Origin of the sequence: Paenimyroides baculatum (assembly GCF_008629655.1) — a bacterium.
In the GTDB taxonomy this organism is placed as follows: domain Bacteria; phylum Bacteroidota; class Bacteroidia; order Flavobacteriales; family Flavobacteriaceae; genus Flavobacterium; species Flavobacterium baculatum.
This window is the reverse complement of record NZ_VWSG01000001.1, coordinates 451,031-508,701: the sequence shown is the minus strand read 5'-3', so window position 1 is coordinate 508,701 and position 57,671 is coordinate 451,031. Positions and strand designations below refer to the sequence as shown.

Here is a 57,671-nt window from a genome sequence, read left to right as displayed (position 1 = left end):
CGGGATTGTAAAATTGCGAAAAAGCATCAGCCGAAGTTGCAACTCCCATATCACCTAATGCACCTGAACGTGCATCTGGAGTTATCGTTAAAAAAGAAACACCTGTTGTTATTGCGGGATTATATTCTAGCGGATGTCCTGCCGGAACAGGTAATTGTTGTTGTGCAAATGATGAATTTACTACAAACAAACTAACAACTGCTATTGAAATTTTTCTCATGTATATTTTATTATATTGAACAAATATAAAAATTAGTTTTTAAATAGATTTATTAAACTATAAGATAACTAACTTTTCAATTTTCTCTGCCTGCTGACCCGAAACTGTTGATTTTACCTTTAAACGATAGATATACACGCCCTTACCAATTCTGTCGCCAAAATCATCGCGCCCATCCCATTTAATATCTTTTGATAAAATTCCGTCTGAAACAATGGCTTGATTGATTGTTTTTACAATTTTACCCGAAACAGTTAATATTTGAACTTGTGCCTGTAATGTTTCGTTAGGGCGGTTGTGTTGAAACCAAAACTCGGTATAATCTACAAACGGGTTAGGATAGTTTAAAACTCTGTCTAAAACCAAACCTGAATCAGCAGCCACTACAAAGTCTAACGTGGCTGTTGCCAAATTATTGTACACATCCCAACCTTTAAATGTAATAGTATGCAAACCTTCTTTTAAATTACTGAACGGATAGTTAATAAAACCTTTCATAAAATTATTAGGTTCGGTTTCGTAAAACTCGTTCATTACAATAGGATTGTTTTCATCGCCATCTAAAATCGCCACCATATCATGACCAATTCCGCTGGCTGTGTTCATTCCGTTTTCATCTTCTAAATGTGCTAAGAACAATGGTGCATTATTGGTGATTCCACCCGAAATAAAAGTTTCATCGTTCATAAACAGTTTAATCTGCGGCGGTTTATTGTCTTCGGCAGCATTTTCGTTTACACCACCAATCTTAATGGTAGTATTTGCACCTGTATAATCATCTAAAACATTTGCTTCTTTCACGGCGTAAAAACTTGCTTTCCCCTCACCTACTGCAATTTTAATATCTTTTGGAACTACAAATTCAATTTCGAAAACTCCGTTTGATACTGATGCATTTCCACGAAACACAGTTTCTCCTAAGGTAGTAAAAGTCATTGGATCACCTACACCATCGTTAATTAATGTAGTTTTTTCTTGATTTTTATCGAACATTTGAACAGCCAGATTTCCGTTAAAATTCGAAATCACCTGACCACCTTCTGTTGTAACTTGTCCTTTTAACTTCACTCGATCCAAAGCACGTAAACTGCTTGTAAAATTCTCAATTGGCTCTTCGTTAACATGTGTAATAACAATATTTGGTTTTGGCATTGCCAACTTTAAAGCTGGATCACCAATAAAAGCGATCATACCTTGCTCTCTAACATTGTCATTTTTCATGTTCATTAAAGCCTCTGCCATTGACAAATCAGGCAACGTATTGTCATAATCGAACAACCATTTCGCGCCTACTTTTGTAGCCGTTTCTGCATTGCTAATACCTATTTTACGGGTTGTTGCAAAAATACCAATTGCACCCGATTTTTCACGTAAATACAGAAATTCACCACCTGACTTCTGCGAAGGATCATCGAAACGTGTAAAATCACAAGTCATAATTACAAACAATGGGTATTTATCTGTATTCGTTAATTTTTCAATATCAGGAATTTCAAAATAACGTTCTCCACCCAAGCCAGTTGCAGAGCCATGCCCTAAATAACTAGCGACTAAACTTCCGTTATTTATTCCGTTTAAAAAATCTTCTTTAGCTTTAGGATATCTTGGACCACCTGCTACAACTTGTTGCTGATACGAATCGGCAATAACTTTTTTAACATTAAAATAAGGTTTACTTGCTACCAATTCGTCTGCCATTTCATTTAATGCAACTTGTAAACCTACATCGCTTCCGCTATCAACATCATCAGCAAGAGCTGTGTAAACATTTTTCCATCTGCCGAAATTATCTTTACTTAAGTATTGCTCTATTTTATTAATCATAGCATTAGCTTCCTGTACATTAGTAACAGGCATTCTACCTATACTTAAATCAATTCCTATATAATCCTGACTTGGAAAATTTCCTTCGGTTTCATCTAACAATGCATAGAAATCATCTGTTGCAAAAGTGCTCCAATCATTAAAATTTTGCGATGACGATGCAGACAAATCTGTATACAAATAATGAAAAATCGGCACCAGATTAGATGATGTTTCAAAATAATTTGTTGAAGCATCGCCCATTAAATTCACATATTTCAGGGTTTGGTTTCCTGCAAAATACACATAACGTATAAAGTTACGAATAGCAGCAATATCTTGCTGACCCGACGAAAACTCGTTATAAATAGCGTCTAACGGAACAACTTTAACATTTAAATTACTTTGTGTTTTATGAAGATTTGCCAATCGATTTGCCGCTGAAACCAACTCATTTGTTGTGATAATAATGTAATCTACATTTCCACCTGATAAAATGGTTCCTTTTAAATTTTGATTTACAACTTTAGAATTTGGAACATCGGCAGGAGTATAAAAATCATTTTGATCTACCGCAACATACTCTCTTAATTCACCCAAAGGCATTTTAAAGCTTATAGCACCCGCTGTATTTGGTTTAAAAGTTGCATTGTAACGATCGGTAACATCCCAAACCTGCGTAATGCTTTGCGCGCTGTTTATTTGGAAAGATCCTACACCGACTTGAGAAACAGCATCCGTAAAATTAAATTTAAACTGTTTGTTGTATCCTGCCAAATGTTTGTAGTAATCAATAGCAATAAAATCTATAAATCCGCGTGCAGATGGAACTCCGTTATTATTAAAGCTAATTGTAAAGTTATTGGTTTCGCTGTTCAAATTCATTTCGTGCGAAAAATAACCTTCACCACCTAAAACACTACTTGATTTACCATTCACGCTTCGTGTACCAATTTGCTGGTTGTTTAAAGCAATATTAAAAGATGATTGATTTTGCGAAATTGCAGCTACATTCACACCTATTTTTGCCGGTTTTGATGAATTTAACATTGGGGTTTGTAAAACAACTTGCTTGTTAAAACTTTGTCCGAAATTTTCACCAAACGTTTTTCTACTTAACTGCACAACGTTTTCAATGTTTTTTTCATCGTAAGATCGCGCAATATAATCTGTATAGTTAACCGTTGCCGCACCAGCAGGCTCGATATACGTTTGCATACGCTTACCAACTGTTCCGCCATACGTAACATAATAATAAGCATCGTTACTATACAAATTTAAATGGGTAGCATTTTCTTCGCTCCAACCTTTTGTTCCAACAGCATAAAAAAGTGCATAATCTGCGTCATTCAAAGTACCGTCTTGTTCACCTTGAAACTGAATGGCAACTTCAGGAAGATCAAAATACAGGTTTTCACTGTTTGCAAGCGGCAACATATCTCCACCATATCCGTAAACCTTAATCGTTCGTGGATCAACATCGTTTGGAATACCTAATTTAGCAAAGAAGTTTCGATCTAACCTATAAACTCCTGTTTCGTTCACCTTGAACTTATACCAGTTTCCTTGAGCAAGAACAGAATTTTGAACACTAAAATCGGTACCTTTTGCTTGATTGCTTTTTCCTCCTAAAATTTCGAACACAATATTGGTTACTTTACTGTATCCGCTTCCTGTTTTAACAATTGGGTTGAAATCTACAATTGCAGATCGCACACCTTTTGTTGTGTAAATACGTACGGTTGGGTTTATAGTAGCCGGAATGTTTTTAGGATTGATATCTTTGTACTTTGAAATATCAATAGCCTGCAGGTTTTGTGAAACAATTCGCACCTGATCTCCTTGCACATTATTTATATAGGCACTTGCACGAACGATTTTTTCGCTTGAATTATATCTAAAATACTCTTGTTGAAAACTCGGTACAAAAAAGCTTTCTTCACTACTTATAGTAATAGTTTGCTCGGTCCATTGTAATTGAACATCTTTAGTTTGGGCATTTACGGTATAAAAACCCAAGAAAGCAAAAACAGGTAACAGTCTTTTCATTTATATAGAAAATAAACATCTATTAATAATTTGATAAAAATAATTAAAATATTACATTTATAAGTACAACGTATAGGAAGACTTTAATATTTTTCATTTTTTAAGTTTTTTTTAAATATTTTTGATTTTAATATTGTTAATCAAAAGCTAATTATTATATTGCAACGAAATTTATTACCTACTTTAACAATGAAGATTAATAAAATTATGACACTACAATTGATAGCTGTAATGGCAGCGTCAATTGGACTTACAAGTTGTGGAAACAGTAACGCTACTTCGTCTTCGGCAACCGGCTGGAAAATAAACGACAAAAAAGGTGGTTTCCAATATAACACGTCATACGATGGCACCGAAGTTCCTTATGGAATGGTTGCTATTGAAGGGGGTACATTTACAATGGGACGCGTACAAGATGACGTTATGGGCGAGTGGAACAACGGCGCTACACAACAATATGTACAATCGTTTTTTATGGACGAAACAGAGGTAACAAACCTTATGTACACAGAATATCTTTCATGGACCAAAGCGGTTTACCCACCAACTGAAGCAAGATACCGTCAGATATATTCTTCTGCGTTACCAGATACTTTAGTATGGCGCAATCAGTTAGGGTTCACAGAAACTTTAACAAACACGTATTTACGCCACCCTGCCTACCAAAGCTATCCTGTAGTTGGTGTTTCATGGGTTCAGGCTAACGACTTCTCTAAATGGAGAACGGACCGTGTGAACGAATTAAATTTAGAGCGTGCGGGTTACATTGCCAAAAACGCTAAAACAGATAAAGCATACGGAGAACAAACATTTTCTACCGATACTTATTTAAAGGCACCTAGTAAAGCTTATGCAGGTAATGACAGTATTGTTTTTAAAGGTGTTAAGAATCGTGCCAAAGACGGTCAAAACGGTGTTTATGCAAAAATGGAATATGGTATTATTTCTGCTGAATTCCGTTTACCAACAGAAGCTGAATGGGAATATGCAGCTAGCGTAAGAAAATCAGACCGTGTTTACAACAATCAACAAGGTAGAAACAAATATCCTTGGGGATCTGACGATGTTCGTACAAACTCACGTAAATCAAAAGGAGATTATTTAGCTAACTTTAAGCAAGGTCGTGGAGATTACGGCGGTATCGCAGGATGGTCTACAGATGCTGGTGAAATTACTACTGCTGTAAAATCATTCCCTTCAAATGATTGGGGATTATATGATATGGCAGGAAACGTTGCTGAATGGGTTGCAGACGTTTACCGTCCGGCAATTTCTTCTGAAGTTAACGATATGAACTATTTCCGTGGAAACGTTTACAACAAAAGTGTTATTGGTCCAGACGGAACGGTACAGGTTGTAAGTGCAAATATTGAATACGACACATTACCAAACGGAAAACTACGCCCACGTGCATTACCTGGTGAAGTTCAAAAAGAAGGAGTTGGAACTGAAGACACCTTCCAAAGAAGAAATTTCCAAGGTGATAACAGTATAGCTTATAAAGATGGTGATACATTTGAAAAAGTTGGTCAAAAAGGTACAATGTACAATTCACCTCAAGACCAAGCTGTTTATGACGCTCAAGGTAATTTAACATACACATTAGATGATGCTGCAAGAACAAGTTTAATTAACAACAATTCACGTGTTATTAAGGGGGGGTCTTGGAAAGACAGAGCTTATTGGTTAGATCCTGCAACACGTAGATTTATTGATCAATATTCTGCATCTGACTTCGTTGGATTTAGAAATGCAATGACAAAAGTAGGTAACACTAAATCTAACAGCAAGAAAAAAGCAAGAGGTTAATTAGATCTTCATTATAAAAGTAACCTTAATAAATAAAAAAGTCCTAATCTTTTACTGATTAGGACTTTTTTATTGGGCAAAAACAAAATCTAATTTCATGCTATTTTTGGATTCTTTTCTGCTTTAATTGTTGTTAAATCGTAATTTGCAAATGCTTTTAAATAGGTTTTAATATCAGTTCCATAGCCATCTACAAACGAAACATTACCATTAGACCTTAAAAAATCTTGAACCGAACCTGCACCGCCCAAATGTGCTGCTGCTAGAATTCCGGATTCTGTAATTAAAATTCCGCGTATTGTTTTACCTGCGTACTTTTGAATTTCTCTTCGTAAAATCCATTTATTTTTTTGTACATAAGCCACAAACGCTTTTTCTTGTAACGCCGGATTGTTCAAAAAATCTTGTGTATTCTTTAAACCGATATACTTTAAGGTACCTTTACCAAATTGGTATTTTCCCATATATCCGTACGAATTCACCGTTTTATAATCACCATCCGATTCTTTAACCGCTAATGCTTCTTTAAAATCTATAAAAGTGTTTTTAGTTTCAATTGAAAAATCTGCATTATTCAATTTTTCATTAATATCACTCAAAGTACTTTCATGTGTTGAAACGTTATACGCTAAAGGTTCACTAATCTTATAATAATGGTTAGTTATTAAAGTTTTTTCAACGCCTTTAAAAGCCATAGTTATTAAAGCAATTGCACTGGCAGTTACAATAAAATAAGAACATTTTTTTATCATTCAATATCATTTCTCAAACACTGTCACTATTTGAATTTCCTTTGCAAAGATACAAATAAAATTATAAACCACTGATTTACAATGATTTTATAGGATTTTGTTAACAATTAGCTCCAAAAGCAAAGGCTCGCACAATATGCGAGCCTTTCAAAAATATGTTGATTTATCTTATAGTAAAGAGTAAACAAAAGTTGGGTGACCTCTTTCTAAATTAGGCAAAGCACCACCTGTCATTTTAATTTTGTAGATGTTTCCTGCTGGATCTTTCAATACATAAAAAACATCGGTTTTAAGAACGAATTGTGACATTGGATTTCCATCAGGTCCCGGAGCACTTGTTCCTCTCCAAGATGAACCAATACCTCTTTGATCGTTAATAAATTTAGATTGATCAACATTAGCCATTGTAAAACTATCGAAAGAAAAATCAGCTGTAGAAACACTGTAAGCTAATGCTCCACCTCTACTGTTATTTACTACAAAATCAGGGAAGAAATATGGAGTATTACCTCCGAAAATATTTGTAAAAGTAGTAAAATTAAGATCCCATTTTTCTTTCTGTGGTTCCACATTTACTGCTGCGTTAGCAGTGAAGCTGAAGAAATTAAAGTTAAAAGCAGCATTTTTATCAATTATAACTTCATTAAATGTTGTAGCATTTAAATCCGCGTATTGAAATTTGTAACCGTTAGCACTTCTTAAAATTCTAACTTTTTTCCAACCTCTGTGAGATCCGCTATCAGCTGCCGGAGAACCTAATGGTGGAACTGTTGAGCTTGGGTTGCTTCCTAAATTAATTAAGTAAACAGAGTTTTCAGCATCATTTGCCGATACTTCTGCAATTGCCGTTCCTGTAATAACACCTGTTGGATTATCAATTTGATCAACACTACCTGAACCTTGAGAGATTAACATTGTATTATCTTCTGTTACAACTGTTGCAAGGTTTGTACTATTTAAAGATTTTGCAGACATTTTTACAGAATTGTTTAAGATAACTCTAAATTCGTTACCAGAGTAAAATCCTAAATCCCAAGAAATACGAGGCACAGTTGTCATTGCACCACTGCTTAAATCGATATAAACCTGATTAGCTTGTGATGGTCCGCCAACTTGCGGTGCTAATGATTTACCTGTAAGAGCTGTTTCGTTAAAGTTTAAAACGGTTGTAGTATTTCCTTTAATCTCATAATTAGTAGAGATTGCATTAATGGTATACTTTACATTTTTAACCTCTCCTTCAACAGCAGGAACTAATTTATTGAATTTGAAAACAACTTTTGATACACCAGCTTCAAACGGAACTGTTAATTGCGATGCAGATCCTGCTGGACTAGTTGTGTAATCAACACCATACTCAGCTTCTGTTTCTGCTACGCCAAGTGTAATAGTACCTGCAGCTGATGTAGTTTGTGAGAAAGAAATAACAACATCTGTTACTTCTTCGGTTAGATTTGCAGACGGAACAGCAAAACTTACTGCAGCTGGTCCTGAATCTACTCCGTTATCATCTTTACAAGAGTAAAGTGCTAAAAGCAAAAACGAAAAAAATAATAAATACTTCTTCATGATATAATTATATATTTAAAAATTAAGATTGTACGTAAGTTTTACGAAATATGATCTACCTACACCTAACAAAGTAGTGCCTGATGCTGAATGCGCTCCACCTCCTATGCTTGATGTAGTTGAACGTTGAAGAGTTACTACATTTAAAAGATTACGTGCGCCGATCATTGTTTCGAATTTCCCATTAAAAAAAGTTTTTCTCACAGAAGCATCAATCCAGTTATACGATTCCAATTCTGATAGAACAAAGTTTGATTCTCCAGGAGAAGAAATATCAGCAAATTCCTGCGTTTTTCCGTTATGCTTAAAATATACTGTAAACTGTGTTTGGTATTCTGGCAACTGATAACTTAAAGCTGTATTAATGTTAAATGTGTATAGAAATCGATCATCTGACGTAGATCCAGAAACATTATTACTAAGTTGCTGTGACACACCTATTAAAGATAAACCCGCAGAAAAATTCCAGTTTTTATAACCAAAACGGTTTTCTGATGCTATATTCCACATCTTATAAGTATCAATATTTATATACTTGTAAGAAAGTGTAGGTTCTTGACTTATTAACACTGTGCTAATTCTATCATCAACAAACATTAACCCAGAACTTACAGAATTATACATTGTTAATCCCGATTTAAAAGACGTGTTCTTTTTAACATTTGCTTCTATATAGTTACTTTTTTCGGTAACTAAATCTTGATTTCCCTGAATATTATGATTTGAATCTACCATATAGGTGTACAACTCATCAAAATTCGGTGTACGGTAAGCGTATCCGGCAGATAAACGTGCTTCTACTCCTTTATCAAATAAATATCTAGAGCCTATAGAGTAAGAATACTGATCATCGAATTTAGATTGAAACGAATATCTGAAACCCGGACGCAAAGAAAAACGATCTGTAAAGTTTAGCTCTGCAATAGCATATACATCATAATTTTCTAATCGTTTACGTATGCCGTTTGCTTGACTTACGTTATCTAAGAATACGCCGGTGCTTGCATTTGCAAAACTGTTTTCATTTACAAATTCATATCCTAACTGTAAATCAACTTTTTTGCTTTTGGTAATATTTGTAACAGTACCTGTTGAGTAAAAAACTTCTTTAGAATGATAAACATTTCTGTCATTTGCTCTCTCTTCTTTTTCGGCAAAATGATATTGGAAAAATTCTTCATCGCGTTGTTGCTTTTGATGAGACAAAGACACATTAAAGATTAAATCGTTAAAAAGCTTACCGTAATAATTCAAATGATGAAAATATCTGTTCGTTAAGAATCTTTTATCGTGAGAAAAATAGGTTTCGGGGAACGGATAATTAACAATAGGAACTACAACTGGATTATAAAAAGTAACTGTTTCGTTTAAATAATCAAACTTATAAAAAATTCTTGTTTCGTCTTTTTGATATCCTATAGTAGTATTCGTGGTTAATTGTTCTTTAGGCAACTGTCTAAATCCTCTACCATCATTGTTTACTGGGTGATCAATACCTTTTCTATCATCAAAAAAACCTCTTTTATCATTACGATTTACACCAACAGAAGCATACCAGTTTTCAGATAAATTGTGAGATGCTTTAAAGCTTTGAATATGACGGCCTTTATCAAAAAAAGAAAATTCTTTACCTAATGTTTCTTCTTGTACGCTTGCAGATAATTCCCAATCGTACTTAGAGCTTTTTTTTGTAATGATGTTTAAAATACCACTTACAGCATTCGCTCCGTGAGTTACTCCCATTGAGCCTTCTATAATTTCAATACGCTCAACATTATCTAAATTTATCTGTGTTAAATCTACATTTGTTCCCAAACCGGTATCACTTACAACGGGAATATTATCAATAAGAACTTTAAAATATTGTGAATCTAAACCAAAAAGAGAAGCCGAAGATTTGCCCGACTGTTCGTTTGAACTTACACTTATATTTAAATACTGATTAAGTACATCGGTTAAATTATTTGCTGCTAAATTCTTAATATCCGCATCAGAAATAACTCTTACATTATGTACCGATTTCTTTATAGATTGTGGTTCAAATTGCCCTGTAATGACTAATTCTTCAAGTCTTGTATCGTCAATACTTTGTTCTAATGAATCAACCTGTGCATTCATTACAAATCCGTTCGCACAACACAAGGAAAAAATTAAAGATTTAATTCTCATTATTTTTATTTATTCTGTTTAAATCACGATGCAAATATATTAAGTTATTTTTATTTGTTCTAAATAAAATATTCTTTTTTAAAAAAAAACCGCTATTTTTGCACCGTAAATAATAAGTTAAACCTTTTATTAAACCCTATTTATGAAGAAATTTTTCACGGTACTTGCTTTAGCAATCGTTGTTGCAAGCTGCAATAAAAAAGAAGAAAACAAAACAACAACTACAGAAACTGATACTGTTGCAACGGAAATTAAAACAGATCGTATTGTTTCGTTAAACGGAGCAGTAACTGAAACTTTAGCTTCTTTAGATGTTGCGGGAAATATTGTTGGTAGAGATGTTACTTCTACATATCCTGCCGATTTAAAAGCTACCGATTTAGGTCACGTACGTTCTATTACTGCAGAAAGTATTTTGGCATTACAGCCAAGTGTGGTTTTTGGAACAACTAAAGATGTGAACCCAAATTTAAACGAACAATTGAAAAAAGCAAATATTCCTTTAGTATTGATCGATCAGGAATACAGCATAGACGGAAGTAAAAAATTAATTACAGAAGTTGCTACAAAACTTAAAAAAGATAATTATCAGCCACTTTTAGATAATATTTCTAACAAAATGGCTACCGTTAAAGCATTTGACAAAAAACCTAAAGTGTTGTTTATTTATGCTCGTGGTGCAGGTAACTTAATGGTTGCTGGTTCTGGAACTCCTTTACACAGCATGATTGAATTAGCCGGTGCAGAAAATGCAGCTGCTGCTTTAACAGATTTTAAACCATTAACTCCAGAAGCTTTATTAACTACAAACCCAGACGTTATTTTAATGTTCGATAAAGGTTTACAAAGTTTAGGTGGTGTTGACGGTTTATTAAAAATTGAAGGTATTGCTACAACAAATGCAGGTAAAAACAAAAAAGTTGTTACAATGGACGGTCAGTACCTTTCTGGTTTTGGTCCGCGTGTAGGCGACGCTGTTGTAGAATTACATAATAAATTGCAATAATGAAGAAAAAAGTTGCTGTTTACAAAGTCTCGTTCTTTATTGTATTACTTGTTGCTTTAGTAACGGCATTATATCTAGGTGCTTATGATTTCAACCATTCGGTGTTTGAAATTGTAAGCACCTATTTTAATACAAACACACATACAGCCGATTCTTTTGTATTGATAGAATTGCGTATTCCGCGAATATTAATGGCAATATTAACAGGTGCAGCTTTAGCAATTAGCGGAACAAGTTTACAAGGATTGTTTAAAAACCCATTGGCATCGCCCGATTTAATAGGAATCACTTCGGGTGCAGTATTGTTTGCAGCTTTAACAATCGTGTTCGGATCTGCTGTAATGCACTTGCTTCCGGCATTTTTCCGTTACGTTTTATTAAGCATTATGGCATTTATCGGTGCATTGCTAACCATGTGGTTTGTTTATAAAATGGCAACATCAAACGGTAAAACACACATTCTAATTTTGTTGTTGTCGGGCGTTGCTATTACAGCATTGACAGGTGCTGTAACAGGTTTCTTAACTTACATTTCTACCGAAGAAGAATTAAGAAACATCACTTTTTGGTCGTTAGGAAGTTTAGCCGGATCAAACTGGTGGAAAGTATGTCTGGTTTTCATTGTAGTATTAATAGGTAGCATTCGTTTATTATCAAAAGGTAAAATTTTAAATGCATTAATGTTAGGCGAAAAAGAAGCTGCTCATTTAGGATTCGATATCGAAAAAACCAAACGCGAAATCATTATTATTGTATCATTAATGGTAGGTTGCGTGGTGGCTTTCAACGGAACAATTGGGTTTGTTGGATTGGTAGTTCCTTATATTTTAAGATTTGTTTTTAACTCTAATTACAATATTTTACTACCTTTATCAATGCTTTTAGGTGCGGTTGTTATGTTAATTGCCGATACCATTAGTAGAACTATTGTGGTTCCTGCCGAACTGCCAATTGGTATTTTAACTGCAATTATGGGTGCGCCTGTATTTATTTCGATCTTAATTAATTATAAAAGAAAATTAAAATGATAAAAATTCACGATTTAAGCTTTCAAGTTAAAGATCGATTTCTTTTAAAATACATTAATTTAGAGATAAACAAAGGAGAATTAATTGCTATTGTAGGTCCAAACGGCGCCGGAAAATCGACATTCTTAAGCTGTGTTGCCAACGAAATTCAATATAAAACCAAACATTTTTTATTTAAAGATAAAGATGTTAAAAGTTATAAACGAAGCGAAATTCCGTTACACAGAGCCAAATTCTCTCAACATCAGTCAAACGAAATCAACTTAAAAAACGAGGAAATCGTTTTAATGGGGCGTTATCCTTATTTTAAAACTGAAGCCGATTTAAGTGATTTGGAGATTGTAGAAAAGTGGATGGCAAAGACCGAAACCAGTCATTTAACAGATCGCGAATACGAACAACTTTCGGGCGGTGAAAAACAGCGTTTGCATTTAGCTCGTGTTTTTGCCCAGCTTGAAAATAACATCGAAAATAAACTGCTTTTGTTAGATGAACCTTTGAATAATCTTGATGTAGCGCATCAGTTTAAAACGCTTCATTTAATTAAAGAATTTACAAATCAGAACAATTCGGCATTGGTTGTTTTGCACGATTTAAACATTGCCTCGCAATTTGCAGACCGATTAATTTTAATGAACAAAAGTTCTATTGAAATGTTCGATGAGCCTAAAAAAGTACTTACGCAAGAACGCATTTCGCGCGTGTATCAGTATCCCTGCATCATTACACCTCATCCCGAAAACCAACAACCAATTATATTATTCGGATAAATCTAATCAACAATGAATACAACTGAAAGTTTAAAAACCCAATGGGACGCGCTTAAACAAGAGCAACCTCATTTAAGAATACGCAACGCCGCACAAAAATTAGGTGTTAGCGAAATGGAATTATTGGCAACAAACATTGGCAGCAACGTTACCCGTTTACGTCCGGAATTTAAAGAAATGCTTGCCGAAATAGAATCGTTAGGCAAAGTTATGGCTTTAACGCGTAACGAAGAATGTGTGCACGAGCGTAAAGGAATTTATGCAAATGCAGATTTTTCTAATCCACATGCAGGTTTGTTCGTAAATGAAGATATCGATTTAAGAATCTTTTTATCACACTGGAAAAAAGTTTTTTCTGTTATTGAAGAAAACGCTCGCGGAACATCAAGAAGCATTCAGTTTTTTGGAAAAGATGGCGAAGCAATCCACAAAATATTTTTAACTGCCGATAGTAATGTGGAAGCTTTTGAAGCTTTGGTTGAAAAATACAAAAGCGAAGATCAGCAACCGTTTGAAACATCGGAAGCTTACGAATTAAATTTAGACGAAAAACCAGATAACGAAATCGATGTGGAAGGATTTAAACAAGCTTGGTTAGAACTAAAAGATACGCACGACTTTTTTATGATGTTGCGTAAATTTGGTGTTAGCCGTACGCAGGCTTTACGTTTGGCTCCGTCTGATTTTCATGCAAAACAAATTTCTAAAGATGGCATTGTTACCATGTTAGAAGAAGTTGCTAAAGAAAAAACACCAATTATGGTTTTTGTTGGCAATAAAGGAAATATTCAGATACATACAGGTCGCGTACGCAAAACTATGTGGCACCAAGAATGGTACAACATCATGGATCCTGATTTTAACCTGCATTTAGATATGAGTAAAATTGCACAAACCTGGGTTGTTCGCAAACCAACAGAAGATGGTGTAGTTACTGCAATTGAAGTTTTTAATGAAATGGGCGACATTATTGTTCAGTTCTTTGGAAAACGTAAACCGGGAATTCCTGAATTAGATATCTGGAGAGAAACAGTTGAAAAATTGAATTAATAAAAGAGAGGCTTTGAAAGCCTCTCTTTTTATTTTATATTATTCTTTGTTAACCAAGCAGTATATTTATCTCGGTTTGTAGCGTGTTCTTCAATAGTGCTTGCAAATTCGTGATACCCCATACGTTCTACACTTGCGCAAAAATAAATATAGTTGTGCTTTTCTGCATTTAGTACGGCATCAATCGAGCTTTCATCGGGCATTGCAATTAATCCTTTTGGAACACCTTTGTATTTATAGGTATTGAACGGATGATCTAAAACCAAATCTTTCAAATAAACGCGTTTTATAACTTGTTCAAAATCGTTGCTTAAGGCTTTCTTTGCAAACACAACCGTTGGATCTGCCTGTAAAAGCATATCTCTGTTCAATCTGTTTAAATAAGCTCCGGCAACTCGCGGACGCTCGTCTACTTTTGCTGTTTCCTTTTGAACAATTGCTGCCAATGACGAAACTTCAACCGGAGATAAATTCAATGTTTTTGCTTTTGCTTTGCGTTCATCGTTCCAAAACCTCTGATAAGATTTTTGCAGTAAATTTCTAATTTTTAAAGGCGAGCTGTTCCAATAAACCTCATACGTATTTGGCATACACATAGCCAAAATATTGTCTTTTGTCATACCCATTTCCTGTAAAAAAGCAGGTTCGGTAAATGACTGATACAAATCGGCAATATCTGGTTCTACTTGTGAAGAAATACGTTCTAACAATTTTTGCAGTGTTTCCTGATTATTAAACGTAAGCTTAACCGGCACATTATGACGTAACGATTTTATGATGCGGTAATTACTATAACCGTTTTCAATAAGATATCTTCCTGGTTCAACCGTAGCCGATTCGCCCAATTTAGAAAACAGATTTTCTAACGACTCATAATTTTTCACATATTTTTTCAACGAATCCTGTACCTGCGCATGCGTTGCATTGGTTGGAACAAGAATGTATACACTTTTTTCAGAAAAATTGGTATTCGCCGTAAAAGCCTTGCGGTAAAGGGTATAACCAAATATTAATGCTATGAATATTAAAGCAACAGAAACATAGCTTACTAATTTATTAATTTTCATTTAAAGGATTTATTAATTGATACAGGATTTCATCAACATATACAGAACCTATTTTGTTCCATTGCTTTTTGACTCCGATTTTTTGAAATCCAAAATTAGAAAAAAGCTTGATACTAGCACTATTTGTTTCGGCAACATTAACAAATATTTGATGCACGTTTAAAACCTGAAACGCATAACCCAAAAGCAGTTTTACCGATTCGCTGCCAAAACCTTTATTTCTTTCGGAAGGATTTTTAACAACGATGCCCAAACCTACCCTACTGTTTTTAGGATCGAAATCATAAAGATCAATTAATCCGATTAAATTTTCCGATGATTTTTCTACAATTGCCAATCGAAGTTGTTTGGCTTCGTAAATATCCTGATGACTGTTTTCTAGATAATTTTTCAACAACCATTTTGAATAAGGTGTTTGCGTATTACTGACTTCCCACAAGGTTTCATCGTTTTCAATTTCGTACAGAAACGATAAATCTTCGGGTTCCAAAGCGCGCAAATAAACTTGATTTCCTTTTAAAAACATATTTACTCAATAGAAATTTCTCCTTTAAAAACCTGTTTGGCAGCACCGGTTAACATTACGTTGTAATATTTTTCTTCGTTTTGATCGAAAGACACCTGCACATCACCACCTTCAACCTGAATACTTATTTTGTTTGCAACAGTTTTACCTAAATTATTCATGGTAATTGCTACGGCTGTTGCTCCGGTTCCGCAAGACAAAGTTTCATTTTCCACTCCGCGTTCGTAAGTCCTAATTTTAAAAGAATCGTTTGATAATTGTTCAACAAAATTCACATTTGTTCCACTCGGTTTATACTCATCGCTGTAACGAATGTTCTTTCCTTTTTCAAAAACATTATAATTCGTAATATCGCTTACCATTGCAACGTGATGCGGCGATCCTGTAAACAAAAACGTGAAATCCGTATCCTTTTTTATGGTATCTTTTGCCACATCGATCATCTGTAATGCTACAATTCCTTCTTCATTAATTGTGGCATGATGCAGACCGTCAATCGCATTAAAAGTGGTATCCTTTGAAAAAATTTCTAAAAAATGAGCAAACGAAACAATACAGCGTCCGCCATTGCCACACATGGTACTTTCGTTACCATCGGCATTATAATACACCATTTTAAAATCGGCAGTTGGATCATTTTCCAATAAAATCAATCCGTCGCCACCAATTCCAAATCTTCGGTTGCATAATTTTTCAATCAATTCTACATTTCTCTTCGGGAAAAACTCCGTGCGATTATCAATCATTACAAAATCGTTTCCTGTTCCCTGATATTTAAAAAAAGTTACGTTTTTCATACTACAAATATACAATTATTAAAGCTTCGTTAAGTTGTGTTAACATGCGTTAAACTACTTTTTTGTTATTTAAACATCTTTTAATTTTAATGTTAAATAAACAAACATTCTATTTAAACATGAAAAATATAGGAACTATTTTAGCAACATCGTTGTTAAGTGGTGTTGTAACTTTGGGATCGTACAAATTGTTTTTTGAGCATGATTCTTTCTTAAACAATTCTAACACAATAACAACAACTGCACCATTTAGAAATGTTGCAAATACTGCTTTTGAAGCACCAAATTTTAAACTCGCAGCCGAAAAAACCATACATGCCGTTGTGCACGTTAAAAATGTATCTTTTAGAAATGCGCCGCGAAACCCTATAATGGAATATTTTTACGGATATCAAGGCGGCAATAAAACCTACGCACAAGTTGGTACAGGTTCGGGTGTGATTATTTCTGAAGACGGATACATTGTAACCAACAATCACGTGATTCAGAATGCCAACGAACTGGAAATTACATTGAACGACAACCGTACGTTTAAAGCCAAGTTGATCGGAACTGATTCTAAAATGGATATTGCGTTGTTAAAAATTGACACCCATGAAAAACTGCCTTTTGCTTCTTTTGCCGATTCGGATGCTATTAGTGTGGGCGATTGGGTTTTGGCAGTTGGAAATCCGTACAATTTAACATCAACGGTTACAGCCGGAATTGTATCTGCCAAAGCTCGGAATTTATCAGAAAACGGAATTCAATCCTTTATTCAGACCGATGCTGCTGTAAACCCGGGAAATTCAGGCGGTGCATTGGTTAACGGAAATGGAGATTTAATCGGTATCAATACCATGATATCATCTGCAACGGGATCTTATGTGGGATATTCGTTTGCTATTCCTTCAAACATGACTCGAAAAATTGTGAACGATTTAATGGAATACGGAAAAGTTCAGCAGGGAATTTTGGGTGTTCAGGGTTACGAAATAAACAGTCAGGTTGCTGCCGAAAACAAACTGAATTTTAAACAAGGATTTTATGTAGAAAGCGTTACAAAAAATTCAGGTGCCGAACATGCTGGACTTAAAAAGGGAGATATTATTTATAAGATCGACAATAAAGGAATTAATTCGTTTTTAGATTTAAACAGTATCATTGCAACCAAACGTCCAAACGATGAAGTGAAGGTTTCATTAAAACGAAATAATCAGGACAAAGAATTTCTGGTTACTTTAAGTAAAAAGGAAATTGCCGAAATTCAGTTTAACGGTTTTGAAATTGAAAATTTATCATCAACAGAACAAAAAGCGTTAGGTATAAATTATGGTGTTAAGATTAACGGAATTTCTAACGAACGTTATAAACCTTACGAAGGCGAATTGAAGAACGCCATAATATTGGCAGTGAACGGATCTAAAATTCAAAATACCGAACATGCGAACGAAATTTTATCAAAACTAAACCAGCAACAGCTTCGTATTGATTTAATTACGCCAAAAGGTGAACGATTGCGACTAATTTTATAAACCAACGAAAAAGTAGATTTTAATTAAAATCTACTTTTTTAATTATATGTGCTTGTATATCATAAATTTTAATATTTTTGTACAACTTTTTAAATTACAACACAATTTATACCCCAAATGGAAAATAGTTTATACGAAAAAGAATTGGCTTTCCAAGCAGACAGAAGAAAAGCTTGCGTAGAGTTTATTAAAATCGTTAATGATTTATGGTACGATAAATCGATTGAATTGGTTTTATTTAGAAACCAGTTGATTGACCGTAGCGTGAGCGACATTATTAATTTACACGAATACGCTGCAAAATTTGTTGAAAAACCAATCAATATTTTTGACACGGTTGAAATTGCTCGTGCTATTTTAACTGCAGATTTACCACCGGCACGTATCGATATTGGTAAATTAACGTATGAATTCCATTTAGAAGACAACAAATACAACGATTCTTTATCTTTTGTTGTTGATAAATTAAAAGACGCTAAAGATAATAAAGGCGTACAACCAAAAGATGTTATTTTATACGGATTTGGTCGTATTGGTCGTTTATTAGCGCGCGAATTAATGGCTAAAATTGGTAAAGGACAACAATTACGTTTAAAAGCAATTGTTACACGTGATAAAAACGATGAATTATCGTTAGAAAAACGTGCTTCTTTATTACGTTTAGATTCAATTCACGGTGATTTTGAAGGATCGGTTGGAATTGATGTAGAAAACGAATCTTTAATCATTAACGGTTCTGCTGTTCGTATGATTTCTGCAGCTCAACCAGAAGATATAGACTATACACAATACGGAATTAATGATGCTTTGGTTATTGATAACACAGGTGTTTTTAAAGACGAAGCAGCTTTATCTCGTCACTTAAAATCAAAAGGTGCAACTAAAGTTTTATTAACTGCGCCAGGCAAAGGTGTACCAAATGTTGTTTACGGTGTAAACCATGACAATTACAATATTGATGAAACTCCGATCTGGTCAGCAGCATCATGTACAACAAACGCTATTACGCCTGTTTTAGCTGTTATTGAAGAAGAATTAGGTGTTGTAAAAGGACATTTAGAAACAATTCACGCATATACAAACGACCAGAATTTGGTTGATAACATGCACAAAAAATACCGCCGTGGTAGAGCAGCAGCTTTAAACATGGTAATTACCGAAACTGGTGCTGGTTCTGCAGTTGCAAAAGCGTTACCAAGTTTAGCAGGTAAATTAACATCTAATGCTATTCGTGTTCCTGTTCCAAACGGCTCATTAGTTGTATTAAATTTAGAAGTTGGAAAACAAACTTCGGTTGAAGATTTAAACAGAATAATGAAACAATACGCTTTAGAAGGCGAATTGGTAGAGCAAATTAAATATTCGTTAAACAACGAATTGGTTTCTTCGGATATCGTTGGAACATCTGCTCCGGCAATCTACGATTCAAACGCAACAATTGTTTCTGCAGATGGTAAAAACATTGTATTATACATTTGGTATGATAACGAATACGGTTACAGCCACCAAGTAATTCGTTTAGCAAAACACATTGCTAAAGTACGCAGATACATTTACTATTAGTAGATACACAACATATTTTGAAAGCCAACTTTTTAGTTGGCTTTTTTTATTTTATATTAGCATAAAACTCAACAAAATGGCTCGTACACCATCAAATATGTTAGCACTTGACACAACAGCACCCGATTTTTTTCTGCCCGATACCAACAGTAACGAATGGAAATCGTTTAATGATGTTAAAGGAAATCACGGAACTGTTGTCATGTTTATTTGTAACCACTGCCCTTTTGTACTGCACGTTATTGAAGAAATTATCCGTGTCGCAAATGATTACCGCGTTCAAGGAATTGGTTTTGTATCGATATCAAGCAACGATGCGATAAATTATCCGGAAGACGCACCTGATAAAATGACCGAATTTGCGTTCGATAATAAATTCAGTTTTCCGTATCTGTACGATGAATCACAAGAAACTGCCAAAAATTACGATGCTGCCTGTACGCCTGATTTTTATTTGTTCAATGCCCAAAACAAACTGGTTTATCGCGGTCAATTAGATGATTCGCGTCCTAAAAATGGTATTCCAACCAACGGAAATGATTTACGCGGCGCAATCGATTCTTTATTATACAATCGTAGTGTTAATCCTTTGCAAAAACCGAGTATCGGGTGCAATATTAAGTGGAAAAATTAGTTTTAAAATCAAAATGTTTATTACCTTTGCGAACACTATTTTTCTTAATCTGATAAAAAAGAAAGATATTTATTAAATAAAAACCAAATTACCTGATTCAATGCGGTTTAAAATTATCTTTTAATAAAATATCTGACTAGAAACAATAGTTAAAGAAACAATTTAATAAACAACAACAATTTTTGCATTTAAAAACCTATGTTACACCAAAAATTTTTAAATCGTTTTGTAATTAGACAAGTTATCTGGGCTTTTATAATCACCTATTTAATTGTAGCATTCTATTTAGTTTTTTTAAGAGATTGGAGCTTCTTAACTCTTATACTTCCTGTAATATTATTTTATCTGGCATTTAAAGATGCTTTTCAAACAAAACATACCATTCGTAAAAACTACCCTATTATTGGGCGTTTACGATACATTTTAGAAGAAATTCGTCCGGAATTGCGTCAGTATTTCTGGGAAGGCGAATTAGATGGTAAACCCTTTAACCGTCGTGAGCGTTCTATTGTTTACCAACGTGCTAAAAACGAGAAACAAACTGTTTCTTTTGGTATGCAAGATGATCCAAACCGTATTGGTTACGAATGGGCTTCACACTCGGTTTATCCAAAAATAATTTCCGATTTTAACTTCCGTACATTAATTGGTAACGAACAATGCTCACAACCATACAGCGCAAGTATTTACAACATTAGTGCTATGAGTTATGGTGCTTTAAGTAAAAAAGCCATCATTTCTTTGAACAAAGGTGCAAAGTTAGGTGGATTTGCTCATAATACTGGTGAAGGTGGAATTTCGCCTTACCACAGATCTGGCGGAGATTTAATCTGGCAGATTGGTACCGGATATTTTGGATGTAGAGATGACCAAGGATTTTTTAGCGATGTTTTGTTTGAAGAAAGATCACAATATCCTGATGTAAAAATGATCGAATTAAAACTATCTCAAGGTGCAAAACCTGGTCACGGTGGATTATTGCCGGCAGAAAAAAACACGTTGGAAGTTTCAAAAATACGTAATATAAAACCGTTTACAACCGTTCACTCGCCATCATCGCATTCTGCATTTAGCAACGCAAACGAATTGGCACAGTTTATTGGTAAACTACGTAATTTAAGTGGTGGTAAACCGGTAGGTTTTAAAATTTGTATTGGTAGAAAAGATGAATTTATCGATATAATTAAAGCATTTAAAAACTCGGGTATTTATCCTGATTTTATAACGATTGACGGTGCCGAAGGTGGTACAGGTGCAGCGCCTTTAGAGTTTATTGACTATATGGGTATGGCATTATCAGATGCTTTGGTATTTGCAAATAATACGCTAAAAGAACACGGTATTCGTGAAAATATAAAACTTCTTGCTGCTGGAAAAGTGATCTCTGCTTTTGATTTAGCTAAAAACATGGCATTGGGTGCCGATGCTTGTTACAGCGCACGTGGAATGATGTTTGCTTTAGGATGTATACAAGCATTACAATGTGACAGTGGACACTGCCCTGTTGGTATTGCAACGCAAGATCCGTTACTTTATGAAGGTATGGATATTACCGATAAATCGGTACGTGTAGCAACGTTCCATAAAAATACAATGAAAGCTTTTGGTGAATTTATTGGGGCTTGTGGTTTCTCTAAACCAAACGAAGTGAGTCCTGAAGTTTTCCATAAACGAATAGAGCATGGTAAAAACATGTCGTTTGCAGAAGTCTATTTTAAAGATGTTCCTGCAAAGGTTAACTAACAAAAAAGGAAGACTGATTTAGTCTTCCTTTTTTATTGCTTGAAATGAAATTTAACAACGTTTGCTACATTTATTTGTTTCTCTATACTCATTTATTAAATCGGCTCTAAAAAAATCACGCATGCTTTTTATTGCATACGTGATGAAGGTTACATAGGTGTTAATAAAAATATTTTTGTAAGGCTTGTATATTAAAGTGATATTAAAACCCAATAATTGATTCAATTTGAAATTGATAAACATTTCTAAATATTTTTCAACAAATCAATTAAAAAATAAGGTGCTTAAATTTGTTTATCTGGTTCAAATCTAAACCTAACTAATTAGCTACGCAAAATGTAGTTGTGCAGATTGATCAATCAGCAGTTAAAACAAACATAAAACACTGATTATCAAATACAATTATTTTTAAACCAAATAAATAGAAAATTGTAAATTGCAGTGTTACTATAAGTAAAAATGTTAAAAATATATCTTTCAATACTTCTCTTTGCTGTTTTTGTAAAAGCAAATGCTCAAACTTCATTCAATTATAATGAAGATGACTTTACTTTTGAACAACTTAATGATTCATTAAATAATAATATTACCGGTGAAAGTAAGTACAAACTGTTTTTAAAATTATATCTTAATAAAGCTAAAGAACAAAAAAACAATGTACATTTATTTGAGGCATATGATAAAACGTCTGGTATAACAAATAATCCTTACGAATTTCACACATACACCGATACTTTATTACTTCTTGCAAAAGTTTTGCCTAAAGATTATTATATAAGAGCTTTACAGAGCAAGGCTACAGCTTACTATTTTGAGAAAGATTATATTAATTCGCTTAATTACGAATTAAAAGCATTAAACGCATTAGATAAAGAAAAAGAGCCTTACGTATATTATAAGGATATATACGGTATAGGATTGGTTTATTTTCATGTTCAGGAATATGAGAAAAGCTATCAATATTTTAATAAAGCCCGAATATTTTTTGAAAAACCTGTTCAATATAGTTACACTCAAGGTTATATTAATTCAATCTATCGCGAAGCTTTTGCCTTGTATTATCTTAACAGATACAAAGAAAGTAATGCTTTAATAAATATTGGATTAAGTAACACAAACCAATTAGAGCCCGATGATTTATATTATAAAGACCCATACCTCTACTATGTTCAAGCTTTAAATCTCTATCAGGAAAAAAACTATAATGAAAGCATCGAACTACTTAAAAACAACTTAGCCGTAATTGCAGAAAACGATGATTTTGCGAATGAAGCAACTGCTTATTTTTATCTCGGTTTAAATTATCTACATTTAAATCAGAAAGAAAATGCAATGGTATATTTCAAAAAGACCAATGACATTTTCAACAAACACAATTATAGTAATCCGGAAATAAAAGATGCTTATACTTATTTAATCTCTTATTATCGCGAGCAAAAAAACACCGAAGAAGAACTGTATTACACCAACCAGTTATTAAAAGTAATGAAGTTATTACAAACTGAATATAAATCGCTGATAGGAACTTTACACAGTAATTTTGATATTAAAACTTTAATAGCCGATAAAAAATATCTGGAAAACAATTTAAATAAGCAAAACACATTAACGAACATCTTAATTTTTGCAGGAATTACCATAGTAATTACCTTGCTTTTAATTACGGTTCACAACTATAGAAAAAGGAAAGAATTCTTAAAAAATTATAATGATCTTTTAAAACAACGCGAGCCATTGCCTATTCAAGAAAATGCCGATGAAAGCTACCCGATTGTTTCAAATTCTATAAATCCGTTGGCTATTAATATTGATGAGTGGGGAAAATACATTTTACCTGTTATAAACGATGTAAAAGACACACCAATTGTAGATGATAAAATTTTAAAGGAATTAATATCACATTTAAATACTTTTGAAAAGAATCATTTGTTCTTAAATAAAGATATAAATCTAAATGATTTGGCTAATCAATGGAACACCAATCGTACTTATTTATCGCAATTTATAAATTCTTATAAAGAAAAATCTTTTATTGATTATTTAAACAGCTTGCGTATCACCTACTTTTTAGATAAGGTTGATACTGACAAAAAATGGACTAAATATAAAATACAAGCCATTGCAGAGCTGTTAGGTTTTTCAAGCGCACGTAGTTTTTCAAGCGCGTTTATGAAAAGTACCGGCATGTCACCATCTTTTTATCTACAACAAGTAAATTTAGATCATAAGAAAGAAGAAATTTCTGTTTAAGATTATTTCTTTTCTAAAACTATGTCGATAGGTTTATTCATGCGGCGACCAAACTGCATGGCTTTCTGCTTTTCTTCAGAAGTACAAAGAATATACATATTATATGGCGCCAACTGCATCATAAAAGTTTTAAAATGTCCGCCGTTTTCTTCGCCATCTATATCTTCGATCTTTAAATAATAATCGTCGGCATTAAAGGTATTCGCAACCGTTACCAGATAATGATCATCTGCAAAATAGTAAAACCATTTTCCTTCGTTAAAGCCTTCAATTTTCTTATTTTTTGAATCAATTTTATAGTTTCGAACAAAATTCAAAGGCTGATTATTGTTTTTCCAACTTAACTTAAAATCTTTATTTATTACTTCGTTTCCATTTTCATCACAAACCGTCATTTTTAAACCGTTTATGGTTTGGGTTTTACCGTATTCGTGAGGTTTAACAACAATATAACTTGTAAAATCGTAACCACAATGAATGGCATCACCAATTTGTGCACTTGCGGCAGTTACAGTTAATAACGAAATAATCGTGTACAATTTCTTCATAGCACAAAAATAAAAATACCTCTTAAAATAAGAGGCATTTTCAATATTATTTAACGTCTACAAGTTCTACATCAAAAATTAATGTTGCATTTGGTGGAATTGCTCCACCTGCACCGCGCGATCCGTAACCCAAATGCGATGGAATTACAAAACGGGCTTTATCGCCAACATTTAACAACATAATTCCTTCGTCCCAGCCTTCGATAACCTGACCAACACCTACATTAAATTCAATTGGTTGTTTGCGCTTGTAAGAATCATCAAAAACTTGTCCGTTAGTTAACTGTCCTTTGTAATGAACCGCCACTTTACTACCTTTTGTTGCTTGTTTACCTGATCCTTTTTGAATGTATTGGTAACGTAAACCGCTATCGGTTTTTTGAAAACCCGCTGCAATTTTATCTAATTCTGCGTCTACTTTTGCTTTTTCGTCTGATAATCTTTTAGTGCGAGATCCTTCAAAAGTTCTGAAAGCTTCAACTGCATTCCATTTTTCAGCTTCATCACCCACACGGATAATTTCAACTTTATCCATTTTATCGCCTGGTTCGACTGCATCAACAACATCTTGTCCTTCAACAACATGTCCAAAAACCGTATGGTTATTATCTAACCAAGGTGTTGCAATGTGTGTAATGAAAAATTGCGAACCATTTGTGCCAGGACCTGCGTTTGCCATAGAAAGAATTCCAGGAGTATCGTGTTTTAATTCCGGATGAAACTCGTCATCGAACTTATAACCCGGACCGCCAGAACCTGTTCCTGTTGGATCACCACCTTGTATCATAAAATCATTTATAACTCGGTGAAAAGTTAAACCATCGTAATAAGGTTTTCCCAGTGTACGTGCAGTGTTTTCTAAAGCACCTTCGGCTAAAGCAACAAAGTTTCCTACTGTACCCGGAGTTTTATCGTGAGTTAATTTTACTACTATTTCACCTTTCGGCGTAAAGAATTTTGCGTAAATACCGTTTTCCATAATAATCTTAAAAAAATAAGTTACAAAGATATAAATTTATGCTGTTTAAAGGATATAATTGATGTTAAAAGCCACACGGTAATCAGCTTCTACACGTCCGCCGGTTAAATTTTGATTAATAGGCAGCATGGCATTTACACCTGCAGAAAACTTTTTATAACCTATTTCTACGCCTATTTTACCAAAGAAAATATCGCCTTTTGTGTAAGGAACTTCTTCACTGTAGTCTTTATTTGGTTGATAGGTTTCGCCGGCAACACCCAACTGTGGCACAATGTTTACATTTTTAACCGCTGCTGTGTAAAAAATGGTGCTACCGTAATTTAGCTGATTGCCAAATTGATATTTTTTATCGTTTTCTGTTTTTACGATATAACCCAATGTAGAATTTAAACCCCATTTATCTTTGCGAATAATGTATTCGGCTGCAACATTATAATCCCAACTGCCGGTTCCCAACTGAAAACTGGGATTAACGCTGCCGTTGTTTTTATTATCGAACTTTCCCGTTGGTGCCTTTACTCCAGCACCTATCAGAATTTTATGCTGAAAAGAAGCTGAATCGTTCATTGTTTGCAATACGTTGTAAAACGCCATAACAGTAACATCGCCCATACCATCTAAGGTTTGATTTCCCGATGCTTTTTCCCGATTTAAAAAATGATACGGAACCATTACCATTACCTCTATTTTTTTGTTTACGGGAATTCTGCCCCAGATTTGTGCAGTACTAAAATTTTCATCGATCCAAGGCGAATTGTTAAAAACACCGTCTTTGCTTTTGTAATGCTGATACATGTAACGGACACCCAAAAACTGCTCGCTTAACATGGAATTAAACCCCATACTACCGCCGCTTGCCGAACATCCGCAGGCATCGCAATCGTCAAAAAAATAAGAATATTCGTTTGGCAGATCAACCTCATCATTAGGTAATAATGCATTGAATTGTGCCTGAGCACATTGTATCGTTAGTAAAAAAAGGATTATTATTTTTTTCATTTTATTTAGGTTTTATGGTAAAACAAAGGATTTTTTACAAAGTCGTAATCGGTAAGTGTTTTTAAGAAAGCAATCAATGCTTCTTTTTCTTCCTGCGTAAGCGGAATACCTGTGTGGGAATTGTTTTGCAACAACGGATCCAAATTTTCTGTATGTTGCACTCCGTTCGAATAAAAATTGAGTACCGATTGTAAAGATCCAAAGCGACCGTCATGCATGTAAGGAGCAGTCAATTCTATATTTCGCAGGCTTGGCACTTTGAATTTGTAGCGATCTGTACGAAAACCGGTAACCTCTTCCCTACCCAAATCGTTCAATTTTGAATTTGGTGGTAATCCGTTGTTTCTAAAACTGTTATCGGTAAAAAGATCGGTCGCGTGACACGAAGCACAATTGTTTTTAAACAGATCCAATCCTTTTAATTCTTGCTGATCGAAATTACCTCCGGCTTCATTTCGAATGTATTTATCGTATTTAGAATCGGCAGAAATCATTATGGTCATAAACTGGGCCAAGGCATTTAAAACGTTTGACGAGCTTACTTCACCATTGCTGAAAGCTGCTCTAAACAGTTGAACATATTGTGCGTCTTGTTTTAATTTTTCAACAATTGTTGGAAGACTTTCGTCCATTTCCAGCGGATTATGAATAGGAACAATAGACAACATTTGAATGCTGTTTGATGCTCCGTCGTAAAAATATTCGCTCTGAAAAATTATATTCTGAACAGAAGGTGCATTGCGTTTGCCGGTAAGATTATCAATTCCGTGGCTTAAATCGTGTCCGTGGTGCGTAAAAGCACTTTGTTGTTCGTGGCAAAAAGCACATGAAACAGAATTATCGCGTGACAGTCTGCCGTCGTAAAACAGTTTTCTACCCAATGCTACACCATTCTGTGTAGGAAAATTAGTATCGATATTCTGCGCTATCTGCGGGAAATTAGATGGAATCTTTAACGAAAAAAGGCTGTCTGCCGGAATGCTTTCATACACATCATCTGACGTACAAGAAAACAATCCAAAAATCATCATTAAACCTGCTATCCGTTTTATCTTTTTAAAATTCATAAAATAAAAAATTAAAGAGGTATTTCGGACAAAAAAAATCTGCCCGAAATATCTGAAGAAACGTAAATTAACTAACGATTTAATGATGCGAACCCGAACCATTGTGCACATGATCTACAAAGAACATCTGCAGCGTATTTTCGGCTATTTTAATAAGATTTTCTCCACCCATAATGCTTGCGTTTGTACCGGCAGCATTCAAATTATCTTGAAGAAGGATTTTATTTCGCCCATCGGTAATTTTATTAGCATCGGCTACTATATGTATGCTTGGTTTATCGGTTTGTCTGATACGCGCTGTTGTAGGTAAATTCAACGTAATTTCGCGGTAATTATCGGTTGACGTGTTGCTACCCTGATGAATCTGGAAATTGAATAATCCCGGTGTTCCCGTTTCCGGTTCTTCGTGATCTTCGTGTTTGGCAGCGTGTGCCGGTTTAAAAGTTCCTTCGAAATTAATAAAACGGTATCCGGTGCTCCACGTCCATGTCAGGTTGTGTTGCACGGCATAATCCCAAAATTCCTGTTGTGCGGTTTCGCCTTCCAGATATTTTTGCTGATCTACACCCAATCCAAATCGTACCTTAACATAATCGCCTGCCGGAATATTTTCTAATTGAACAGTGTGCAGATCGGCTTCTTCGCTAATAATAAAATAGCTTTTTGCTTTAGGATAAATATATTCGGTTCCGTCTGACTTTATCAGCACAATATTGCTTATAATGTAGTTAAAACGGTTAATTGTTAGGGTTTCACTGTTGGAATTGCTGTACGAACTGCCCAAAACAAGTTTGTCGCCGTTAACACCATTATCAAAATAAAGTTCGGCAGCACCAAACGTATTTTCTTCAATTATAGTAGAATTGTCGTCGTTGTTACAAGCCACGAATAAAGATCCCGCAGAGAATAACCATGCGAATGTTTGTATATTTTTTTTCATTTTTAATTAAATTTTAGGTATTAGTAATGGCTCTTTCTGTAGAAAAAAAAGAGTCGTTTTATGACAGCAGAACCAAATACTGGAAAAACTGACTAAAGAGTAATAACTTAAAAGTAATTAAGAAACAGGTGGACGAAACAGAAGTTGCGAAAAGCAAAACCTGTAGATTGTATTGTAAGAAAAAAGTTTTTGTAAGGGAAAATCGTCTATCAAAATGAAACAAAAATCGGTATAAACAGCTTCACAAAATGCCACAGAACTTTCAACAGAAAACGTATGTACTTTTTCTTTTTCGTTACCCGCAGCTGCTTTTGCAAGCTCTTTTTTAAGATGGCATTTACCGTTACATTCCAGTTCGGGTTTGCTTTTGTTTACGCAAAGCTCATTCTTTATATAGTCGTACAAAACCACATACTCCACTGCAGGAAGTATCGGTTTAAAAAACATAAATAAAGATAATATAATGGTTGCTGCTTTCACGCTGTAAAATTGCGGGTGTTTTTAAAATTCACCAAATTAAGGAACGATTATGTACATGATTGGATTGAAAAACAAAACATCATGTGTTTTTACGGAACTGTTCGGGCGTTTTTCCTGTTTGCTTTTTAAAGAACGAAACAAAATACGAAACATGTTCAAACCCCAGTTCAAATGCCACTTCGCCTATTGAAAGATTGGTATAATGTAAAATTCGTTTTGATTCTAAAATCAAATGGTTTCTTATCAACAATCCAGACGAAACGCTAAAATACTGCTTACTTATTTTATTAAGATAGTTTGTGGTTATATTCAGCTGATTTGCGTAATACGACGGTAATTTGAACTGCTTGTAACCAACCTTTACCAAATTTTGAAACTTTTGGGCTTTCTCTTTCGAAAACCCAGGATATTTTGAAATTTTAAGCGGATTGTAATTACGCTCTAATTCAATTAAAAAGATGTTGAGGTATGACCGTAATGCTTTCTGGGCATCTGTTTTCTGGTTAGAAAATTCGCTTTGTGTAAAAGCTAATATATTCTGCACCGAGCAGAAATTATCTTCACTTAACAAGAAAACCGATCTGCCTGAAGTTTCTAAAACAGAAAACTGGTTTAACATGTTATCGTTGTATCGCAGCGAAAAAAATTCTTCGGTAAAGCAGATCACCTTTCCTTTGTAACCTGCATTAAAATGTAGTTTGTTTATACTATTGGGTTTTATAACGGCAATTTGCAAACTGCCTGCTGCATTGGTTTCGTTATCTAAAACAAGGGTACCCACAGCATGTTCTATGATTAAAACCATAAAAAAGCTGTTTTGGTGAAACTCTTGAAAAATAGAATTTGAGGCAACTTCGTGCAAAGTGCCTGCAAAAAAACCGTTTGCGTGATTACCAAATACGTCAATAGTACAAACAGGTAAGTTTCCTATTTGCATATTTTATTTAAATTGATTAATACTGATAAAACTATATTAACCTAAATAAACGGGTGGTTTAAACACCGCCAAAGAAAGTGCATGGCAGTATAAATTGCTGTAGTAAAAATTGCTGTTTTGATTATTTTTTTTAGGGGAAAGATTCCATTTTAAACTGAAAAAATCTTGAAAGAAAACTACATTGCTTTCCACCGAAAAATTCCGACTCGAATTTTTATCCTGCTTTTCAGAACCTTCCGATGCCTTTGCCAATTCCTTCTTTAAATGACATTTTCCATCGCAGTGCATTGCCTTATTGTTTTTATTTACACAAAGTTCGTTTTTAATGTAATCGTAAAAAACCACATATTCCAACAGCGGAATTATTGGTTTTACCAACATAAAAAGTGCAAATATGACAATGATTTTTTTCACAAGGCAAAGATACTTGTTTTAAAAAACAAAACATATTAATAATGTTGTGTAATTTTGCAGCAAATATTTTTTTATGCGTATTGATATTATAACTGTTTTACCCGAATTGATTAGAAGTCCGTTTGAAGCATCGATTTTAAAAAGAGCCATTGCGAAAGGTTTGGTGGAAGTTCATTTTCACAATTTAAGAGATTACAGTACCAATAAGCATAAAAATGTTGACGATTACCAATTTGGCGGCGGTGCAGGAATGGTTATGAGTATTGAGCCGATTGACAAATGTATTACCAAACTGAAAGCCGAACGTACTTACGATGAAATCATTTACATGACACCCGATGGCGAAACGCTGAATCAGCAAATTGCTAACAGCATGTCTATGGTTGAAAATATTATTATTCTTTGCGGACATTACAAAGGAGTTGACCAACGTGTGCGCGATCATTTTATTACAAGAGAAATTTCTATTGGCGATTATGTTCTATCGGGCGGTGAATTGGGTGCTGCCGTTTTATGCGATGCCATTATCAGGTTGATTCCCGGTGTACTTTCTAACGAAACTTCTGCCCTAACCGACAGTTTTCAGGATAATTTACTGGCTCCGCCAATTTATACACGTCCGGCTGAATACAACGGATGGAAAGTGCCTGATATTCTGTTGAGTGGGAATTTCCCTGAAATTGAAAAATGGCGCGAAGAAAAAGCCTACGAACACACACAAAACCGCCGACCCGATTTGTTGGATAGAGAATAATTTAATTGCTAAAGTTGACACTTTTTGTAACATTCCTCTTAAATGTTTACTTACTTTTAAAAGTATCATTATGAAAAAATTTATAAAAAGTATTGCTCTTTTTACGTTAACTTTAAGTTCGTTTTTATCAACAGCTCAAACCGAAAAAAGTTTGTTGTGGGAAATAACCGGTAAAGGTTTAGAAAAACCTTCGTATGTTTTTGGAACCATTCACATGATTTGTAAGGAAGATTATATCATGACTGAAACTATCCAAAATACTCTAAAAAATGTTGATGCTTATTATGCCGAAATTAATTTTGGTGATACTGAAAGCACCGCGCTTTTACAGCAATCTATGATAAGCAAAACACCGCTTTCAAGTCGATTAGATGCTGATAAATACACCATTCTAAAACAATTGTTAAAAGAACAGGTTGATTTAGATATTGCACAATTTGAAAATTTAAGCGACGTAGCTATTGTTAGTATGATTACTTTTAAATCATTCCCTTGTACCGATTTTAAAATGTACGAAATGGAGTTTTTACAAGCTGCAATGATGCAACAAAAAAAATTAGGCGGTTTAGAAACAATTGAAGAGCAAATGGTGATTTTAAGTAAATCATTAGGTAGTAATGCTGCAATTGAAATGCTTAACGATCTTAAAAAAGATGGTTTTAAAACCACTAAAGAAATGATTACTTTATACAAAACACAAGATATTCAAGGTTTGTATAGCTACATGAAGAAAAGCAGTTATATGACTGATGATGTTTATAACGAAATGCTTACCAAGCGAAACCATAATTGGGTTAAAAATATGCCCGAACTTATGAACAACCAATCGGTGTTTTTTGCAGTAGGTGCAGCACACTTAAGTGGTAACGATGGAGTTTTAAAACTTTTGAAAGACGCTGGTTATAATATAAAACCAATAAATATTCAATAAAAACCTAATAAATTATTTAAAAGTGCCTTTTACATTTTCGCATCCAGCAATAATTTTACCACTAACTTATTTGCCTAAACGATGGTTTTCGTTAACTGGGCTTATAATTGGAAGTTTAATGCCTGATTTTGAATACTTCTTAAGAGTGAAGATAAAGAGTGATTTTAGTCATACTTTAGAAGGTGTTTTTTTGTTTGATTTACCTTTAGGAATACTAACTGCTTTCGCTTTTCACAACATTGTGCGAAATAATTTGTTTGATAATTTACCGGATATTTTAAAATCACGCCTTATAATATTCAAAGATTTCAATTGGAATATCTATTTTAAAAAGAACTGGTTAATTATTATTTTTTCTATAATGATTGGGACTTTCTCTCATATTTTATGGGATAGTTTTACTCATGATACAGGATATTTTGTACAAAAAATTGAAATTCTAAATCAATCAGTTGATTTGTTTGATAAGCAGATTCCTATTCTAAAAATCCTTCAACATTTAAGTACATTCATTTGGGCATTTGTAATAGTTTTCGCATTATACAAACTTCGAACACACGCAACAGATAGTAAAAGCATCAACTTAAATTACTGGTTAACATTTTTCGGGTTTATTATTATATTCGCTTTTATTTTTCTAAATGTATCATCTGCACAATACGCCATTGGAAATTTAATAGTTTCAATGATTTCTTTAAGTATGTTAGCGTTGATATTAACATCGCTTGTAATAAAAACAAAACCTAAAACATTCGATTAACACAAAAAACTCATTCACAACAACTTACAAACGTATTTTTATACTATATTTCGTTAAGTATTTTTGTTTTGAATAAATAAAATTTCTTATATTTGCCCCACTTTTGGATCAACCTCTGGCGAAAACCGTGAATGTTGGTTTGAATTAACTTAAAAAATTTATACAATGTCTTTAGATTTAGTAAAGTTCGTACAAGACGAGTTTGTTACAAAAAAAGATTTCCCAGAATTTAAAGCGGGTGATACTATTACAGTTTACTACGAAATTAAAGAGGGTGAAAAAACAAGAACTCAGTTCTTTAAAGGTGTAGTAATTCAAAGAAGAGGATCTGGCGCTACTGAAACTTTTACAATTCGTAAAATGTCTGGTAACGTTGGTGTTGAGCGTATTTTCCCAATGAACATGCCAGCTTTGCAAAAAGTTGAATTGAACCAAAGAGGTAAAGTTCGTAGAGCACGTATTTTCTACTTCAGAGAACTTACAGGTAAAAAAGCTAAAATTAAAGAATTACGTAGAAAGTAATCTTTTAATTAAGAACATAAAAAACACCATTCGTTTGAATGGTGTTTTTTGTTTTTATGAATATTTTAAAATACTGATTATCATAGATTCTTTTACGTTATACAATTATACAACATACTTTATACAATCAAGATTACTGCTTCTTAATCAGTTCCAAATAATTTTTAAGAATAACACCGTATTTACTTTTTGCAACTTCGGGTGATAAGTTTTTATAAATTGTATCTAAATGTTTGCCGTTTGTTGGTGCAACATCGGTTAATGTTATATAAGGAGCAACCTCGTTTTTACCATTTTTCAAAGCAAAATTAACTGCGTTTAAGTAACCCATTCTCGCGCTTCGGTTCAAAACATTTTCTAAACTATCGGCTTTAGCAGTTTGCTGGCTTTGTTGTGCCAAAATGATAGATCGTACCAAATCGGTTTGTTTGTTGGTAAAAACAGTTTTAGTTTTTAAGTATTTTGCATACAGATCTTGATTTTTAGAACCTTCGATTACAGCTCCACCCGAAAAATTATCCAATGAACTGTTGATCTTTAAATTTCCCGGTTCGGCAAAAAACAAAATCAAGTTATCCATAGACTGTGACGTTCCTCGGTTCAATCCTAGATACAAAACTTCAGGTTCATTAAGATCAAAACCAGTTTCAAAAGTCGATTTTCCTTTTAAAACAATACTGTCTAACGTAATCAGCGTACTGTCCTTCAACTGCTGAATGTACAATGTTCCTTGTTTTAATCCTTTAATTTCGCCGGTAATCTGTGTGTTTCCCGATTTTTTGTCGCTGCACGAAACCATCGCAGCAACACCCATAAATAATATAAATAACTTTTTCATATTATTTAAATAGATCCATTCCTGGAATATTCGGCATACCATCTTTTGCAGCAGCAGCCAATTCGGCTTCGTTAATTGCTCCGGCTTTATCCAATGCCTTATTCAACGTTAAAATCAAATAATCTTCTAACTGTTCTTTATCGCTTAATAACTCATCGTTAATATCAATCGTTCTAATTTGTCGGTTTGCAGTAACAGTAACCTTCAATAATCCGTCGGCAGACTGCTCGTCAATCAACACATTATTCAAACGTTGCTTTGTTTCTTCTACTTTTTTCTGGGCTTCCTGTAATTTTCCCATCATACCCATTAAATCTCCAAACATATCTTTAATTTTAATATTTATTACAAAAGTATTAAATTCAACCAAAATCACTAATTAATAATTATGAAACCTACAAATACTTTTATGCTGGCTTTTTGTAGTATTTTTGCAGCTGCATGTTCAACAACAAAAAATAAAATGAATAACACTATAAAAGAACCAATTGCCAAGATAAATCCTACGAATTTAGAGAAACATGGCGATGTTCGTACCGATAATTACTACTGGCTAAACCAGCGCGAAGACCAAGAGGTTATTGCGTATATTGAAGAAGAAAACAAGTATTACAACGATATTACGGCTCATACGAAAGATTTTCAGAAAGATTTATTCGAGGAAATGAAAAGACGTATTAAGGAAGACGATACATCGGTGCCTTATTTTAACAACGGTTACTGGTACATTACCCGATTTGAAAAGGGCAAAGACTACCCTATTTATTCGCGTAAAAAAGGAACTTTAGATGCACCCGAGGAAATTATGTTCGATTGTAACGAATTGGCAAAAGATCAAGCTTATTTTCAGTTGGGCGGTTTAAACATTAGCGACGATAACAAGTTTGCTGCTTTTGGTGTTGACACCGTTTCGCGTCGTGAATTCACTATACAGATTAAAAATTTGGAAACGGGAGAAATTTTTCCAACAAAAATAGAAAAAACAACGGGTGGAAGCACTTGGGCTGCCGATAACAAATCGCTGTTTTATTCTCGTAAAGATGAACAAACGCTTCGTGCCGACCGTATTTTTAAACACACTTTAGGAAACGACGTTGCACAAGACGAATTGATTTTTAACGAGAAAGATGAAACTTTTTCTACATATATCTATCGATCTAAATCGCGTAAATATTTGATTATTGGGTCTGAAAGTACCATGACATCTGAATATCAAATTTTACAAGCATCGAATCCCGACGGAAAATTCAATATTTTTCAGAAACGTTCCCGCGGATTAGAATATTCGGTTTCGCATTACAACGACAATTTTTACATTGTTACCAATAAAGATAAAGCTACCAATTTTAAGTTAATGATTACGCCCGAAACGGCTACAACTAAAGAAAATTGGACGGATTTAATTCCACACCGTGAAGATGTTTTGTTGGAAGGAATCGATATTTTTAAAGATTATTTAGTGGTTTCTGAACGATTCAACGGATTATCGCACATTAAAATTCAACCTTGGCAAAATACAGACCAAGCGTATTATCTGCCTTTTGAAAGCGAAACATTTACGGCTTACACTACAACCAATTTAGATTTCGATACTGAAATACTTCGTTACGGTTATCAATCAATGGCAACGCCTTCATCGGTGATCGATTTTAATATGCGTACCAAAGAAAAAACGGTTAAAAAAGAACAAGAAGTTTTAGGTGGAAAATTCAATAAAGAAAATTATACCGAAGAACGTGTTTGGGCAACGGCGACCGATGGAACTAAAATTCCAATTTCGCTGGTTTACAAAAAAGATTTAAAGAAAGACGGAACAAATCCGCTGCTTCAATACGCTTATGGTTCGTACGGTTCAACAATGGAACCTTATTTTTCTACCGTTCGTTTAAGTTTGTTAGACCGTGGATTTATTTATGCGATTGCTCATATTCGTGGTGGTGAAGATTTGGGTCGCGAATGGTACGAAAACGGAAAACTGCTTAAAAAGAAAAACACGTTTACCGATTATATTGATTGTTCGAAGTTTTTGATCAATCAAAAATACACATCACCGCAACATTTGTATGCTGAAGGCGGCTCTGCAGGCGGTTTGTTAATGGGTGTTGTTTTAAACGATGCGCCTGAATTGTACAACGGCGTTATTGCACAAGTTCCGTTTGTAGATGTGGTCACCACCATGTTAGATGATTCTATTCCGTTGACTACCGGAGAATACGACGAATGGGGAAATCCTAACGAAAAAGAATATTACGATTACATGAAATCGTATTCGCCTTACGATAACGTAAAAGCGCAAGATTATCCAAACCTTTATATTTCGACAGGTTTTCACGATTCGCAAGTACAATATTGGGAACCCGCAAAATGGATTGCGAAACTGCGCGCATTGCGTACAAACAAAAATTTATTGCTTTTAGATACCAATATGGATGCCGGTCACGGTGGTGCATCAGGACGTTTTGAAGCATTGAAAGAAGTAGCCAAAGAATTTGCCTTTCTGTTAGATTTGGAAGGAATCGATAAATAATTCTAAAAAAAATAGTACTTTTGCCACGTTAACTAGCGAGGTTAAAAAATCGCTAAAAACAAAAAAAATGAAAGAAGAGATCCAGGCGCATGAGAATATTTTAGATTTTGTAGGCAATACACCGCTTATCAAATTAAAAAAAATATCTCAAGGTTTAAAAGGAAACTTTTTTGCTAAAGTGGAAGCTTTTAATCCGGGGCACTCATCAAAAGACCGTATTGCTTTACATATTGTAGAAGAAGCAGAACGTAAGGGAATTTTAAAACCAGGCAGTATTATTGTTGAAACAACGTCGGGTAACACCGGTTTCAGCATTGCAATGGTCAGCATTATTAAAGGTTACGAGTGTATTTTGGCGGTATCGTCTAAATCATCAAAAGATAAAATAGATATGCTTAAGGCAATGGGTGCAAAAGTGTACGTTTGTCCGGCAAATGTATCTGCAGACGATCCTCGTTCATATTACAGCGTAGCAAAGCGTATTCATCAGGAAACTGCTGGTTCGGTTTACATCAATCAGTATTTTAACGAGTTGAATATCGATGCACATTACAATACTACAGGTCCTGAAATTTGGAAACAAACCAACGGTAAAATAACGCATTTGGTAGCTTGTTCTGGTACTGGCGGAACTATTTCGGGAACGGCGAAGTTTTTAAAGGAACAAAATCCGAACATCCGTATTTTAGGTGTTGATGCTTTTGGATCGGTTTTAAAGAAATTTCACGAAACGCATGAATTTGATCCGAATGAGATTTACCCGTACCGAATTGAAGGAATGGGAAAAAACTTGATTCCTACCGCAACTGATTTTTCTGTGATAGATCAGTTTATGAAAGTTACCGATGAAGATGCAGCGCACACAGCACGCGAAATATCTAAAACCGAAGGTATTTTTGTAGGATATACATCGGGTGCGGCTTTTCAGGCTGTTCGTCAGTTCGATGCTGAAGGCGAATTTAACTCAAACAGCAATGTGGTGGTTATTTTTCCTGATCACGGATCGCGTTATATGAGTAAAATTTACAGCGACGACTGGATGCGCGAACAAGGTTTTTTCGACAATCAAAAAGTAGAACAAAACGATATTGAATACATCAAATAGTTTTTTTAGAACATAGATATTCATTAAATATAAAAGAGGAAAGCGAAAGTTTTCCTCTTTTATATTTAATGAATATCTATGTCAAGCTGAACTTGTTTAACTTCGTTCAGTTCGCAAGCTCGTGTCAGCTTCTCACAAGAATAATTGCTGAATGCGATTCCGAAACAAGTTCGGAATGACAAGCTTAATGTGAAAAAATCATACTAATTAATTCCTTTGCTATTTCTTGATTAATATATTGTCAGTTATTTCAGATAATCATTTTTTTATTACTTCAACTTAAAAACTTCTTATCTTTTGTAACATTTAAGTAAATAGTTGTACTTACATTAAAAATGATTCTTTAAAAAGTTCACACAGTAAAAAATATAAAAAAAATAGGTTATGAGTCTAAAAATTTCGGGGTTAACAAAAACCTACAAAAACGGCGTTAAAGCGTTAGATAATGTAAATTTAGAAATAGGTAAAGGTATGTTTGGCTTATTGGGTCCAAACGGTGCAGGAAAATCATCACTAATGCGTACCATTGCAACGTTGCAAACTCCGTCATCGGGTTCAGTAACTTTTAACGACATCAATGTTTTAGAAGATAAAAATGCTTTGCGCAGAATTTTAGGTTATTTACCACAGGAATTTGGAGTGTATCCAAACATGTCGGCAGAAACCTTGTTAGATTATTTTGCACAACTAAAAGGCATTACCAAAAAAGACGAGCGTAAAAAAATTATTACCGAAGTACTTACTCTAACTAATTTATACGATGTTCGATCTAAAAGCGTTAGCGGATATTCGGGCGGTATGAAACAGCGTTTCGGTATTGCACAATTACTTTTAAACAATCCGCAATTAATTATTGTTGATGAACCAACTGCCGGATTGGATCCTGCGGAGCGTCATCGTTTCTTGAATGTTTTACGTGAAATTGGTGCAAACCATACCGTAATTTTCTCAACCCATATTGTGGATGATGTTCGTGAATTATGTAACGAAATTGCGATTTTAAACGGCGGTAAAATTCTATTTGAAGGTACACCAACAAGTGGAGAAGAAATGCTAAAAGGTAAAATTTGGGTGCGTATTATTAATCGTTCAGAGTTTGATGAATACAATCAAAAATACAACATTATTTCATCGAACTTTAATCCAGATAACACGTTGAATATCCGTGTATATAATGATGCACAGCCTAACGAAACGTTTGTAGAAGCAAAACCTATTTTAGAAGACGTTTATTTTGTTTCATTAAAAAAAGATAACTAATGCTGGGAACTATTTTTAATTTCGAAACAAAACGCTGGTTTAAAAACTGGCAGTTTTATCTTTATTTTATCCTCTTTTTTGCACTTTCATTCGGTTTAATGGCAGGTGCAATAGGCTATTTTGATGCGTTAACTGTAACAACATCTTCTAATACTGTTATGAATTCGCCAATTGCGATAAGCAGTTTAATGGGCGGCATTGTTAACCTATTAAATTTTATTATTCCGGTAGTTATTGGTACAACAGTTTATCGCGATTTTAAATACAATACGCACACCTTGTTGTTTGCCTATCCTTTTAATAAATTTCAATACCTAATTGGTAAGTTTTTAAGCGGGTTTTTAATAACCGTTATTATAACTTTTTCTATTGGACTAGGATTTTTACTGGCAACACTATTACCATTTGCCAATCCCGATTTGTTGGGACCAATCAACTTGTCAGCATATTTTCAAAGTTATTTGATATTTGTTCTGCCTAATATCTTTTTTATTGGCGCTTTAATATTTATGCTTGTTACCTTAACACGCAACCAGTATATTGGTTTTATTTTTGTCATTGTACTTTTGTTTATTCCAGCAATAATTGGCAGTTTAACAACTAATGTTGACGATAAATTTGTAGCATCGTTATTAGAACCTTTTGGAAACCAAGCGTTAAGTTATGTAACAAAATATTGGACCATTGACGAACAAAATACCTTATTAATTCCGTTAGACGATGTAATTATTTACAACCGTTTAATTTGGATAGGGGTTGGTGTTTTAGCATTGGTAGCCACTTATTTCTCTTTTTCATTTTCACAATCGCCAATAACAATAGGTAGAAAAAGAAAAGCAGAACGTATAACCAAAAACAATTTTGGAAGCATTATTAAGATCAATCTTCCAAAAGTATCATACAGTTATTCATTTATATCGAATTTAAAAACTGCTTTTAGATTATCTAAATTCGAATTTAAAAGCATCGTAAAAAACTGGATATTTATTTCATTAATGATTATTTTATTGATCTTTATTCTTGTATCTAGCTACAGTTTGGGCGAAATGTTTGGTACTAAAACATATCCGGTAACTTGGAAAGTGATTGATTTAGTTAAAGGCAATTTAGATTTCTTTTTATCGATCTTGGTATTTTTATTCTCGGGTGTGTTGTTAAACAATGCTACATCGTCTCGAATGAATTTGTTGATTGATTCTACTCCAGTACCAAATTGGAGTTTACTACTATCAAAATTTATTGCTTTGGTAGAAATGGTTTGTGTTGTTTTCTTGGTAGGAATTTTATCAGGAGTATTAATTCAGGCTTATTTAGGATACTATAATTTTGAATTAGGTCAGTATTTTTCTGAATTCTTCGGCTTACAACTAATTGATTATGTAATACTGATACTTTTATCATTATTCATTCAGGCATTTTTCCGCAACTATTTCATAGGTTTTTTCATCATCTTTATAGTAGTACAAATGCTTCCGTTTGCAATAGGCAAGTTAGGAATAGAACAAGCTGTTTTTCATTTAAATTCAGATCCAGGTTACAGTTATTCTGATATGGATGGATACGGAACCGTACGCGGTTATTTCTACTATAAGCTGTATTGGTTGCTTTTCGGATTTGTTCTTTACGGATTAACCCTGCTTTTCTGGCGTCGTGGTATTTTATCAAACGCAAAAGAACGCGTTCAGTTGTTTGTAAAACGCTTTAAACCTGCAGTAGCCGTACCGTTAGTTGTTGCCTTGTTAGCATTTGTTGGTTTGGGATCGGCTTTGTATTACCAAGAAGTGAAGTTAGAACCTTATTACACAGCACAAGAATATGAAAAACAGCAGGTAGATTTTGAAAAGAAATATAAAAAATTCGAAAAGCATGCACAACCGCGTATTGTTGACGTAAAAGTTGATATGGATATATATCCGAACCAACGCAATTACAAAGCGGTGGTAAACTATGTAATGGTTAATAAATCAGACAAAGCTATTGATTCTCTTTTTATCAATTATGGTAAAAATTTAAAGAAAATTACTTTTGGTAAGGATAACAAACGTGTGTTGAACGACACTGTTATGAAATTTGATATTTACCGATTGAATCAACCTTTAAATCCGGGCGATTCTTTAAAAGTACAAATGGTAGTTGAAAATAAATCAAATACTTGGTTACAAGATCGATCGCCGATTATTGAAAACGGAACGTTTATAAACAACGGTATGTTTCCTTCGTTTGGATACAGTGATTCAGCAGAAATTCAAGATAACGATGTGCGAAAGAAATACAATTTGGCACCACGTGAACGTATGGCTGCGACAGATGATCCGGAAGCTCGTAAAAACACCTATATATCAAACGAAGCCGATTGGATTACTTTTGAAACAACGGTAAGTACAGCAGGCGATCAAACAGCAATTGCACCGGGATATCTTCAAAAACAATGGCAAAAAGACGGCAGAAACTATTTCCATTACAAAATGGATCAGAAAATGTTGAATTTCTACGCTTTTAATTCGGCAAGATATGAAGTTAAAAAAGAAAAGTGGAACAACCTGAATTTGGAAATCTATTATCATAAAGGTCACGAATACAATTTAGATCGAATGATGGATGCCTTGAAAAAATCGTTGGCTTATTACAGCGAAAATTTTGGAGAATACCAGCACAAACAAGCGCGTATTATAGAATTTCCAAGAACTATGGGAACTTTTGCACAAGCTTTTGCGAACACCATGCCTTTTTCTGAAGCGATTGGTTTTATTGCCGATGTTGACAGTGAAGATCCAGATGCGGTAGATTATCCTTTCTCTGTTGTATCGCACGAAATGGCACATCAATGGTGGGCACATCAGGTAATTGGTGCAAATGTTAAAGGAGCTACATTATTGTCTGAATCGTTATCAGAATACAGTTCTTTAAAAGTTTTAGAGAAAGAGTATGGTAAGTTCCAAATGCGTAAATTCTTAAAAGATGCGTTAGACAATTATTTAATGGGAAGAACCCGTGAATGGAAAGAAGAAAATCCGTTAATGTATAACGAGAACCAACAGTATATTCACTACAACAAAGGATCGTTGGTACTGTATGCAATGAGCGATTACTTGGGCGAAAAACGTTTTAACGATATATTGAAAGCGTACGTTTCACAAGTTAAATTCCAAGAAGCTCCGTACACCAATTCTATTGAATTTGTAAATCATTTAAAAGCGAATACTCCGGCGAATTTACAGTATTTGATTACAGATATGTTTGAAACCATAACATTGTACGATAATAAAGTGGATAAAGTTGAATTAAAACCTTTAAAAGACGGTAAATATCAGGTTGATATTTCGTTCATTGTTTCAAAATATAGAACTTCTCCAAAGGGTACGCAGATCTATAAAGATGCAAAAGGAAATACATTGGTAGGTAAAGATGGTAAAAAAGAAGTAAAATCGTATCCTTTAAATGATTATGTAGAAGTGGGTGTTTTTGGCGAAAAAACCATTAAAGGAAGCTACGAATACGAAAACGAATTACACAATAAAAAATACCTGATTAATAAGGTAAATAATAAGGTAAGCATCATTGTTGATAAAAAACCTGTTGAAGTTGGCGTTGACCCTTACAACAAGTTAATTGACCGTGATTCTAATGATAACCGTAAAAAAGTGAATTAGTTATAACCAAAAACCTCCATTCAGATTGAATGGAGGTTTTTACTTTTAGAAACAAAAAATCCGAAGCTAGTTAGACTTCGGATTTTTTGTTTGATATATTTTCTTATCTCGAATAATTTGGAGCTTCTTTTGTAATGGTAACATTATGTGGATGTGATTCGCCGATACCTGATGCTGTTAACTGAACAAAACGAGCTGTTTCTTGTAATGTTGGAATATCTTTAGCACCGCAATAACCCATTCCGGCACGTAAACCACCAATAAACTGTGTCATTGATTCGTTTAATTCGCCTTTGTAAGGAACACGACCTTCAATTCCTTCTGGAACTAATTTCTTAACATCGTCTTCCACATCTTGGAAATAACGGTCTTTTGAACCATGCTTCATAGATTCTACTGAACCCATTCCGCGGTATGTTTTAAATTTACGACCTTCGAAAATAATGGTTTCTCCCGGAGATTCTTTTGTTCCTGCCAACATAGATCCTAACATAACACAGTCTGCACCTGCGCCTAATGCTTTAGGAATATCGCCCGTATAACGCAAACCACCATCGGCAATAACCGGAACGCCAGTTCCTTGTAAAGCAGCGGCAACTTCCATTACGGCAGAAAATTGAGGAAAACCAACACCTGCAACAACTCGAGTTGTACAGATTGATCCCGGACCAATACCCACTTTAACGGCATCGGCACCTGCTTCAGCCAAATATAAAGCAGCTTCTGCAGTAGCAATGTTTCCTACTACTACATCAATTTCCGGGAAGGCAGCTTTTACTTCTTTCAAAGTATTTACCACACCTTTTGTATGTCCGTGAGCAGTATCAATAATCAAGGCATCAACACCGGCAGCAACCAACGCTTTTGCACGATCAACCGCATCTGCGGTTACACCTAAAGCAGCAGCAACGCGTAAACGACCGAATTTATCTTTGTTTGCGTTTGGTTTTAAGGTCAATTTGGTAATATCGCGGAAAGTAATTAAGCCTACCAATTTATAATCGCCGTTTACTACAGGCAATTTTTCTATTTTGTTTTCCTGAAGAATTTGTTCCGCATCAGAAAGCGTAGTTCCTTCTAATGCAGTAACCAATTTATCAACAGTCATTACTTCTAAAATAGAACGTTCGTTCTTTTTCTCGAAACGTAAATCTCTGTTTGTAACAATTCCTTTTAAAATTTGGTTTTCGTCAACCACAGGAATTCCGCCAATACCGTTCTCTCTCATCGCCGTCTTCGCATCGCCAACAGTTGCGTTTAAAGGTAACGTTACAGGATCAATGATCATACCTGATTCTGCACGCTTTACTTTACGCACTTCCTGTGCTTGTTGCTCAACCGTCATGTTTTTGTGCAAAACGCCGATTCCGCCTTCACGAGCCATAGCAATTGCCATAGCACTTTCTGTTACGGTATCCATTGCAGCTGAAATCACAGGAACGTTTAAGGTAATGTTTCTTGAAAATTTTGATTGAATGCTTACTTCGCGCGGTAATATTTCTGAGTAAGCAGGTATTAAAAGTACGTCGTCATAGGTTAATCCTTGTCCGACAATTTTAGTTGTATATGCCTTCATGTTGCAATTGTAGTTGAATTGCATGCGAATTTAATGATTTTTTACGATATAATAAAATTTTAGTGATAAAAATTAAATATCTTCAACGCTTCGTTATACGCAGCTTCAAAAGAAGTCATCTGAACATTAGTTGCAGTTTTGCTTGCCGTAAAATAACTCAACATTTTTTCAGTTGGCATATTTCCTGTTAAATCGTCTTTTGCCATCGGGCATCCGCCAAATCCTTTAATAGCTCCATCAAAACGAATACAGCCTGCTTTGTATGCAGCATCAACTTTTTCTAACCAAGCATCGGGAGTTGTATGCAAATGCGCACCAAATTCGATATTAGGATATTTCGGTATCAAATTAGAAAAAAGATAATCAATATCTTCTGCAGTAGAAGATCCAACGGTATCAGAAAGCGACAAGATCGTCACGCCCATGTTAGCCAGTTTTTCTGTCCATTCGCCCACAATATCAACATTCCAAGGATCTCCGTACGGATTTCCGAAGCCCATAGAAAGATAAGCCACCACTTCTTTATTGGTTTTATTGGCGATTTCTAAAATTTCTTGTAAGGTAACGATTGATTCAGCAATAGTTTTGTGCGTATTACGCATTTGAAAATTCTCTGAAATAGAAAAAGGAAAGCCTAAATACTGAATTTCGTTATGAACCGATGCCATTTCGGCACCTTTTGTATTTGCAATAATAGCCAGTAATTTTGTTTTGGTTTCCGATAGATCCAACTGTGCCAAAACCTCGGCAGTATCCTGCATTTGCGGAATGGCTTTAGGCGAAACAAAACTTCCGAAATCTAACGTATCAAAACCACAACGCAACAACGATTGAATGTATTGAACTTTTTGTTCGGTAGGAATAAACATTTTAATGCCTTGCATAGCATCGCGCGGACATTCTATTATTTTTACTGGCTTCATAAGTTTCAAAGATAATAGAAAGATAAAATATCTGCAAAAAAATAAACGATTAATGTTTACCTATTTAATCCACATAAATACAATAAGGGCAATAAAAATAGCAATCTGAAAATAATTCATATACCCTTGAACGTATTTGTTTTTCATTAAGAATTTACTGACATATCCGCTTAAAACAGCGATCAAACAAAATACAATCAATGCCTGCAACATAAAAATACTTCCTAGAGTATAAACCTGCATTTTAATGTTTCCTAATTCGGGATGTAAAAACGAAGGAAATAACGACAAAAAGAACAGCATGATCTTTGGGTTCAGAATGTTCATTATTAATCCTTGCTGAATCTGTTGAAATACGTTGCTTCGTGAAATTGGTGCGTGATCCACACTAACCGTAATAGGTTCGATTGGTGCTTTATATAAAAGGTAAATGATTCGAAGCAAATACAACGTTCCGAAAACTTTTATAGCGATAAAAAGCCACGGAATAGCTACAATTAAGGTCGATATTCCAAACGCCAGCAATGTGGTATGAAACAGCAACCCCGAACTTAAACCTATTACGGCTGCAATTCCAAACTGTTTTCCTTTGGCTAAACTTGTCGACAAAACATACATTATATCGGGTCCCGGCGAAATGGTTAACGCCAAACTTGTAAAAAAGAACGATATAATGATTTCAAGTGTCATTAACTGCGTTTTAAAATAGCCTGATTGATTTCTTTAATCAATGCCGGACCTTCGTAAATAAAACCTGTGTAAATTTGAACTAAAGTAGCACCAGCATCTAATTTCTCCAACGCATCGGCAGCAGAATGTATTCCGCCTACACCGATTATAGGGAACGATTTATTGCTTTTTTCTGATAGAAAACGAATTACTTCTGTTGATCTTTTTGCTAACGGCTTGCCAGACAATCCGCCCATTTCTGTTTGATTTACAGATTGTAACCCATCACGTGAAATAGTAGTATTTGTAGCAATTACACCGGCAATTTTGGTATCGTTTATAATATCGATAATATCCAGCAATTGCTCATTGGTTAAATCGGGAGCAATTTTTAATAGAATTGGTTTTTGCTTTGGTTGCTGAAGGTTTTTATTTTGTAAAGTCGATAATAATTCCGTCAACGGTTCTTTATCTTGTAACGCACGTAAATTTGGTGTATTTGGCGAACTTACATTCACTACGAAATAATCAACATACGGATACAAAGCATCGAAACAAATTAGGTAATCGTTTACTGCTTCTTCGTTTGGAGTGACTTTGTTTTTACCGATGTTTCCACCAATTAAAACACCTTTATTCTGCTTTAAACGTTCAATTGCCAAATCAATTCCGCCATTGTTAAAGCCCATTCTATTGATAATTCCAAAATCTTCTTTTAAACGGAACAAACGTTTTTTAGGATTTCCCTCTTGCGGTTTTGGAGTAATGGTTCCGATTTCGATAAATCCGAAACCAAACGCATCTAATTCATTGTAAATTTTTGCATCTTTATCTAATCCAGCAGCCAAACCAACCGGATTTTTAAATTTCAAGCCAAAAACTTCTCGTTCTAATCTTTTGTCGTTTACCTGATAAATCGATTTAAAAACCGATTTCATACCCGGAATGGCGTGCATGGTTTTTATCATTGAAAAAGTAAAATGATGCACTTTTTCAGGATCAAAATTAAATAAAAGCGGACGAATTATTGACTTGTACATGATTGCATAATTTAAAGCTTTGCAAAAGTAGTTTTTTTGAAATCAAATTAAAAGATTTAATAATTGAAAGATTTAAAAACGCTGCCTGTTTATAAAAAAAACCTACAATATTATTGAAATCTTGCAGGTTTTAACTTTCGACTATAAACTTTGAACTCAAAACATTATTCACAACCATCAATTGTACAAGACTCTCCTTCTGCTGATTTATTCACGTTGGTTTCGTTATACGTTTGCGTTAAAGCATCCACAAACAAATCTACAGGTTGTGCGCCCGAAAGAGTGTATTTATCGTTCAACAGAAAAAACGGAACGCCTGTAACACCAATATTACGTGCTTCTAAAATATCCTGTTTCACCTCATAATCAAACGAATCGGAATTTAAAACATACTGTGCCTGATCGGAATCCAAACCTAATTCTTCGGCAATATTTACCAATACGTCGTGATCTGCAACATTTTTTCCATCGATAAAATAAGCATGAAACAACAATTCTTCCGCCTCATTCGCCTTATTGCTTTTGGCTGCAAAATGGATCAGTTTGTGAGCCGGAAAAGTATTTGCAACAATTGCATTTTCTATATTAAAACCAATGCCCACCTGTTTGCCCATATCTTTTATACGCTGTTGCATTTGTTCGATCTGTTCAATAGGCATTCTTTTGCGCTCGGCAAGGTATTCGTTAATTGTTTTCGATCCCGATGTTTCACTCAAATCAGGATCTAACTGGTAACTTTTCCATTCTACTTCCACTTCATCTTTAAAAGGAAGTTTTTCTAAAGCGGCTTCAAAATTTCCCTTTCCTATATAACAAAACGGACACATGATATCCGACCAAATCTGTACTTTCATTTTAATAAGTTTTACTCAAATTTACGGCTTCAATATTAATTTTCTATGAAATTTATGCCAAATATTTCTGCTGAAAAATAAAAGCGTAATTTTGACTGTTGAACGAAATAAACCCTAAATAATTTGAAAAACCGAGGGGTTTATGATATATTTGAAAAAATCACAATAAAAGTAAGATTCTATGAAAACCCTACGTATTAAAAACATGGTTTGCCCGCGATGTATTATGGTAATTGAAAAAACGATGGAAGATTTAGGTTACGATTTAAATGACGTAGATTTAGGAATGATTGAATTTCATGAGCCAATTACACTTGATGACCGCGATAAAATTGAAAACGCGATTAAACCTTTAGGTTTTGAGATTTTGAGCGATAGAAAAAGCATGCTGATTGAACGTATTAAAAATCAGATTATTGAACTTGTTTCTAAAGATATGAACGATTTAACCATTACGCTTTCTGAATATTTGGCAAGCAAGCTGCAAACGGAATACCATACATTAAGTTCGCTTTTTTCAACGCAGGAATCGCAGACTATTGAGCAATACTACATTCTTCAAAAAATAGAAAAGGTTAAGGAATTACTGGTTTACGATGAGTTGACTTTAAGTGAAATTGCCTACAAAATGAATTACAGTTCGGTTGGGCATTTAAGCAATCAGTTTAAAAAAGTAACCGGTTTGGCACCAACGCATTTTAAAGAAGTAAAGATTTCTAAAGAAGAAGTTCTACAAAATATAGAAACTAAATAAAACCTCTTTTACAGAGGTTTTTTCTTTTTTGATTTAAGCAGATTACAAATTATACAAACCTTTTTTGCAATTGTGTAAGTCGGTTTTTAGGCATTCGGCGTAATTTTACAGAAAGAATAAAATTATGAAAACCCGATATAAAATAAACGAAATGACGTGCAGCGGCTGTCAAGCCAAAGTTGCCGAAGCGTTACAAACTGTTGCTGATAAAGTTGATGTCAGCCTGAATCCTGCCGAAGCTGTTATAGAATCGAACAAACAAATTGCATTGGAAGATTTACAGCACGCACTTTCGCATAAAGGTCCGTACACGATTCAGGAAATTATTGTAAATGCAGACGGGTCTGAAGAACTTTCAGAAATTGCGCATCATGCTGTACACAATCACAACAATCATAACGAACCACCCAAACAGTTAGAACATTTAGCCGGTAAATATTATTGCCCTATGTTGTGCGAAGGCGATAAGGTTTACGACAGCAATGTCGGCTGTCCAGTTTGCGGAATGGATCTGGTACAAATTGGCGGATCAACCAATAATAACGAGGAACTTAATCATCTAAAAAAACTGTTGATACAATCGGCAGTTATAACAATTCCCGTGTTTTTTATTGCCATGTTTGGCATGAGTCACGATAGTTTTATCTACAAAATAATTCCATTCAACGTTGCGCTTTGGCTACAGTTTATTGGCACAACTGCTGTTTTATTTTTGGGCAGAAAATACTTAAAACGAGCATACGTTTCCTTTAAAACCTGGAATTTAAACATGTTCAGTTTAATTGGTTTGGGTGCAGTTGCTGCTTACGTTTTCTCGGTTTACGTACTTTTAAACCCGCATGCATTTCACGCAAACGATCATTTGCCGATTTATTTTGAAAGCGTTGCTGTGATTTTTACACTGATGATTTTAGGACAGTGGTTAGAAGCCCGAGCGCATCAAAAAACAAAATCATCGTTAGAACATTTACTGAATCTTGTTCCGCAGAAAGCAACGATTTTAATCAACGGAAATTCAACAGAAATTGATATTGATAAAGTACAGATGAACGATGAATTGTTAGTTAAACCCGGCGAAAAAATTCCAGTTGATGGTATTATTCTATCCGGAAAAACATCTGTAAACGAAGCCTTGCTAACCGGAGAACCTTTGCCTGTAAACAAAAAAGAAAACGATGAGGTTTTGGCAGGAAGCATTAATACCAATCAGGCTTTTACCATGAAAGCAACCCGAATTGGGCAAACAACAACCATTGCGCAGATTATTGAAATGGTTAATAAAGCCAGTCTTTCGCGTGCGCCCATTCAACGTTTAGCCGATAAAATTTCGGGTTATTTTGTACCAATCGTCGTTTTAATTGCTATTTCTACTTTTTTTTACTGGGGATTTGTTTCAACCGAAGCATCACTTTTATTCGGTTTGCAAAACGCCATTGCGGTATTAATCATTGCATGCCCGTGTGCATTGGGCTTGGCAACTCCGGTTTCAATTTCAGTAGGAATTGGAAAAGGAGCCGAATACGGAATTCTGATAAAAAAAGCCGAAGCCTTGGAATTATTGCAGAAAACAAATGTAATTATTACCGATAAAACCGGAACGCTGACCGAAGGAAAACCATCGTTAGAACAAATTATTTCCTTGAAAGATTTTCCAGAAGAAGAATTGATCAAAATTACTGCCGATTTAAATGCAAGCAGCGAGCACCCGATTGCAAAAGCTTTTACCGATAAAGCAAAAGAGCGAAATATCGACTTTAAACCGATAAAAATGGTTGCGAATGTTCAAGGAAAAGGCATGCAGGGAATGATTAACGGCAAAAAGATCTTATTAGGAAACGAAACTTTATTGAAACAAAATCAGTTAGAAATATCAACAGAAATAAAATCGAAAGTAACCGAAATTCAAAATCAAGGGAAGACGGTTTCATACATCGTTATAAATAATGAATTGGTCGGTTTGGCAGTTATTCACGATGCGGTAAAAACCGAAGTGAAAGAAACCATAGCGTATCTTCATTCAAAAAACATAAAGATCATTATGTTAACGGGCGATCATCAACTAACAGCGAACGCCATTGCAAACCAAGTAGGAATTGATGAAGTTTTTGCACAGCAGCTTCCACAAGATAAATTGTCAATGATAGAATCGATCCAAAAAGAAGGAAAAATAATTACCATGATTGGCGACGGAATTAACGATGCACCCGCATTGGCAAAAGCCGATGTTGGAATTGCAATGGGCAATGGATCAGATCTGGCGCAAGATTTTGCAAAAATCACACTGTTAAACAGTTCATTTTCTAACCTAAAAAAAGCATACAACTTAAGTGAACATGTAATGAAAAACATTCAGCAAAACCTGTTTTTCGCTTTTATTTATAATGTAATCGGTATTGCGGTTGCAGCGGGAGTTCTGTATTACGCTACAGGAATGCTGCTTTCGCCTATGATTGCTGCTTTAGCAATGTGTTTAAGTTCGGTATCGGTTATTGGAAATGCGGTGCGTTTACGAAATGTAAAATTATAAAATCAATAAAATTGTTAATCGTTTAAAATTGATGTATTTTCGCTTGGTAAAAAATAATATCAATCAACAAATATGAAACAAGTACCTTTAAATGACGTTCACGTTGCTTTAGGAGCAAAAATGGTTCCTTTCGCAGGATTTAATATGCCGGTTCAATACGAAGGCGTTAATATTGAACATGAAACGGTAAGAAACAATGTGGGTGTTTTTGATGTATCGCACATGGGATTATTTAAAATTTCGGGAGATAAAGCTTTAGATTTGGTTCAAAGAGTAACATCTAACGACGCTTCTGTTTTGGTTCCTGGAAAAGCGCAATATAGCTATTTACCTAACGATAAAGGTGGAATTGTTGACGATATTATTACTTATAAAGTTAGCGATAACGAATATTTAATGGTTGTAAATGCATCGAACATCGATAAAGATTTCGAATGGATTTCTTCTAACAACTCAATGAATGCTGCATTTGAAAATTTATCAGATCAATATTCATTATTGGCAATTCAAGGTCCAAAAGCTAACGAAGCTATGCAATCCTTAACAAATGTTGATTTGGCTAACTTGAAGTTTTATACGTTTGAAGTTGGAACTTTTGCAGGCAAAGAAAACGTTATTGTTTCGGCAACTGGTTATACAGGATCGGGCGGAATTGAAATTTATGCTAAGAACGAAGATGTTGTACATATTTGGAACGAAGTTTTAAAAGCAGGTGAATCATTTGGAATTAAACCAATTGGTTTGGCAGCACGTGATACGTTGCGTTTAGAAATGGGATACTGTTTATACGGAAACGAAATTAACGATACCACTTCGCCAATTGCAGCAGGTTTAGGTTGGGTTACAAAATTTACGAAAGATTTTGTAAACAGCGAAAACATTAAAGCCGACAAAGAAAACGGTGTTTCAACAAAATTAATAGGTTTTGAAATAATTGATCGTGGAATTCCACGTCACGATTACGAAATTGTTGATGCAGAAGGAAACGTTATTGGTCATGTTACTTCAGGAACACAATCACCATCTTTAAACAAAGGTGTAGGAATGGGGTATGTAAACAAAGAATTTGCGAAAGAAGGATCAGAGATTTTTATCCGAATCCGTAAAAACGACATAAAAGCACAGGTTGTTAAAACACCTTTTTATAACAAGTAAAGAATATCACAATAAAAAACGAAGCTTAAAAGCTTCGTTTTTTTATTCTTCTTTTTTAGAACTCGGAATTTTAAAAATTGCTTTAACACTAAAATTACCAGCAATGTTTCCAATAAAGCTGTTGTTCGAATTGAATGAGTAGTTTAAATTATTCGTAAAGCTAATATATTCTTGATGCTCAATACCAAGACTGAAATTCTCATGAATATTAAAGCTATAACCAAAACCAAATCCAAAGCCTACATGTTCTTTTCTTAAATTATCAATTTCTACTTTTCCTCCTCCAAAATTGGCACCTGTCAAAAAACTTACAGTAGGTCCGAAATTAATATGCCAATTTCTTGATTTACCAATATGAATGTTAGCATGAATAGGAATTGCAACAAAATTGAGTTTCTCACTTTCGTAAAAATATCTGTAATAATAATTGTCTTGCGGATTGTTAATCAGTTCACTAGAATAAACGGAACTTCCTAATGTTTGATACTCTAAACCGGTTCTCAAACTCCAACGATTATTCATGTAAAAATCTGCAGTAACTCCAAAAACCGGTGTGTACAAAGCTTTGTTTGAATCACCAATGTATGTAATATCCCCATAGTAATTAGAGCTATTAATACCAACAAACGGCGCAATTTCAATATCGTTTCTCTCTCTTACCTGTGAATACAAAGAAGATGAAACCAAGATCGAAAACAACAAAAGTTTTTTCATAGATTATTCGTTTTCTATTTTAGATCCTAACTTAAAAATAGCTTTTACCGAAAAACTACCAAAATAATTTCCAATAAATAGATCATTGTTATTATATTGAGATTTTAAGTTATTAGCAAAACCTATATACTCTTGGTGATCTATACCAATGCTAAAACGCTCATTAATATATATTTTATATCCAATACCAAATCCTAAACCTAATTGTACCGGATTAATACCTTGCTTCATATCTTTTCCGTTTGATGTAGCATCTGTCAGAAAACTAACCGTAGGACCAAAATTTAAATACCATCTTCTATTTTTAGAGAAGTGATAATTAGCATGTAGTGGCACTGAAACAAAATTTATTTTTTCTTTAAATGTAGAAGAATAAAAACCAAAATCTTGCCCTTGCGATCCCATTGCTTGATATTCTAAACCGGTTTTAATACTCCATCTGTTATTTAAGAAATAGTCTGCATTTATTCCGAAATAAGGATTTTGTACCGCTTGATTAAAAACTCCAACATCTCCATAATAATTAGCTGATGAAATTCCAATAAAAGGCGCAATTTCAATTTCCCCTTTTTCTCTAACTTGAGCATTTGCGGCAAAAGATGCCAGCAAAGCAATAAAAAGTGTTTTTTTCATGTTTTTTGAGCTAAAATAATTCGTGTTTTTTTTTACAGAAAAACATCTTTTCTATAATTTTGCGTAAAATTAATAAAAATAGAAATGGGAAGAGCGTTTGAATTTAGAAAAGCTAGAAAAATGAAACGTTGGTCGGCAATGGCTAAAACGTTTACGCGTATTGGTAAAGATATCGTTATGGCTGTTAAAGAAGGCGGACCTAGCCCTGAAACAAATGCCCGTTTACGTGCTGTTATGCAGAATGCCAAAGCTGCTAATATGCCAAAGGAAAACGTGGAACGTGCCATTAAAAAAGCATCAGATAAAGATACGGCCAACTATAAAGAAGTTTTGTTTGAAGGCTATGCACCACACGGAATTGCCATATTAATTGAAACTGCTACAGACAATAACAACAGAACCGTTGCCAACATTCGTTCGTACTTTAATAAATGTAACGGAACCATGGGAACACAAGGATCGGTTGAGTTTATGTTCGATCATACCTGCAACTTCAGAATTGCAAAAGTAGAAGGTCTAGATTTGGAAGAATTTGAATTAGAACTGATTGATGCCGGTGTTGATGAAATTTTTGAAGACGAAGACGGAATTTTGATTTACGCTCCTTTTAACAGTTTCGGATCAATTCAAAAAGAACTGGAAGAACGCAACATGGAAATTCTTTCATCTGGTTTTGATCGTATTCCGCAAGTAACAAAAGAACTTACCGAAGAACAAATTGCCGATGTTGAAAAATTATTAGAAAAAATTGAAGAAGACGATGATGTACAAAACGTTTATACAACAATGGCTTAAATATTAAAAAACAAAGCGTTTCATTTCTGAAACGCTTTGTTTTTATCTAACTTCTTTAATTAAATGGACATACCCAACATAAGTATCAAACAAAGTTTTAAAATGATAAAAATATGTTCCTGATGGCAGTTCACGGGTATTTTTGTCCTGGCCTTTCCATTGATCGGTATATCCTTCACCGTGATGGTAAACCTCCATTCCATAACGATTAAAGATTTTTACTTCGGTTGGATTAAAAATTTCTATATCAAAACCATCGTTCAAGCCATCTCCGTTAGGCGAAATTCCTTTAGGAACCACACAATCATTTAGCTGTAAGTGAATAATATTATCGCACCAAAGTTTTGTTTTACCTTTTGCTTTTATATAAATAATATACGGAAAACGTGGTGGCTGATAATTGTTAATATTAGTAATTTCATTGATTTCTGCTTCGGCATCAGCTTCGGTTTCATAAAATTTCAATTCAACTTCATCAACGTACGGAAACATTCTCGGCAAAAGCAAATATGCCAAAGACAAGTTTGCTGCCAATGGGTTGTTTTTAAAATTACAAATCATTAAAGGTTCTTTTAGCTCTGTAAAAGGTTTCATTCGCGCTGTGATTTTAAAAGAAGTGGTGTTTGCACAACCTGTAATTTTATCTTCAACACGAACCCAAATAGTTTTAGAAGTATGACTTTTTAATTCGAAATAATCAAAATCCTGAATTTTTCCTGTGCCGCTTTCTGCCTCTTCTTGGCTTTCATGAAAACTAATGTTAACATTGTTGCTTGTACTGGCTTCAAACTGTTTTGATGTTAAATCAAAAATAACAAATCCTTGCTCGTCTCTATCACAAACAATGATATCGCTCGGCTTGTTTACTTCGGGACCAAAAATTAAGGTAACATTTTCAGTATCGGTATTATTGGTTTCGTCTATTTCAACTACTGTACTGGTTACATCACCGTCGTCATCAACACTTGCCTTTATCGTAAAATTATCACCAAAAGATTCCGGAATTGTCAAAGTAATTGTTCCAATTTCAGAACCATTTATCGGAATGTTGCTTTTTGTAGTTGATGATCCAACCAAAACATCATCGGCATAAAAAGCAATTGGAACATTTTTAACCAATTGCGTGGTACCGTTTGTATTATAAACCGTATAATTAACCTTTATTTCTCTACTGTTACAAGCAACATCTATTTTATCAACATTGATTGTAGCATCGGCAAAAAGACTGCTTAATGCTACAAGAATATTATTTACAATGATTAAATCCTGACCTGTTTTTATATGTACGGTCATTGAAGTATCGCCTAATGAAATAAAACTACCTACCTGAAAATAATCAATATCCATATTCCACAAATTTGCTGCTGCAGTATAGGTATTGGTAGAATTAAACACATTATTAGCAGGATTCAACGGCGGATTACTGACGATTTTACCATTAATCCTCAACTCTTCGGCAACTGCAATATTCTCGTCGCCTTCCCAAGCTAAAAAACCAACTTTTGCGTTATTAACGTTGGTAACGTTTAAACCGTTTAGTGCAATAGTAACATTTTGACCAGTGTGATCAACAATCTGAAAACCTTCATAAACACTTACAACTCTGTTTGGCAATACAAGATCTTCATATATCACAACAATGGACCAGCCTGCGTAGTTACTTCCTGTTGGACAATGTGGCGGTATAACGTTTGTTAAATCTAAATCGGACAAAGTGTAATTCACATTACCTGTAGCTTTTACAAAAGTAGTAACATCTGCAAATGCTCCAAAAAACTCTAATCCTGTTGGTCCAATTGTTGTAAATGTTTTTTGGGCAGTTATATGTGTGCCATTTAATTTTACATTTAAATCGGCTTCTGCTAAAGTTCCAGAACCAGACCAATATAAGAACGCAGCCTGTATATTTGCATTAGCATTTAAGTTAAGTAACGCACTTGATTGTGTTAAAATAGTACACTGCGCACCTGTACCATTGGGACCACTATTCATGGTATTGCCAATCATAAAAAAATCGTAACGCCCCGTGTACTGTTTAAACAATTTAACAGGTTGGCTATACGCTAAAAAGCACGAAAAAAATATTAATAATCGTAGTATTTTTATCATAACCGAAATAGTTTCAATAAAAATACAAAAAATTAACTATCAATTAGTTATTTAAAATCATACTCTATAAATTTAATGTCCCATTTTTTAGTTAGGTATAACCATTTACTATTACTTTGAACAATTAATGTGTCTTTAGACTGTCCGAATTTATATGGAATTTGATATTCTTCTATATTCTGGTAATTTTTGGTATTGTAACTTGATTCATATACCGATTTAATAAATTGTTCATTATTATACCAATACAATCTATCTTTTTTATTGTAATAATAAGAATCGTCATCCGATGATTTTCTTAAAAAACGTAAATATTCATTATCTAAATAAAGAATTTCATCTGGTCCTATTCCAACCAAACCATGTGATATTCCTATTTCTTTATCACGCTTTAATGAATCGGGAGGATAAACTCCATTCAACTGCCAAAAACCTTGTAAATCTTCAGATTTTGGTTTTGTTTTATAATCATTTAATATATCGTCAATTTCGTTATTGCAGCTAAATAGTGCAAAAACAGCTGTTAAAAATAGTATCTTTCTCATTAATGTAAGTATTTTCTGCAAATCTATTGATTATTTTATTAATTAGGTTTGATACTTTACAAGCTATTATAAATCTCTAAATCAAAAGCCTTTGAATCTTTCACAAAATCCATTTCAATTGGTAAGTAATACAACTGATCTTTTGGTAGAAGATTTTGTAATCGCATGTAATCTTTTTCGGTAGTGATGATTTTTCTTCCGTTTGCTTTATGTATGATGTTTGTTATATCTTGATCTGAAAAAAAATGATGATCTGGAAATGTCAAAAAATCATTCTTATTACAATTTAAATACTCATAAAAATATTCGGGCTTTGCAATACCGGCAACTGCAAAAAAATTATT

The 57,671-nt window shown here is 34.2% G+C and carries 50 protein-coding genes (2 of these 50 running past the window's edge); 22 read left to right on the top strand and 28 right to left on the bottom strand.

The window, feature by feature from the left end; translation table 11 throughout:
• Positions 1 to 220: the beginning of a type IX secretion system outer membrane channel protein PorV gene (gene porV, locus F0460_RS02435; RefSeq protein ID WP_150009896.1), read on the bottom strand. Its footprint begins 995 nt before the window's first position; only the first 220 of its 1,215 coding nucleotides appear in the window; it begins with the start codon at positions 218 to 220; its stop codon lies off the left edge, out of view.
• A gap of 57 nt (positions 221 to 277) precedes the next feature.
• Positions 278 to 4,072 (bottom strand): type IX secretion system sortase PorU, encoded by a 3,795-nt coding sequence (gene porU / locus F0460_RS02430; protein ID WP_150009894.1) that lies wholly within the window; start codon positions 4,070 to 4,072, stop codon positions 278 to 280.
• A gap of 189 nt (positions 4,073 to 4,261) precedes the next feature.
• Between porU and gldJ the strand changes: the two genes are divergently transcribed.
• Positions 4,262 to 5,881: a gliding motility lipoprotein GldJ gene (gldJ, locus tag F0460_RS02425; protein WP_150009892.1), complete on the top strand. Its 1,620-nt coding sequence runs from the start codon at positions 4,262 to 4,264 to the stop codon at positions 5,879 to 5,881.
• A 95-nt stretch (positions 5,882 to 5,976) separates the two neighbouring features.
• Here the strand turns inward: gldJ and F0460_RS02420 are convergent, their stop codons facing one another.
• From F0460_RS02420 to F0460_RS02410, 3 genes are all read right to left on the bottom strand, one after another.
• A complete protein-coding gene (locus F0460_RS02420; RefSeq protein WP_190304069.1) occupies positions 5,977 to 6,633 on the bottom strand; it encodes a peptidoglycan-binding protein LysM in 657 nt (218 codons plus the stop codon).
• Between the two features lie 168 nt (positions 6,634 to 6,801).
• The gene (locus F0460_RS02415) at positions 6,802 to 8,202 is read right to left on the bottom strand and encodes an HmuY family protein (protein ID WP_150009890.1); all 1,401 of its coding nucleotides are present in this window, start codon (positions 8,200 to 8,202) and stop codon (positions 6,802 to 6,804) included.
• Between the two features lie 15 nt (positions 8,203 to 8,217).
• A complete protein-coding gene (locus tag F0460_RS02410) occupies positions 8,218 to 10,371 on the bottom strand; it encodes a TonB-dependent receptor plug domain-containing protein (RefSeq protein ID WP_150009888.1) in 2,154 nt (717 codons plus the stop codon).
• A 142-nt stretch (positions 10,372 to 10,513) separates the two neighbouring features.
• On the opposite strand from F0460_RS02410, the gene F0460_RS02405 reads away from it, so the two are divergent.
• The 4 genes from F0460_RS02405 to F0460_RS02390 are packed head-to-tail and all read left to right on the top strand — an operon-like array spanning position 10,514 to position 14,225.
• Entirely contained in the window at positions 10,514 to 11,377 is an 864-nt protein-coding gene (locus tag F0460_RS02405; protein WP_150009886.1) for a heme/hemin ABC transporter substrate-binding protein, read from the top strand.
• Positions 11,377 to 12,405 (top strand): FecCD family ABC transporter permease, encoded by a 1,029-nt coding sequence (locus F0460_RS02400; RefSeq protein WP_150009884.1) that lies wholly within the window; start codon positions 11,377 to 11,379, stop codon positions 12,403 to 12,405. The genes F0460_RS02405 and F0460_RS02400 overlap by 1 nt, the downstream gene beginning before the upstream one ends.
• Entirely contained in the window at positions 12,402 to 13,175 is a 774-nt protein-coding gene (locus F0460_RS02395) for a heme ABC transporter ATP-binding protein (protein ID WP_150009882.1), read from the top strand. The genes F0460_RS02400 and F0460_RS02395 overlap by 4 nt, the downstream gene beginning before the upstream one ends.
• Before the next feature lie 12 nt (positions 13,176 to 13,187).
• A complete protein-coding gene (locus F0460_RS02390) occupies positions 13,188 to 14,225 on the top strand; it encodes a hemin-degrading factor (RefSeq protein WP_150009880.1) in 1,038 nt (345 codons plus the stop codon).
• A 29-nt stretch (positions 14,226 to 14,254) separates the two neighbouring features.
• Here F0460_RS02390 and mltG read toward each other — a convergent pair whose 3' ends face one another.
• From mltG to dapF, 3 genes are read right to left on the bottom strand one after another with little or no spacing between them, the layout of a single operon-like run.
• Positions 14,255 to 15,292 (bottom strand): endolytic transglycosylase MltG, encoded by a 1,038-nt coding sequence (gene mltG / locus F0460_RS02385; protein ID WP_150009878.1) that lies wholly within the window; start codon positions 15,290 to 15,292, stop codon positions 14,255 to 14,257.
• Positions 15,282 to 15,818 carry a GNAT family N-acetyltransferase gene (locus tag F0460_RS02380; protein ID WP_150009876.1) on the bottom strand — a complete coding sequence of 179 codons (537 nt, stop codon included), beginning with the start codon at positions 15,816 to 15,818 and terminating at the stop codon, positions 15,282 to 15,284. The genes mltG and F0460_RS02380 overlap by 11 nt, the downstream gene beginning before the upstream one ends.
• A gap of 2 nt (positions 15,819 to 15,820) precedes the next feature.
• Entirely contained in the window at positions 15,821 to 16,615 is a 795-nt protein-coding gene (dapF, locus tag F0460_RS02375; RefSeq protein WP_150009874.1) for a diaminopimelate epimerase, read from the bottom strand.
• A 119-nt stretch (positions 16,616 to 16,734) separates the two neighbouring features.
• Here dapF and F0460_RS02370 point away from each other — a divergent pair, with 119 nt between their 5' ends.
• The 5 genes from F0460_RS02370 (at position 16,735) to F0460_RS02350 (ending at position 24,319) form a co-directional block, all read left to right on the top strand.
• Complete coding sequence (locus F0460_RS02370) at positions 16,735 to 18,129, top strand: trypsin-like peptidase domain-containing protein (RefSeq protein ID WP_150009872.1); 1,395 nt, start codon at positions 16,735 to 16,737, stop codon at positions 18,127 to 18,129.
• 117 nt (positions 18,130 to 18,246) lie between these two features.
• Positions 18,247 to 19,692, top strand: a complete 1,446-nt coding sequence (locus tag F0460_RS02365; RefSeq protein ID WP_150009870.1) for a glyceraldehyde-3-phosphate dehydrogenase — start codon at positions 18,247 to 18,249, stop codon at positions 19,690 to 19,692.
• A 76-nt stretch (positions 19,693 to 19,768) separates the two neighbouring features.
• On the top strand, positions 19,769 to 20,326 hold the full coding sequence (locus F0460_RS02360; RefSeq protein WP_150009868.1) for a thioredoxin family protein: 558 nt from the start codon (positions 19,769 to 19,771) through the stop codon (positions 20,324 to 20,326).
• A 198-nt stretch (positions 20,327 to 20,524) separates the two neighbouring features.
• Positions 20,525 to 22,069 carry an FMN-binding glutamate synthase family protein gene (locus F0460_RS02355; RefSeq protein ID WP_150009866.1) on the top strand — a complete coding sequence of 515 codons (1,545 nt, stop codon included), beginning with the start codon at positions 20,525 to 20,527 and terminating at the stop codon, positions 22,067 to 22,069.
• A 459-nt stretch (positions 22,070 to 22,528) separates the two neighbouring features.
• A complete protein-coding gene (locus F0460_RS02350; protein WP_150009864.1) occupies positions 22,529 to 24,319 on the top strand; it encodes a tetratricopeptide repeat protein in 1,791 nt (596 codons plus the stop codon).
• Between the two features lie 2 nt (positions 24,320 to 24,321).
• Here the strand turns inward: F0460_RS02350 and F0460_RS02345 are convergent, their stop codons facing one another.
• The 8 genes from F0460_RS02345 to F0460_RS02310 form a co-directional block, all read right to left on the bottom strand.
• A complete protein-coding gene (locus tag F0460_RS02345) occupies positions 24,322 to 24,867 on the bottom strand; it encodes a hypothetical protein (protein WP_150009862.1) in 546 nt (181 codons plus the stop codon).
• Positions 24,868 to 24,913: 46 nt separating this feature from the next.
• Complete coding sequence (locus tag F0460_RS02340; RefSeq protein ID WP_150009860.1) at positions 24,914 to 25,846, bottom strand: peptidylprolyl isomerase; 933 nt, start codon at positions 25,844 to 25,846, stop codon at positions 24,914 to 24,916.
• A gap of 45 nt (positions 25,847 to 25,891) precedes the next feature.
• Complete coding sequence (locus F0460_RS02335) at positions 25,892 to 26,848, bottom strand: transporter family protein (protein ID WP_150009858.1); 957 nt, start codon at positions 26,846 to 26,848, stop codon at positions 25,892 to 25,894.
• 5 nt (positions 26,849 to 26,853) lie between these two features.
• A complete protein-coding gene (locus tag F0460_RS02330; protein WP_223810747.1) occupies positions 26,854 to 27,915 on the bottom strand; it encodes a cytochrome-c peroxidase in 1,062 nt (353 codons plus the stop codon).
• Positions 27,916 to 27,994: 79 nt separating this feature from the next.
• Positions 27,995 to 28,855, bottom strand: coding sequence for an MbnP family protein (locus F0460_RS02325; protein ID WP_150009856.1), 861 nt, complete (start codon positions 28,853 to 28,855; stop codon positions 27,995 to 27,997).
• Between the two features lie 117 nt (positions 28,856 to 28,972).
• Positions 28,973 to 29,302 carry a hypothetical protein gene (locus F0460_RS02320; protein ID WP_150009934.1) on the bottom strand — a complete coding sequence of 110 codons (330 nt, stop codon included), beginning with the start codon at positions 29,300 to 29,302 and terminating at the stop codon, positions 28,973 to 28,975.
• Between the two features lie 112 nt (positions 29,303 to 29,414).
• On the bottom strand, positions 29,415 to 30,272 hold the full coding sequence (locus F0460_RS02315; RefSeq protein ID WP_150009854.1) for a helix-turn-helix domain-containing protein: 858 nt from the start codon (positions 30,270 to 30,272) through the stop codon (positions 29,415 to 29,417).
• Positions 30,273 to 30,308: 36 nt separating this feature from the next.
• Positions 30,309 to 30,686 (bottom strand): hypothetical protein, encoded by a 378-nt coding sequence (locus tag F0460_RS02310; protein WP_150009852.1) that lies wholly within the window; start codon positions 30,684 to 30,686, stop codon positions 30,309 to 30,311.
• 73 nt (positions 30,687 to 30,759) lie between these two features.
• On the opposite strand from F0460_RS02310, the gene trmD reads away from it, so the two are divergent.
• The 4 genes from trmD (at position 30,760) to rplS (ending at position 33,653) form a co-directional block, all read left to right on the top strand.
• The gene (trmD, locus tag F0460_RS02305; protein WP_150009850.1) at positions 30,760 to 31,440 is read left to right on the top strand and encodes a tRNA (guanosine(37)-N1)-methyltransferase TrmD; all 681 of its coding nucleotides are present in this window, start codon (positions 30,760 to 30,762) and stop codon (positions 31,438 to 31,440) included.
• Between the two features lie 70 nt (positions 31,441 to 31,510).
• A complete protein-coding gene (locus F0460_RS02300; protein WP_150009848.1) occupies positions 31,511 to 32,371 on the top strand; it encodes a TraB/GumN family protein in 861 nt (286 codons plus the stop codon).
• Between the two features lie 22 nt (positions 32,372 to 32,393).
• Entirely contained in the window at positions 32,394 to 33,131 is a 738-nt protein-coding gene (locus F0460_RS02295) for a DUF4184 family protein (protein WP_150009846.1), read from the top strand.
• Positions 33,132 to 33,296: 165 nt separating this feature from the next.
• Positions 33,297 to 33,653 carry a 50S ribosomal protein L19 gene (gene rplS / locus F0460_RS02290; protein ID WP_091521120.1) on the top strand — a complete coding sequence of 119 codons (357 nt, stop codon included), beginning with the start codon at positions 33,297 to 33,299 and terminating at the stop codon, positions 33,651 to 33,653.
• 133 nt (positions 33,654 to 33,786) lie between these two features.
• On the opposite strand, the gene F0460_RS02285 is transcribed toward rplS, so the two are convergent.
• Both F0460_RS02285 and F0460_RS02280 read right to left on the bottom strand, forming a co-directional pair.
• Positions 33,787 to 34,491, bottom strand: coding sequence for a DUF4369 domain-containing protein (locus tag F0460_RS02285; protein ID WP_150009844.1), 705 nt, complete (start codon positions 34,489 to 34,491; stop codon positions 33,787 to 33,789).
• Between the two features lies 1 nt (position 34,492).
• Positions 34,493 to 34,816 carry a YbaB/EbfC family nucleoid-associated protein gene (locus tag F0460_RS02280; protein WP_150009842.1) on the bottom strand — a complete coding sequence of 108 codons (324 nt, stop codon included), beginning with the start codon at positions 34,814 to 34,816 and terminating at the stop codon, positions 34,493 to 34,495.
• A 138-nt stretch (positions 34,817 to 34,954) separates the two neighbouring features.
• Between F0460_RS02280 and F0460_RS02275 the strand changes: the two genes are divergently transcribed.
• The 4 genes from F0460_RS02275 to F0460_RS02260 all read left to right on the top strand — a co-directional run bounded on the left by F0460_RS02275 (position 34,955) and on the right by F0460_RS02260 (position 43,033).
• The gene (locus F0460_RS02275) at positions 34,955 to 37,018 is read left to right on the top strand and encodes a S9 family peptidase (protein ID WP_150009840.1); all 2,064 of its coding nucleotides are present in this window, start codon (positions 34,955 to 34,957) and stop codon (positions 37,016 to 37,018) included.
• Positions 37,019 to 37,085: 67 nt separating this feature from the next.
• Positions 37,086 to 38,123 (top strand): PLP-dependent cysteine synthase family protein, encoded by a 1,038-nt coding sequence (locus tag F0460_RS02270; RefSeq protein WP_150009838.1) that lies wholly within the window; start codon positions 37,086 to 37,088, stop codon positions 38,121 to 38,123.
• Positions 38,124 to 38,507: 384 nt separating this feature from the next.
• Entirely contained in the window at positions 38,508 to 39,383 is an 876-nt protein-coding gene (locus F0460_RS02265; RefSeq protein WP_150009836.1) for an ABC transporter ATP-binding protein, read from the top strand.
• Entirely contained in the window at positions 39,383 to 43,033 is a 3,651-nt protein-coding gene (locus tag F0460_RS02260) for an ABC transporter permease/M1 family aminopeptidase (RefSeq protein WP_190304068.1), read from the top strand. The genes F0460_RS02265 and F0460_RS02260 overlap by 1 nt, the downstream gene beginning before the upstream one ends.
• 103 nt (positions 43,034 to 43,136) lie before the next feature.
• On the opposite strand, the gene guaB is transcribed toward F0460_RS02260, so the two are convergent.
• The 5 genes from guaB to F0460_RS02235 form a co-directional block, all read right to left on the bottom strand.
• The gene (guaB, locus tag F0460_RS02255; protein WP_150009834.1) at positions 43,137 to 44,609 is read right to left on the bottom strand and encodes an IMP dehydrogenase; all 1,473 of its coding nucleotides are present in this window, start codon (positions 44,607 to 44,609) and stop codon (positions 43,137 to 43,139) included.
• Positions 44,610 to 44,668: 59 nt separating this feature from the next.
• A complete protein-coding gene (locus F0460_RS02250) occupies positions 44,669 to 45,532 on the bottom strand; it encodes a hydroxymethylglutaryl-CoA lyase (protein WP_150009832.1) in 864 nt (287 codons plus the stop codon).
• Positions 45,533 to 45,592: 60 nt separating this feature from the next.
• Positions 45,593 to 46,222, bottom strand: coding sequence for a LysE family translocator (locus tag F0460_RS02245; protein WP_150009830.1), 630 nt, complete (start codon positions 46,220 to 46,222; stop codon positions 45,593 to 45,595).
• Positions 46,222 to 47,241 carry a quinone-dependent dihydroorotate dehydrogenase gene (locus tag F0460_RS02240; protein WP_150009828.1) on the bottom strand — a complete coding sequence of 340 codons (1,020 nt, stop codon included), beginning with the start codon at positions 47,239 to 47,241 and terminating at the stop codon, positions 46,222 to 46,224. The genes F0460_RS02245 and F0460_RS02240 overlap by 1 nt, the downstream gene beginning before the upstream one ends.
• Positions 47,242 to 47,405: 164 nt before the next feature.
• On the bottom strand, positions 47,406 to 48,095 hold the full coding sequence (locus F0460_RS02235) for a DsbA family oxidoreductase (RefSeq protein ID WP_150009826.1): 690 nt from the start codon (positions 48,093 to 48,095) through the stop codon (positions 47,406 to 47,408).
• 181 nt (positions 48,096 to 48,276) lie between these two features.
• Between F0460_RS02235 and F0460_RS02230 the strand changes: the two genes are divergently transcribed.
• From F0460_RS02230 to gcvT, 3 genes are all read left to right on the top strand, one after another.
• Positions 48,277 to 48,849, top strand: a complete 573-nt coding sequence (locus tag F0460_RS02230) for an AraC family transcriptional regulator (RefSeq protein ID WP_150009824.1) — start codon at positions 48,277 to 48,279, stop codon at positions 48,847 to 48,849.
• 124 nt (positions 48,850 to 48,973) lie between these two features.
• Positions 48,974 to 51,376, top strand: coding sequence for a heavy metal translocating P-type ATPase (locus F0460_RS02225; protein ID WP_150009822.1), 2,403 nt, complete (start codon positions 48,974 to 48,976; stop codon positions 51,374 to 51,376).
• A 72-nt stretch (positions 51,377 to 51,448) separates the two neighbouring features.
• Positions 51,449 to 52,531, top strand: coding sequence for a glycine cleavage system aminomethyltransferase GcvT (gene gcvT, locus F0460_RS02220; protein WP_150009820.1), 1,083 nt, complete (start codon positions 51,449 to 51,451; stop codon positions 52,529 to 52,531).
• 42 nt (positions 52,532 to 52,573) lie between these two features.
• Here the strand turns inward: gcvT and F0460_RS02215 are convergent, their stop codons facing one another.
• Together F0460_RS02215 and F0460_RS02210 are read right to left on the bottom strand one after the other, a co-directional pair.
• Complete coding sequence (locus tag F0460_RS02215; protein ID WP_150009818.1) at positions 52,574 to 53,245, bottom strand: outer membrane beta-barrel protein; 672 nt, start codon at positions 53,243 to 53,245, stop codon at positions 52,574 to 52,576.
• 3 nt (positions 53,246 to 53,248) lie between these two features.
• Complete coding sequence (locus tag F0460_RS02210) at positions 53,249 to 53,878, bottom strand: outer membrane beta-barrel protein (protein WP_150009816.1); 630 nt, start codon at positions 53,876 to 53,878, stop codon at positions 53,249 to 53,251.
• Positions 53,879 to 53,962: 84 nt separating this feature from the next.
• On the opposite strand from F0460_RS02210, the gene F0460_RS02205 reads away from it, so the two are divergent.
• Positions 53,963 to 54,673: a YebC/PmpR family DNA-binding transcriptional regulator gene (locus tag F0460_RS02205; RefSeq protein ID WP_150009814.1), complete on the top strand. Its 711-nt coding sequence runs from the start codon at positions 53,963 to 53,965 to the stop codon at positions 54,671 to 54,673.
• 42 nt (positions 54,674 to 54,715) lie between these two features.
• On the opposite strand, the gene F0460_RS02200 is transcribed toward F0460_RS02205, so the two are convergent.
• The 3 genes in view from F0460_RS02200 to lpxK are tightly spaced (at most 56 nt apart) and all read right to left on the bottom strand, a layout consistent with a single transcriptional unit that may run on beyond the window.
• Positions 54,716 to 56,782 (bottom strand): T9SS type B sorting domain-containing protein, encoded by a 2,067-nt coding sequence (locus F0460_RS02200; RefSeq protein WP_150009812.1) that lies wholly within the window; start codon positions 56,780 to 56,782, stop codon positions 54,716 to 54,718.
• A gap of 47 nt (positions 56,783 to 56,829) precedes the next feature.
• Positions 56,830 to 57,327 (bottom strand): hypothetical protein, encoded by a 498-nt coding sequence (locus F0460_RS02195; RefSeq protein WP_150009810.1) that lies wholly within the window; start codon positions 57,325 to 57,327, stop codon positions 56,830 to 56,832.
• Between the two features lie 56 nt (positions 57,328 to 57,383).
• A protein-coding gene (lpxK, locus tag F0460_RS02190; RefSeq protein ID WP_150009808.1) for a tetraacyldisaccharide 4'-kinase crosses the window boundary here: on the bottom strand, positions 57,384 to 57,671 show its end. Its footprint extends 711 nt past the window's final position; the window shows 288 of its 999 coding nt (coding positions 712-999); the start codon falls outside the window, past its right edge — the gene reads right to left on this strand; its stop codon occupies positions 57,384 to 57,386.

Excerpts from the sequence above, each read along its gene's own strand:
- F0460_RS02250 (WP_150009832.1), bottom strand. The coding sequence starts at position 45,532 with ATGAAGCCAGTAAAAATAATAGAATGTCCGCGCGATGCTATGCAAGGC.
- F0460_RS02380 (WP_150009876.1), bottom strand. The coding sequence starts at position 15,818 with ATGTTTTTAAAAGGAAATCAAGTTTATTTGCGCGCTTTGGAACCCGAA.
- F0460_RS02395 (WP_150009882.1), top strand. The coding sequence starts at position 12,402 with ATGATAAAAATTCACGATTTAAGCTTTCAAGTTAAAGATCGATTTCTT.
- F0460_RS02410 (WP_150009888.1), bottom strand. The coding sequence starts at position 10,371 with ATGAGAATTAAATCTTTAATTTTTTCCTTGTGTTGTGCGAACGGATTT.
- trmD (WP_150009850.1), top strand. The coding sequence starts at position 30,760 with ATGCGTATTGATATTATAACTGTTTTACCCGAATTGATTAGAAGTCCG.
- F0460_RS02235 (WP_150009826.1), bottom strand. The coding sequence starts at position 48,095 with ATGAAAGTACAGATTTGGTCGGATATCATGTGTCCGTTTTGTTATATA.
- F0460_RS02245 (WP_150009830.1), bottom strand. The coding sequence starts at position 46,222 with ATGACACTTGAAATCATTATATCGTTCTTTTTTACAAGTTTGGCGTTA.
- F0460_RS02400 (WP_150009884.1), top strand. The coding sequence starts at position 11,377 with ATGAAGAAAAAAGTTGCTGTTTACAAAGTCTCGTTCTTTATTGTATTA.
- F0460_RS02260 (WP_190304068.1), top strand. The coding sequence starts at position 39,383 with ATGCTGGGAACTATTTTTAATTTCGAAACAAAACGCTGGTTTAAAAAC.
- F0460_RS02205 (WP_150009814.1), top strand. The coding sequence starts at position 53,963 with ATGGGAAGAGCGTTTGAATTTAGAAAAGCTAGAAAAATGAAACGTTGG.
- F0460_RS02275 (WP_150009840.1), top strand. The coding sequence starts at position 34,955 with ATGAATAACACTATAAAAGAACCAATTGCCAAGATAAATCCTACGAAT.
- F0460_RS02195 (WP_150009810.1), bottom strand. The coding sequence starts at position 57,327 with ATGAGAAAGATACTATTTTTAACAGCTGTTTTTGCACTATTTAGCTGC.
- F0460_RS02405 (WP_150009886.1), top strand. The coding sequence starts at position 10,514 with ATGAAGAAATTTTTCACGGTACTTGCTTTAGCAATCGTTGTTGCAAGC.
- F0460_RS02315 (WP_150009854.1), bottom strand. The coding sequence starts at position 30,272 with ATGCAAATAGGAAACTTACCTGTTTGTACTATTGACGTATTTGGTAAT.
- F0460_RS02265 (WP_150009836.1), top strand. The coding sequence starts at position 38,508 with ATGAGTCTAAAAATTTCGGGGTTAACAAAAACCTACAAAAACGGCGTT.
- F0460_RS02345 (WP_150009862.1), bottom strand. The coding sequence starts at position 24,867 with ATGAAGAAATTGTACACGATTATTTCGTTATTAACTGTAACTGCCGCA.
- F0460_RS02390 (WP_150009880.1), top strand. The coding sequence starts at position 13,188 with ATGAATACAACTGAAAGTTTAAAAACCCAATGGGACGCGCTTAAACAA.
- guaB (WP_150009834.1), bottom strand. The coding sequence starts at position 44,609 with ATGAAGGCATATACAACTAAAATTGTCGGACAAGGATTAACCTATGAC.
- dapF (WP_150009874.1), bottom strand. The coding sequence starts at position 16,615 with ATGAAAAACGTAACTTTTTTTAAATATCAGGGAACAGGAAACGATTTT.
- rplS (WP_091521120.1), top strand. The coding sequence starts at position 33,297 with ATGTCTTTAGATTTAGTAAAGTTCGTACAAGACGAGTTTGTTACAAAA.
- F0460_RS02420 (WP_190304069.1), bottom strand. The coding sequence starts at position 6,633 with ATGATAAAAAAATGTTCTTATTTTATTGTAACTGCCAGTGCAATTGCT.
- F0460_RS02280 (WP_150009842.1), bottom strand. The coding sequence starts at position 34,816 with ATGTTTGGAGATTTAATGGGTATGATGGGAAAATTACAGGAAGCCCAG.
- F0460_RS02340 (WP_150009860.1), bottom strand. The coding sequence starts at position 25,846 with ATGGAAAACGGTATTTACGCAAAATTCTTTACGCCGAAAGGTGAAATA.
- F0460_RS02415 (WP_150009890.1), bottom strand. The coding sequence starts at position 8,202 with ATGAAGAAGTATTTATTATTTTTTTCGTTTTTGCTTTTAGCACTTTAC.
- F0460_RS02370 (WP_150009872.1), top strand. The coding sequence starts at position 16,735 with ATGAAAAATATAGGAACTATTTTAGCAACATCGTTGTTAAGTGGTGTT.
- F0460_RS02200 (WP_150009812.1), bottom strand. The coding sequence starts at position 56,782 with ATGATAAAAATACTACGATTATTAATATTTTTTTCGTGCTTTTTAGCG.
- F0460_RS02330 (WP_223810747.1), bottom strand. The coding sequence starts at position 27,915 with ATGAATTTTAAAAAGATAAAACGGATAGCAGGTTTAATGATGATTTTT.
- gcvT (WP_150009820.1), top strand. The coding sequence starts at position 51,449 with ATGAAACAAGTACCTTTAAATGACGTTCACGTTGCTTTAGGAGCAAAA.
- F0460_RS02225 (WP_150009822.1), top strand. The coding sequence starts at position 48,974 with ATGAAAACCCGATATAAAATAAACGAAATGACGTGCAGCGGCTGTCAA.
- mltG (WP_150009878.1), bottom strand. The coding sequence starts at position 15,292 with ATGAAAATTAATAAATTAGTAAGCTATGTTTCTGTTGCTTTAATATTC.
- F0460_RS02285 (WP_150009844.1), bottom strand. The coding sequence starts at position 34,491 with ATGAAAAAGTTATTTATATTATTTATGGGTGTTGCTGCGATGGTTTCG.
- F0460_RS02335 (WP_150009858.1), bottom strand. The coding sequence starts at position 26,848 with ATGAAAAAAATAATAATCCTTTTTTTACTAACGATACAATGTGCTCAG.
- F0460_RS02270 (WP_150009838.1), top strand. The coding sequence starts at position 37,086 with ATGAAAGAAGAGATCCAGGCGCATGAGAATATTTTAGATTTTGTAGGC.
- F0460_RS02365 (WP_150009870.1), top strand. The coding sequence starts at position 18,247 with ATGGAAAATAGTTTATACGAAAAAGAATTGGCTTTCCAAGCAGACAGA.
- F0460_RS02325 (WP_150009856.1), bottom strand. The coding sequence starts at position 28,855 with ATGAAAAAAAATATACAAACATTCGCATGGTTATTCTCTGCGGGATCT.
- F0460_RS02210 (WP_150009816.1), bottom strand. The coding sequence starts at position 53,878 with ATGAAAAAAACACTTTTTATTGCTTTGCTGGCATCTTTTGCCGCAAAT.
- F0460_RS02320 (WP_150009934.1), bottom strand. The coding sequence starts at position 29,302 with ATGTTTTTTAAACCGATACTTCCTGCAGTGGAGTATGTGGTTTTGTAC.
- F0460_RS02230 (WP_150009824.1), top strand. The coding sequence starts at position 48,277 with ATGAAAACCCTACGTATTAAAAACATGGTTTGCCCGCGATGTATTATG.
- F0460_RS02240 (WP_150009828.1), bottom strand. The coding sequence starts at position 47,241 with ATGTACAAGTCAATAATTCGTCCGCTTTTATTTAATTTTGATCCTGAA.
- F0460_RS02300 (WP_150009848.1), top strand. The coding sequence starts at position 31,511 with ATGAAAAAATTTATAAAAAGTATTGCTCTTTTTACGTTAACTTTAAGT.
- F0460_RS02215 (WP_150009818.1), bottom strand. The coding sequence starts at position 53,245 with ATGAAAAAACTTTTGTTGTTTTCGATCTTGGTTTCATCTTCTTTGTAT.
- gldJ (WP_150009892.1), top strand. The coding sequence starts at position 4,262 with ATGAAGATTAATAAAATTATGACACTACAATTGATAGCTGTAATGGCA.
- F0460_RS02355 (WP_150009866.1), top strand. The coding sequence starts at position 20,525 with ATGTTACACCAAAAATTTTTAAATCGTTTTGTAATTAGACAAGTTATC.
- F0460_RS02350 (WP_150009864.1), top strand. The coding sequence starts at position 22,529 with ATGTTAAAAATATATCTTTCAATACTTCTCTTTGCTGTTTTTGTAAAA.
- porU (WP_150009894.1), bottom strand. The coding sequence starts at position 4,072 with ATGAAAAGACTGTTACCTGTTTTTGCTTTCTTGGGTTTTTATACCGTA.
- F0460_RS02360 (WP_150009868.1), top strand. The coding sequence starts at position 19,769 with ATGGCTCGTACACCATCAAATATGTTAGCACTTGACACAACAGCACCC.